Genomic DNA, 49,168 nt, shown 5'->3' on the forward strand with positions numbered 1-49,168 from the left:
CTGTTACCGCCGTGAAAGGGCGGTGTCCTAGGCCTCTAGACGAACGGGACAGTGGTGGAGCTAACCGGGATCGAACCGGTGACCTCTTGCCTGCCAGGCAAGCGCTCTCCCAGCTGAGCTATAGCCCCACTGTGTGCTCGTTTTACTAAACCATATCAATCTGTGTGGACACTCATAACGATAATCATCGTATAAGGAGGTGATCCAGCGCCAGGTTCCCCTAGCGCTACCTTGTTACGACTTCACCCCAGTCATGAACCACAAAGTGGTGAGCGTCCTCCCCGAAAGGTTAAACTACCCACTTCTTTTGCAGCCCACTCCCATGGTGTGACGGGCGGTGTGTACAAGGCCCGGGAACGTATTCACCGTGGCATTCTGATCCACGATTACTAGCGATTCCGACTTCATGGAGTCGAGTTGCAGACTCCAATCCGGACTACGACGCACTTTTTGGGATTCGCTTACTCTCGCAAGTTCGCCGCCCTCTGTATGCGCCATTGTAGCACGTGTGTAGCCCTACTCGTAAGGGCCATGATGACTTGACGTCGTCCCCACCTTCCTCCGGTTTATCACCGGCAGTCTCCCTGGAGTTCCCACCCGAAGTGCTGGCAAACAAGGATAAGGGTTGCGCTCGTTGCGGGACTTAACCCAACATTTCACAACACGAGCTGACGACAGCCATGCAGCACCTGTCTCAGAGTTCCCGAAGGCACCAATCCATCTCTGGAAAGTTCTCTGGATGTCAAGAGTAGGTAAGGTTCTTCGCGTTGCATCGAATTAAACCACATGCTCCACCGCTTGTGCGGGCCCCCGTCAATTCATTTGAGTTTTAATCTTGCGACCGTACTCCCCAGGCGGTCTACTTAACGCGTTAGCTCCGAAAGCCACGGCTCAAGGCCACAACCTCCAAGTAGACATCGTTTACGGCGTGGACTACCAGGGTATCTAATCCTGTTTGCTCCCCACGCTTTCGCATCTGAGTGTCAGTATCTGTCCAGGGGGCCGCCTTCGCCACTGGTATTCCTTCAGATCTCTACGCATTTCACCGCTACACCTGAAATTCTACCCCCCTCTACAGTACTCTAGTCTGCCAGTTTCAAATGCAATTCCGAGGTTGAGCCCCGGGCTTTCACATCTGACTTAACAAACCACCTGCATGCGCTTTACGCCCAGTAATTCCGATTAACGCTCGCACCCTCCGTATTACCGCGGCTGCTGGCACGGAGTTAGCCGGTGCTTCTTCTGCAGCTAACGTCAAACAAGCACGCTATTAACGTACCTGCCTTCCTCACTGCTGAAAGTACTTTACAACCCGAAGGCCTTCTTCATACACGCGGCATGGCTGCATCAGGCTTGCGCCCATTGTGCAATATTCCCCACTGCTGCCTCCCGTAGGAGTCTGGACCGTGTCTCAGTTCCAGTGTGGCTGATCATCCTCTCAGACCAGCTAGGGATCGTCGCCTTGGTGAGCCCTTACCTCACCAACTAGCTAATCCCACCTGGGCATATCCTGACGCGAGAGGCCCGAAGGTCCCCCTCTTTGGCTCGAAAGCATTATGCGGTATTAGCCATCGTTTCCAATGGTTATCCCCCACATCAGGGCAATTTCCCAGGCATTACTCACCCGTCCGCCGCTCGACGCCCTTAACGTTCCCCGAAGGTTCAGTTAAGTCGTTTCCGCTCGACTTGCATGTGTTAGGCCTGCCGCCAGCGTTCAATCTGAGCCATGATCAAACTCTTCAATTTAAGGTTTTGTTCGGCTCAATGAATACTGATAAGTTCCTAGTGACTAGAAGCTAGTTCCTAGAAAACTTGAATTGACTGTGCTCTTATTGGCTTTCACTTTTGAAAAAGTAAAACAAAACAGCTCAAGGCTGCTTCCCAATTCGAATGGTCACTCAGTTCATTGATAGCCAATGATTCCGAAGAATCAGTTTTTGATTTTACTTTTTATAAAAAAGTGAAAACCAAAAGTGGATTATCATCAACGAGTGCCCACACAGATTGATAGGTTTATATTGTTAAAGAGCTAGGTGTTTCTCACTTGCCGTAAGGCTCACTCGAAACGGACGGCCATTTTAGCGATTTAACTTTTAGTGTCAAACACTTTTCGCTTAATTTCAGAAACTAATTTTCATCGCGTTTCTTCGACCTATTGGCTCGATTGCATCGTATGCTTTTCCGTGCCAACGGAGGCGCATTATAGGCAGGAATCGCATCGAGGCAAGAGGCATTTAGCAAAAAGTCGTAATATTTGCGTCGTTCGCTCAAGCTTTGACCGATGCGATTTAAATAGCAGCAAAAAGGGCCGTTTCGGCCCTTCTGTTAGAGGAAAGTTATTGGTGAGCAATAATTTGATCGTGACTCACCACCAGCTTCACGGGTTTATCTGGTATCACCTCACCCGCGAGGATAGATTTCGCTAGCGGGTTTTCAACGCTCTGTTGTATCGCCCGTTTTAATGGTCTTGCACCATAGACAGGGTCAAACCCAACTTGAGCAATGAGATCGAGCGCTTTGTCAGACACCTCAAGCATAAAGCCTTTTTCTTCCATGCGAGCAGACAGTCTCGCTAACTGAATTGAAGCAATTGACTTGATATGATCTGCACCTAATGGGTGGAACACCACACTTTCGTCCACACGGTTTAAAAACTCTGGGCGGAAATGTTTGCTGACCACCTCCATCACTTGCTGCTTCATGCCTTCATAATCGACCTGACCAAAACTTTCTTGGATGCGAGCAGAGCCAAGGTTAGATGTCATGATGACAACGGTGTTACGAAAATCGACCGTGCGACCTTGTCCATCCGTCAATCGTCCATCGTCTAATACTTGAAGCAGGATGTTAAACACATCAGGGTGAGCCTTCTCCACTTCATCCAATAAGATGACCGAATAAGGTTTACGACGCACCGCTTCTGTTAGGTAGCCGCCTTCTTCATAGCCCACATAACCAGGAGGCGCACCAACAAGACGAGCCACAGAGTGTTTCTCCATGAACTCGGACATATCGATACGAACCATGGCGTCTTCACTATCGAACATAAAGTTCGCTAGGGTTTTGCACAGCTCGGTTTTACCAACACCGGTTGGTCCTAAGAATAGAAACGAACCAATCGGTTTGTTCGGATCGGATAAGCCCGCGCGACTGCGGCGAATCGCATTCGATACCACTTCAACAGCTTCAGTCTGGCCAATCACACGCTTATGCAAGACGTCTTCCATTCGCAGCAGTTTTTCTTTCTCTGCTTCAAGCATCTTCGACACAGGAATGCCCGTCTGTTTTGACAGCACTTCGGCAATTTCATTGTCGGTGACCTTATTGCGTAGCAGAGTCATCTCCTGCATTTCGGCTTGGGTTGCCAAATCAAGCTGCTTCTCTAACTCTGGGATTCGGCCATATTGCAACTCAGACATGCGGTTTAAATCACCCGCACGACGTGCAAATTCCATATCCATTCTCGCTTGCTCGAGTTCCCCTTTAATGTGTTGAGTACCCGATAAGGCCGCTTTTTCTGCGTTCCACACCTCTTCCAGCTCAGCAAACTCCCGCTCTTTTTCATTCAACTCTTCATTAAGGATCTGCAATCGCTTCTCACTGGCTTCATCATGTTCGTTGGTCAGCGCTTGTTGCTCAATTTTAAGTTGAATGATTTTACGCTCCAACTTATCGAGCGACTCGGGTTTGGAGTCAATCTGCATGCGAATACTGGATGCGGCTTCATCAATTAAGTCGATCGCTTTGTCAGGCAATTGGCGATCCGATACGTATCGATGCGAGAGACTCGCCGCCGCCACAATAGCAGGGTCAGTAATTTCCACATGGTGATGCAACTCATAGCGCTCTTTGAGACCGCGTAAGATAGCCACGGTATCTTCCACTGACGGCTCATCCACCAGCACTTTTTGAAAGCGTCGTTCAAGCGCAGGATCTTTTTCGATGTATTGGCGGTACTCATCTAAGGTGGTTGCCCCGACACAGTGCAACTCGCCCCGAGCCAACGCGGGTTTAAGCATGTTACCGGCATCCATTGAACCTTCGCCTTTACCTGCGCCCACCATGGTATGAATCTCATCAATAAAGAGGATGATGTTTCCCTCCTCTTTAGACAATTCATTGAGGACGGATTTCAAACGCTCTTCGAACTCACCACGGTATTTGGCCCCTGCAACCAGTGCGCCCATATCCAAGGAGAGTACTCGGCGCCCGCGCAATCCCTCTGGCACTTCGTTATTGATGATACGTTGTGCCAACCCTTCGACGATGGCGGTTTTACCCACTCCAGGTTCACCAATGATCACCGGGTTGTTTTTTGTGCGGCGCTGCAAGACTTGAATGGTGCGACGTATCTCATCATCACGGCCGATGACCGGGTCAAGCTTGCCTTGCTCGGCACGCTCGGTGAGATCAATCGTGAATTTCTCTAACGCTTGGCGCAACTCTTCAGCATTGGGGTCATTGACGGTTTGTCCACCGCGAATCTTATCTATCGCTGCAGCGATTTTATCTTGAGTAAGGCCTTGCTCTTTAAGCAAACTGCCAAGTGGGCCGCGGTCTTCGATCGCCGCCAGCAAGAAAATTTCTGATGAGATGTACGCATCTTTGCGCTTTTGCGCCACTTTGTCACACAAGTTAAACAGCGTGCCCATTGCGCTCGACAATTGCACATCACCGCCAATGCCACTGACTTTGGGCAAGCGGTCAAGAATTTCACTCAATTTTGAGCGTAGATGCATCACGTCCACGTTGAGCATGGTGAGCAAAGGACGAATCGGGCTACCGTCCTGATCCATCAGCGCTACCATTAGGTGAACGGGTTCTATGTATTGATGGTCGCGGCCGAGCGCCAACGATTGGGCGTCAGATATCGCGATTTGGAATTTGCTCGTAAATCTGTCAAGACGCATACCTACCTTCCTAACTCAAATGAGGTGAACGAATTTCATCATAAAGAAAGATGGATACGCGCAAGGGCAATTTCAAGGTAGCAGGGAGGAGTTTCCCTAATAAACAGATGGGATTATGATTCAAGCCAAATAAAACTGGCTTGTCGACCTGTCACGCCATCGCGTCGGTAGGAGTAAAAACGGTCAGCATCACGATAGGTACACAGCCCGCTTTGATAGATGGCCGTCACGCCGACCGATTGAAGGCGCTGTTCAACAAGGCGATTCATATCCGCCATGTACTTGCCAGGTTGTCGACCAGGTAAAAACGCCGTTTGGGCTTGTGAATCATGAGCGACAAATTGATCACGGACCTCTTGACCTACTTCAAACGCCTCAACGCTGATCGCAGGACCAATCCAGGCCATCAATTCGCCACTCATCAAGCGCACCGCATTCTCGACAATCCCATCAAGTAAACCTCGCCACCCGGCATGCACCGCAGCAACCTCTGCACCCTCACGATTGGTCAGCAGCACCGGCAAACAATCGGCGGTCATCGCACTGCATACGATGCCGATTTGTCGAGTCAACGCCCCATCGGCATCCAAAACCGTATCGGTCGCCGAGTCGAGCGTCACAACATGGGTAGAGTGGGTCTGGTTGAGCCAAACCGGCGCCGAGGGCATGCCTGAATGCGCCATCAACCATTGGCGGTTTTGCGCCACCAACTCAGGATCGTCTCCGACATGCATCCCCACATTCAACCCTTGATAAGGAGGCATAGAGACGCCCCCCTCTCGAGTTGAGGCAAACGCTTTTACGTTCGCTGGCGCGGGCCAGTTGGGGATGATCATGGACATTTAGATCTCTTCTTCCAGACCGTGAGTTTGAGCATCCAGGCGAAGCGCTAGGGTCATCTCAACCATGTCATCAGGCACAGGCGCATGAAACTCGAGCTCCTCGCCAGTGATCGGATGCGCAAAACGCAACATGACCGCATGCAAAGCTTGACGATCAAAACCGCGGATTTTCTCCGCCAGCTCTTGGGTTGCGCCAGAAGGAATGCGAGCGCGGCCACCATAAGCGGTGTCACCCAATAGCGGGTGCTGCAAGTACGACATATGCACACGAATTTGGTGTGTACGTCCGGTCTCCAAACGCAAGCGAATACGCGTGTGTTCGCGGAAATGCTCGGCCACGCGGTAATGCGTCACCGCAGGTTTACCCATTGGGCTCACCGCCATCAGTGTGCGTTTGGTTGAGTGTCGACCAATCGGCTGCTCAACCTTACCGCCCGCGGTCATACGACCAATAGCGATCGCTTCATACTCACGAGTAATGTTGCGCTTTTGCAGAGCACGAACCAGGCGCGTTTGCGCTGGGACCGTTTTCGCCACCACCATAAGGCCCGTGGTGTCTTTGTCCAAGCGGTGAACGATCCCGGCACGAGGCACTTCCGCAATCGCTGGGTAATGATGCAGTAACGCGTTGAGCACAGTGCCATCTGGCGTACCGGCACCTGGGTGAACCACAAAGTCACGCGGTTTGTTGATCACGATAATGTCGTCATCTTCATAAACGATATCCAGAGGAATATCTTGCGCTTCCCAACGTTCTTCGTCTTCGAGTTCCGCTTGTAAGGTGATCTCTTCACCGCCCATCACTTTGGTGCGCGGCTTGGTGACCACTTGGCCGTCCACACTCACTTTGCCTTCGAGTAACCACTCTTTTAGACGTGAGCGCGAAAAATCGGTAAACAATTCGGCAATCGCCTGATCGAGGCGTTGACCTAGCTGGCTATCTTTTACTGTATTGGTTAATTCAATCTGCTGAGCCATATCGAACTTTTTTAAAAACTGTGAGACTAATAGTCTCTACTATGAAAAAATAAGCGCCATTGTATCCGTTACCGCTTAGAAAGTAACGGCGGCGTACTAAATATTTAATTCAAGGAATCGAATCCTGACATGAAACAGCATACATTATCTGGCTTATTGGCATTATCCATATTGGTTGGCTGCTCGAGCAGCGAGGAGATCGTTCCTGATGTGCCACCATCAGAACTGTATTCTGAAGCGCAACTTTCTTTGCAAAGCGGGAACTGGCTCACCGCTATTGAGCAACTTGAAGCTCTAGATTCACGTTATCCATTCGGCGCTTACTCAGAGCAGGTTCAGCTAGACCTTATTTACGCTTACTACAAAAACGATGACTTGGCGCTCGGTTTGGCGACCATAGAGCGCTTTACGCGTTTGAACCCAACCCATGAGAAATTGGACTGGGTCCTCTACATGCGCGGACTCTCTCACATGGCGCAAGATCGCAACTTTATGCATGATCTGCTCAATATCGATCGTAGTGACCGAGATCCTGAGCCGGTGAAAAAAGCATTCGCAGACTTTAAGCGTCTTCTTGAGCGTTACCCAAACAGCCCATACGCAGCAGACTCTCAAAAACGCATGTACGCGCTCAAAAATCGCCTCGCCAACTACGATTTAGCGACCGCGGATTTCTACCTTCGCCGCGAGGCATGGATTGCCGCCATCAACCGTACCCAAGAGTTGCAGCGTACTTATCCTGATACTGAAGCCGCTCGCAAATCATTGCAGATTCAGCTTGAAGCCTATCAACAACTCGGATTAGAGGATGCCGTGAAGCGAACTGAGGCGCTAATCGAGCTCAATCCGGATTCTTAAGCCATCCGTTCTCTTCTCTACTCGCCGCGCAACTTGCGCGGCGTTTTTGTTTCTTCAAACCACAGTTTTTCCTTCAGATTACATAGTGAGAGCAAGCAAAGTGAATGAGAAGAATACGATGATGGGTACGCTGGCTGTCGTCAGAGGTGTATCAGGAAAATCGAGAGAAGAAGAGAAAGGGAGCGCGATGTCACACTATTGATGCGATTAAAATGCAACCAATGATTTATTTTGACCGTAAACCGTCCCTAAAAAGCGGATGATTTTTAGCGTGTTTCCTCTTCCAATCTAATGAGTTTTTATGGTTAAACAAGCTTTTTTGAGCGGTGATGAATCGACTCTTTGAGTTAGATCACGTTTGAATTTAATCCAAAAAATAGCCTACACAATAGTGATTTAGATCACTTTATTTATACCTGCGGTGAGTAATCTGGAGTTAACCCATGAGGGATGACACAGAGGAAAGCATCTATGAAAGTAAACATCACTGGTAAAAACATCGACATCACCTCTGCAATCCGCAATCACATTGAGAGCAAGTTCCAGAAGCTAGAAAAATGGCAAGTAGACATTATCGGTTGCCAAGCCACCTTTAGTGAAGAACCGAATAAACAGAAAAAATTCGAGGCTATCATCACGGTTCCTAAAGGCCAACTTATCGCTTCTGCTACCCATGAAGATTTGTACGCTGCCGTTAACGAGGTAGAACAGAAATTAGAACGACAGCTTAATAAACTCCGCCACAAACCTGAGGCACGTCGTACGGACAAGCCACAACTGGAAGAAGTCGAAGAGTAATCAGCAGACTGAGAAGATTTGAGAATAGCGCCCGGCGGGCGCTATTTTTTTGCTTGACGCTCCATACTCCGTTGCTTATTGTGGTTGAACATTCATTTGGAATCGACTTTTATGCACCGTTCACCACTGTTCTTTTTTGACTTGTTTTTTCTCCACTAGACTGGAGGCTCGCTCGTTTTTAAAAACAAGTCAAAAACGAACAGAAAGCCTCCCATCGGGAGGCTTTTTTTATAAGGAATACTAGGATGACTGAACAAAAATACTCACTTGATGACATTCGTTTACGCTTAAACGAACTCGACGACCAACTGCTTAAACTCCTTTCTGAACGCCGTGAGATGAGCATTGAGGTTGCGAAGAGTAAAGTTCAAACATCCAAACCAGTGCGTGACGCCGTACGCGAGCAGCAGTTGCTGGTTAAGCTCATCAATAATGGCAAAGAGAAGTATCAGCTCGATGCGCAATACATCACCAAACTGTTTCACACCATCATTGAAGACTCTGTACTCCTCCAGCAATCGTATCTACAAAACCTCGCTAACCCAGAACTGAGCCGCAAACCGTTGGCTCGGGTTGCTTTTCTTGGTGCCAAGGGCTCCTACTCCCACCTCGCGAGCCGAGAATACTTCAGCCGTAAAAACACTGAGTTAATTGAATTAAACTGCGATCACTTTAAAGAAGTGGCAAACACTGTGGAGTCCGGTCATGCAGACTATGGCGTACTTCCGATTGAAAACACCAGTTCAGGCTCTATCAATGAGGTGTATGACTTACTACAACACACCACTCTCTATATTGTCGGTGAGCTGACATTACCGATTGAGCACTGCTTGGTGGCCACGCAGGACATCCGCTTAGAAGAGATCAAAACCTTGTACTCTCACCCACAGCCCCACCAGCAATGCAGCGAGTTTTTGAGCCGTCTGAAAGGCGTTAAGCTAGAGTCTTGCGCGAGCACGGCCGATGCGATGCAAAAAGTTCAAGAAATGAACCGACGCGACGTCGCTGCCATCGGGAATGCTTCGAGCGGTAAGTTGTATGGCCTTCAAGCAATTCAAGGCAACATTGCCAATCAAACCGAGAACCACACTCGCTTTATCGTTGTTGCGCGTAAGCCTGTCGAAGTGTCGGCGCAAATTCCGGCAAAAACCACTTTGATCATGTCCACGTCTCAGCAAGCGGGCTCCCTGGTGGAAACCCTACTAGTGCTGCAACGCTACGGCATCAACATGAACAAATTGGAATCAAGGCCTATCATGGGCAACCCTTGGGAGGAGATGTTCTACGTCGATCTCGAGGCGCATCTGGACTCTCAAGAAATGCAGCAAGCCCTGAACGAACTCACTCGGATTACCAAACATCTTAAAGTGTTGGGCTGCTATCCGAGTGAAAATGTCAAACCTACACAAGTGAAATTGCTGTAACTTTGTCACAGCCTAATCAATAAATTGACGATTAAAGCTGACACCTAGTGCAAATGCTCATACTATGAGTACATTAAGTTGCATAGCAAGGTGTCAGCACGCGCTGACTTTCATTCATCAACTCAATAAAGTCAGTTATGAGGCTCGCTCTTTATTCATTCATTGCTCCGCTCTTTTGTAGCGCCATTACGTACGCCAATCCACTCAATCTCTACATGTGGGAGGACACCTTGTCCCCGAACGTGATTGACCAATGGCAACAACAAAGCTCTACCCCGCTGCGCCTTGACCATTTTGACAATGACGACAAACGCAGTTTATTAATGCTCCGCACAGACCAGTTGCCGTTTGATGTTGTCGTACTTGATAACGTCTCTGCGCAAATCTATGGTCGCCTCAACATGTTTGAGGACCTAGCTGACCTCCCCAACCGTCAACATAATGCGGCGAAATGGAATCAAGTCTGCGGCCCCCATGCCGTTCCTTACTTTTGGGGGACGGTGGGCATTGCATTTCGGCACTCGGCGGTGGACCATCCTCCCGCAACATGGCATGACTTCGTCTACCCGCCCCAAGAGCACGAAGGTAAGATCGGCATGATCAACGACAGCATCGAAAGCTTTCTTCCGCTGTTTTATGCGCTTGGTCTCTCTCCGATCGAAGACAACCCGGACACATTACAAAAGGCATACCCACAGTTAATTGAATTTAGTGACCGAGTGCTGACCTTTGAGTACATCCTCAGCTATATCCGTAGCCAAGCGGATGCTAACGCACTGGACATGGCGCTAGCCTACAGCGGAGATCAATATTCTCTCAATCGATTCTACGGTGAAGGGAAATGGGGCTTTGTGATCCCTGAAGGACAGCTGTTCATTTGGGTCGACTGTCTGGCGATTCCGAAAAGCAGCACCAACAAAGACGCCGCCAAAGCCTTTGTGAATTTCCTGATGGATCCCAATATTGCTGCAATAAATGCAACAGATATTAAAGCTGCAACGCCCAACTTAAGTGCATTGAAACTGTTGCCAGAATGGTACATAAATGATGCATCATTATTTCCAGAATCAAGCAGGGTCGACGGGGCGCTGATCGACAGCGAGCTCACCGCGGCCAACATAAGCCTAAGGGCAAAAATTATTAATAGTATTCTCAAACGTCATGAAGCTCAGCACTAGAGTCCTACTGCTGGTTGCCCCCGTGGTGCTGATGAGCGCGGCGCTATCTAGCTATAGCATCTACATCAACCAAAAAGATGCGTTAATTAAACGTGAGAACAGTTATCTGCAACTCACGATGGAAAAGCTCGCCGGTCACTTTCGTCAATCCGTTGCATTACTCAACAGCTACTCACTTTCATTGACCAAAAGCGACATCATCCGTTACTACCTGACCCAGCCCGAAAACCCCTATCGAGAAATGAATCTGATCAGCAATTTGCAGCTATCCGTCAAGCAGCTGCAAACCAGCGACGATGATTCGATTGCCGTCGCGATTCTCGATAGCGAACAAAACGTGGAGTTCTATTCGGACAACCAATCCGACCCGTTCACAACGCTCGATGACAACGTGCGCGACTATGTTAAGCAGACCTACCACAATACCGGCCAAACGCGCCATCTAGGATTTGCAAAAAACTTCCAAGGCCAAAGCATTCTGATTCGTTATGATGTGCTCGACCAAAGCACCCTCAATGTGCCGCTGAGTTATAACAAGGAGCGGGTGTTTTTTGTCGTGGTGGCTTTGACACTCGACAAATATGATCAGCTCAAACACATCATCGAATTTGATAACGACAGCAGCATTTTCTATGCCCCCGAGCCCATTTTTAAGTCTGGTTTAACCCAGTCGGTCGAGCTTAAACATGGCTTGTTCGCCGTGCTTGACCCAGCGCACTATCTACTGACCGAAAAATTGGCCAAAATCGAACATAAGCTACTGCTCTCGTTTGGTGCGTCCTCTTTGGTTACCGTGCTGATCTTACTGTTTTTACTTTATCGACATGTCATTCGTCCTATCACCCGCCTAGATCACCAATTGCAAGAGGTGGAGCAACACAAGCGACACAACATCGACAGGTTGGGCAGTGACAACGAAATTGGTCGCTTGTCGATGCGTTTTTACGACATGTATCGTGAGCTTGATTCGAGCTATCAAAAAACCAAGGCGATGGCAGAGAACGATCATTTAACTCAGTTGGCCAACCGCTACCAATTTCAGATGTGCGTTGAACGCAGCCTTTCCAATACTCTGGCCGTCACTCACGCATGGATTCTTTACATAGACCTCGATAACTTCAAGTACGTCAATGACAAGTACGGCCATCACATCGGCGATACGCTACTGGTCAATTTCGCCCAGCACCTGAAAACGCTGTGCGACCAACTGGAAAGCAATTTTGGCGTCAAGTCCCTCGCCTCTCGCCTTTCTGGTGATGAATTTGCCATATTTATTGCCGCTGGCAGACGAGGCGATTACGCGACCTACATCGCCAACGCGATTTTGCAACCGATTCAAAGCCATACTCACTCCCCTTTGGGCTCTTTCCCAATCACGGCCAGTATTGGTATCGCCTCCTACCCCGATGATGGTAAAGACTTGGCCAAGTTACTCTCCAATGCCGACACGGCCATGTATCAAGCCAAACGAGCCGGCAAAAACCAAGTGGCACCTTACTCGAAAGCGCTCGATGACGTGGTACGACGCAAAGAGAAAATTGAGCGCGCGCTGCGCAGTGGTGAGTACGACAAAGAGTTCACTTTGCTCTATCAGCCCTATTACAATCGCGATGGCAGTGAAATTCGCGGGGTCGAAGCGCTGCTGCGCTGGGAATCGCCTAAGTTGGGGCGGGTCGAACCCAGTGAGTTTATTCCAATCTCTGAGCAAACCGGCCTATTTGGCAGTATTGATCGTTGGGTGATTGAAGAAGCTTTCAAAGACTTTGCCGATATTCAGAGTAGCTTTGACGGCCCGGTTCAAGTCTCTATAAACCTGTCGTCAGCAGAACTCGACTCGTTACAACTCGCCCAGTTTATTCAGACAATGAGCGATAAGTATCACGTGATTCCTAGCTTGATCGATTTTGAAATTACCGAGACCTTTGCCTCAGACTCCCAGAGCTATCTACTGCTTCATGAGTTGTCAATTATGGGCTTTAAGCTCGCCATTGATGACTTTGGCTCTGGCTATACCTCCATCGTTCAACTGGTCGAGTACCCAGTGCAAAAGATCAAGCTTGATAAAGAGTTCTTAGCCACGCTAGTCAAAACCGATAACCGTAAAGTGATCAAACCCTTGGTTGATCTTTGCCACTCACAATCTATGATAGTCACCGCTGAGGGCATTGAGACGCAAGAGGATCACGAGTGGCTAGCCAGTTATGAATGTGACTATATGCAAGGCTATTACTTGTCTCCGCCTTTGACCTTAGCGCAGCTCAGCCTAATCCACTTAGCACCAGAAGAGGTTATTGATGACCGTGAAGAAGGTTATTGTCGCTTCGCTTAACCCGGCGAAGATCAACGCGGTAAAAAGTGCGTTTCTTGCCTCGTTTCCAAACCAATCGTTTGAATTCTCTGGCGTTAGCGTGCCAAGCGGCGTCGCTGACCAACCGATGAGCAATCAAGAGACGTACCAAGGTGCTCGCCAACGTGTGACCAACGCCAAGCAGGCAGTAGCAGATGCGGATTTCTATGTTGGGCTAGAAGCCGGTATTGAAGGACAAGTGACCTTTGCATGGATGGTGATTGAGTCTCAACAACAACGCGGCGAATCGCGTTCAGCGAGCTTGATGTTGCCACCGGTGGTCCTTGACAAGCTCAAAGACGCCAATGAACTTGGCGATGTGATGGATGAGGTCTTTGGCACTGAAAACATTAAGCAAAAAGGCGGCGCTATCAGCCTACTGACCCACGATTTGTTGACGCGCAGCTCCGTGTACCATCAAGCGCTTGTTTTGGCGCTCATCCCATTTATGAATCCAGACCTCTTCCCAGTGAGTGGTAGGGAGTCTTAATCGGTCTCACCGCGCTCGAGCAGAGCCGCTAACGCGGCTTTATCTTGCGCGGATTTGGATTTGAGTTCATTCGAGCCGCGCGTGATGGTAGCTACCCCTACCCCCAGCATCTGACTGATTTGACGCTGTGACAATTCCCCCTTCAGTAACTCACGGAAAATATTGACCCGCGCGACCAACGCTTCCCTTTCATCGGGCGTCAGCAGCATCGTCAGTAGCATCTCATGCTGATGAGACTCACTGCTTTTGGCGACAAGGTCTAGGATCTGTTGCCACTCTTTGTACTCTGGTTCCATTGCGTTTACTTCAGTACGACCATTGATAGCGTCAATATTCCCAAGCTTTACCTTTGGATTCAAGCGTCACGGTCTCAGTACTTCGCTTGCAGCTCTTTTTGGCTCAAAAAGTGTCCGTCCTCACCCAACACTTCACGATAGTAAGTTTCAAACATCAAAATATTTTGCACATAGCCGCGCGTTTCCTTAAAGGGGATCGCTTCAATAAAAGCGAACACGTCCAGCTTACCGTCACTGCGCTCACGCCATGTTTTGACTCGATTCGGCCCCGCATTATACGCCGCAAACGCCAGAATGCGGTTATGGTCGTAATCGTCAAGCAGCCCTTTTAGGTAATGGCTGCCGATTTCGATGTTTTTGCCCACTTCGTACAGATCCGCACTGCCTTGATAAGTTAACTGATATTTTCTCGCCGTGTATTTGGCCGTGGACGGCATGATCTGCATAATGCCGCGTGCACCGACCGGCGAACGGGCCTCAACATCCATCGCACTCTCTTGGCGGGCCAGTGACATTAGGGTGATAGGATCAATGTTGTGCTTATCGCCATAGAAGTTAAACCACCAGCGATGCGCAATCGGGAAACGAATTTCTAGGTTATCCCACATTTTGGCCTGAATACTGGCAGTAACGGTCAAATGGTGCCAACCTTTGAACGATGCATAAGCGGCCAGCATCTCTCGCTGCGATTTATTGACCCGCCCAAGCAGCCATCGCCACTCACTTTTGGCCGCGGTAATTTTATCGCGATCAATCAACTCCTCGATCCGCACGAGAGTCGTCTCAAACGGCTCAACCAGCTCGGGCGCCAATGTAATGGTGGAGGTGGGATAGACAATCGAACGCTGAAGCGCTTGCGCGGCTGCCACGCTGTAGAAGTTTCGCTGACCAACAATAGCCTCTAAACGCTGATTCGCTTGGCTCATTTGACCGGCGGCCATTTCCGCTCTCGCGCGCCAATATTGCCAGCGGAGGGTCTCTTGATAACTCACAGGTAGTGCATCAAGCCAACGACTGACCGCTGGCCAGTCATCTTCACCTATCGCCAAACGGATGCGCCGCTCGAGCAAAGAGAGGTTAGCACTGTGCGCTATCACATCATCACGCCACGCGATCAGCTCCGGCTCGTCACGATTCATCAAACGAAAAGCAATAAAATCGGCCAAATTCTGCTGAGATTCGGTGGGTAGCGACACTGCCGCTATCACGTCACTGTACTCTTGCTGCGCTTTGACAACGTCACGACGCGCGAGCTTTTTCATGCCGCTACTAACTAACTGATGATAAAACGGTTCATCAGGAAACTGCGCTGCCGCCTTTGCCAAGGTTGCGGGATCGCGAAACAGCGATTGCGCTCGTTGTCCTGCTATTTTGGCTTGCTCACTCTCAAGTTGCTTGACCAAGTAGTTGAGTAAGCTGCCATTTCCAGAGTCAAACACGAGTAATACCCGATCGAGCACATCACGATCACTGCGTTGGCCATGCGTATCCCAAGCGGCAAAAAGCGGGTCACACGCATCCGCAATACTTGAACCGGATCGCCATAGCGTTTTCGCGCCTTGCCATGCTAACGCTTTGTTGCCTGTTTGGTAATGAGCCCAGTAATAGTGACACTGATAACTCTCGCCTCTCGGCAGCGCTGTCTGAAATTCAAGAAAGCGCTGCCATTGGTTATCTTTGGCTAATGCGTCCAAATACGGTGCGCTAATACGCCCAGAAAAAGGCAGCGTTTTATAGCGCTCAATAAACTGACTCACCTCTGTGGAGGAGCGATTTCCAATGTTGACTAAGAAAGCGCGATAATCGACGTAGGGCGTTAAGGGATAGTCGGCGATGTCGGGCCTTAGAGCCTGATAATCATCAACCTTTTTCTCATCGAGCAAATCTTGTGCTTGATCGTACAACGCTCGCTGAGTAGCGAGGTCGGCTACCGCTGAAGTAGCATAAGTGGCGCTGCCCACAACCGCACAAAACCAGACCGCGGTTCGAGAAAAGTAGGACAACAAACGGGAATCTCTCAGCGTCATAAAGCCTCATCCTTGAAGGGAAAACCTCTCTCTAATTAACTCGATCCTCCCCCCTGCTGTAAAGAGCTCAGATGTAAATAATAATAAATTCACACAATAGTGACATTGAGTGGCAAGGCTTGACTGACGTTGAACCGATTTCCTCCCTCTCGGGAGTAACAAAACGCGTTCGCTTGGTATAAAATGACGAGTTACGTAGATTGAATAGTTAGGAACGATCGGCAATGGCTGAATACGTATATACCATGTCGCGCGTGAGCAAAGTGGTGCCACCAAAGCGACAAATTCTTAAAGACATCTCTCTGAGCTTTTTCCCAGGCGCAAAAATCGGTGTTTTGGGCCTCAATGGTGCAGGTAAGTCGACCCTACTGCGCATCATGGCGGGTATTGATACCGACATCGATGGTGAAGCGCGTCCACAACCGGGCCTGAATGTCGGCTACCTGCCGCAGGAACCTGTGCTCGATGAATCGAAAACGGTACGTGAAATCGTCGAAGAGGCGGTATCTGATGTCGCTGGCGCAATGAAGCGTCTGGACGAAGTCTACGCGGCTTACGCAGAACCCGATGCGGATTTCGATGCCCTTGCAAAAGAGCAAGGTGAGCTAGAAGCGCTGATTCAAGCCAAAGAAGGCCACAACCTCGAAAACGCGCTAGAGCGCGCCGCGGATGCTCTGCGCCTGCCTGAGTGGGATCAAAAAATTGCCCACCTATCGGGTGGTGAGCGCCGCCGTGTGGCGATTTGTCGCCTACTTCTTTCTAAGCCAGATATGCTGCTGCTCGACGAACCGACCAACCACTTGGATGCCGAATCCGTCGCGTGGCTAGAACGTTTCCTTGTTGATTACACTGGCACCGTTGTGGCTATTACCCACGACCGTTACTTCCTCGACAACGCCGCAGGTTGGATCCTTGAATTGGACCGTGGTGAAGGCATTCCATGGCAAGGTAACTACACCTCATGGCTAGAGCAAAAAGATGCGCGTCTGCAACAAGAAGCGTCACAAGAGAAAGCACGTCAAAAGACCATTGAAAAAGAGCTGGAGTGGGTTCGTCAAAACCCGAAAGGTCGTCAATCGAAGTCTAAGGCGCGTATGGCTCGCTTTGAAGAGCTGCAAAGCGGCGATCGTCAAAAGCGTAACGAAACCAACGAGCTGTTTATTCCACCAGGTGAGCGTCTTGGCGACAAGGTGATTGAAGTCTCTAACCTGAGCAAGTCGTTCGACGGCCGCGTATTGATTGATGACCTGTCGTTCAGCATGCCAAAAGGGGCGATTGTCGGCATCATCGGTGCCAACGGTGCGGGTAAATCAACGCTATTCAAGATGCTGAGTGGTGCAGAACAACCGGATTCAGGCACTATCGAAATGGGTGAAACCGTCAAGTTGGCATCCGTCGATCAGTTCCGTGACTCGATGGACGATTCAAAAACCGTCTACCAAGAGATTTCGGAAGGCGCGGACATCATCAAGATCAACAACTTCGAAATCCCTGCTCGCGCGTACTGCTCTCGCTTTAACTTTAAAGGCAGCGATCAGCAGAAAGTGATTGGCGAGTTGTCGGGTGGTGAGCGTAACCGTGTCCACTTAGCGAAACTGCTTAAAGCGGGCGGCAACGTGTTGCTTCTCGATGAGCCAACCAACGACCTCGACGTGGAAACCCTACGAGCATTGGAAGAAGCGCTGCTTGAATTCCCTGGCTGTGCCATGGTGATCTCGCACGACCGTTGGTTCCTTGACCGTATCGCTACGCACATCATTGATTACCGTGATGAAGGCCAAGTGAACTTCTACGAAGGCAACTACACGGAATACATGGAATGGCTGAAAAAGACCTTGGGGCCTGAAGCAGCCGAACCACACCGTATCAAGTACAAGCGTATCGCCAAGTAATCGATTACCGCTTGATCTTTACCCAAAGGCCGCTAAGATTAGCGGCCTTTCATATTGAGGACGATAGCGACTCACTGATGGTTCGCGCCATCTCAGAGCATTGGGCCTGATGGGCAAAATATTCTGTTGAGTAGGTCAACAATGAGAAGGGTCGAGGGTTTGTCTTTATCGCTTGTCTGCTAGACTCAACACATAGTCATGGGAGAAGCAACAGATGAAAGAACGTCGCCGATTTTCACGGGTGGTTTATCAAGCCCCTGCCGTGTTAGTTCAAGGATCGCATCGTATTGACGCATCAATTCGTGATCTTTCTTTGCACGGTGTATTACTCGCATGTGATGCTGCCTCGACGCTGAGCCGCGAAGAGGACGTCAATGTACAATTTTCACTTCCAGGGAGTGATGTCGAGATTCAACTTGTCGCCAAGGTGGTTGGACTCAATAACAATATCATCCGTCTTGCGATCGATCATATTGATATTGAGAGTATCGGACACCTAAAACGCCTGGTCGAACTCAATGTTGGGGATGACGATCTTCTCCATAGGGATATTGAACATTTATCCGATTTAGGTGAAGAAGCCTAATAGAACCCATATGTCGAACAAAATTACTATTTCGATACCAGCGCCGGCTGGTATTTCGCGTTTTTACCTATCTCGTCGTGCTGTCGCGACCACATTGGCCCTAGCGGTTGTAGGTGTCATGGCCGCAGGCACTGGTGTATACACCTACTGGCAAACAAGCCAAAGCGAGCAAGCGGCGCTCACGCAAGCACTGGCAGCAGTGAGTGAAGAAAAGCGTCAACTCGAGCAGCTTTACAGCCAGCAGCAAGACGAAACCCATCAGTTGGTGCAAGAGCTTGAAGCGAAGAAGACTCAGATTAGCGTATTGGGTCGACGCGTGTACGATGTGGAAGCGGTGCTCGGTTTGGTTGATGACAATCAAGAAACACCACTGGAAGAAGTCCCACTGGAAAGCCGTATTGATGCTGCAGCAATAGACTCTGCGGTGCGTGCGACGATGTTTCGTCTGATCCCCAATGACTCACCGATGGAGTACCTGCGTGTCTCCTCATCTTACGGGAGGCGCACAAACCCCATTACAGGGCAGCGCCATACACACACCGGGATAGATCTCACCTGCAAACCTGGTCAGCCTATCTATTCACCGGCCGATGGTGTGGTAGAAACCGTGCGACCGAGCAACAAAGGGTTTGGTAACTTCCTCACCTTACGTCACTCGTTTGGCTTTATGAGCTCCTACGCGCACCTTGCCAAGTTTAAAGTACGCAGCGGTCAGTTTGTCAGCAAAGGCGAGCAGATCGCCACTTGTGGCAATTCTGGCAACTCAACGGGTCCTCATTTGCACTACGAGATCCGCTTTTTAGGGCGAGCGCTCAACCCGCAATACACCATGGATTGGACCCCGGACAACTTCCACTACTTGTTTGAAAAAGAGAACAAAGTGAAGTGGGCTCCGCTGGTACAGTTGATTGATAACACCGTCAGACTGCAAGTGAGCTTGACGCAAAGCCCGTACGTTGATGACTCGGTCAATACCGTAAAAGCGGACGACTCGGAACCTGAGCACACCAGCGTGCAATAAGTACATGGGTGGTCGATGTGCAGATAAATGCAACGCGATCAAAAAAAGCTGCCTAGGCAGCTTTTTTTATAACAAGAATGTAGCTCAGCCACGATGAATCGCATCGTTCGCTTGCTTAAGTAGATTTTGGCTCTCATTCATAAACTGCTGAGAATGGTCTCCAAACCACTCGCTCACTTTGTTAAAACTGTCGACAAACGCTTGTTTGTCCTTACCTTCCAAAATTTCTAATGCCTCACCGAAACTGCGATGGAAGCGCTTAATCATCTCAATATTCTCTTGCGAAGAGAGGATGATGTCGCCATAGAGGTTGGGATCTTGCGCAAACAATCGCCCAACCATGGCCAACTCCAAACGGTAAATCGGCGAGCTCAGCGTCAGTAGCTTGTCCAAATTCGGATTTTCTCGGCTAAGGTGTAGGCCATAGGCAAACGAAGTAAAGTGGCGCAAAGCTTGGATCAGGGTCATGCCTTGATCGTGCTCTTTGGCATCAATTTGGCACAAACTCGCGCCCCAAATTGAAAATTGCTTGAGCAGCCACTGATACTGCTCTTCACCACGACCATCACAATAGACAATGACCTGCTTGGCTAAACTCGGCACATCAGGACCAAACATCGGATGCAAACCGACGACAGGGCCAGAGTGAATCGCCATCATTGCTTGCAGCGGCTTAGACTTAATCGAGGTGAGATCGCACAAAATACAGTCATGGGGCAGATTACCCAGTTTATCAATCACCCCTTGAGTGAGATGAATCGGCACTGTCACGACCACCATGCCCGCGTTGTGGAGGATCTCGTCCGCATTCGGCCAATCTTGACTGCCAAGCACTTTGACTTGATAGCCCGACAAGGTAAACATGCGGCCAAACAGACGACCAAGCTGACCGTTACCACCAACGATCACCACCGAACGCAGCTCTGGGTTCAAACACTTAAAGCCGGAGTCTTTTTCACTGGCGTAGGACTCACGCATGGTGCGGCGCAAGATGTCCTCAATCAACTGAGGGGGAACCCCGATCTTTTCCGCTTCGGCTCGGCGGGAAGCCAACATCGCCGCTTCGCGGTCAGGCGCATAAATGGGCAAACCGTGCTGGCTTTTTACCTCTCCCACTTTCTCTACTAATGCGAGGCGCTGCGCCAGTAAAGCTAATATCTGTTTATCGACTGCGTCAATCTCATCACGCAACCCGCTAAGTTCTACAGCCATCAATATCCCTTCGTATCCCTTTTTAACTTGCGAAGTATGACTTCGCTAAGCGGTCTTGTAGAAATGGAACCAGCTCTTTGTGAGCGTGACGTAATAGTGCCTCAGTTGCGTCCCAATTGATACACGCATCCGTGATAGAGACGCCGTATTTCATCTCACTTAGCGGGATGTCAGATGACTGGTTACCTTCATTTAGGTGACTTTCAATCATCAAACCAATAATTGACTTGTTGCCTTCACGAATTTGGTGAATCACATCTTCCGCCACCAGTGGTTGACGGCGGAAATCTTTGCGTGAGTTGGCGTGACTACAATCCACCATCAACGAGGCGTCAAGACCCACTTTTGCCATGTCTTGCTCACATTCCGTTACGGAGACAGAATCGTAATTGGTCTGTTTGCCGCCTCGTAAGATCACGTGACCATTCGGGTTACCTTGTGTGGTAAGCAGCGCCACTTGGCCTTCGCTGTTGATGCCCATAAAACGGTGGCTTGAAGAGGCCGCTTGCATCGCGTTAATGGCAGTAGACAGGCTGCCATCGGTACCGTTTTTAAAGCCAATCGGCATCGAAAGGCCACTGGCCATTTCACGGTGAGTTTGAGATTCCGTCGTGCGGGCACCGATCGCCGCCCAGCTGAAGGTATCAGCGAGGTACTGTGGGCTGATAGGGTCGAGCGCTTCAGTGGCCAGTGGAATCTCCATCTCTGCCAGTTCCACCAGCAGTTGACGACCTACATGTAGGCCATGTTCAATATCAAAAGAGCCGTCAAGATGCGGGTCATTGATCAAACCTTTCCAGCCGACGGTCGTGCGCGGCTTCTCAAAGTACACACGCATCACAATGTAGAGTTGATCGCTGAGTTGCTCATTGAGCTTTTTCAGTCGCTGCGCGTACTCTTTTGCGGCATCGACGTCGTGAATAGAACAAGGACCACACACCACCAATAGACGGTGATCTTTTTTATGGATAATGTTGGCAACGGTTTGACGAGACTCTTGAATAAAACGGCGCGCTTTGTCACTCAGCGGCAGCTTCTCTTTCAACTGCTCAGGGGTAATTAGGACCTGCTCGTCCGTAATATTGATATTACTTAACTCACTCTTTTTCATCTCGCTCACCGTACACTTAAGTTTACATTCATTCTTATTTGGGTGCTTATACAAAGCAATAACGACAAAATAACAGAGTAAAAAAAGAATGCAACCGTAAACAATAAAAAACACAAAGTGTAAATAATTATATACACTCATTACTTTCTGAACGGAGCGGTCATTCTAAATCAAGAATGCCTTTCCGCCTCGGCGATACCTTTCCGCTGGCTTACGATATACACTATACAAAAACAGACGTACGGTGTGTTATGGACCTGATCCTCTCTTTGCTGCAACAAATGTGTGTCTATCTTGTGTTGGCTTATATGCTCAGCAAGACACCCATTTTTCTTCCTTTACTTAGCATCTCAAGTCGGCTGAGCCACAAGGTCAGTGTCTACATTCTCTTCTCATTATTTTGCATTATGGGCACCTACTTTGGTCTACAAATCAATGATGCCATTGCGAACACGCGCGCCATTGGTGCGGTTATGGGGGGTCTGTTTGGCGGCCCTGTTGTTGGCTTTTTTGTCGGTCTCACAGGGGGGCTACACCGATATACGTTAGGTGGCTTTACCGATTTAGCTTGCGCGATCTCCACCACGGCGGAGGGGCTTATTGGTGGTCTTCTCCACACCTATTTGCTGCGTAAAGGTCGCGGAGAGCAGCTTTTTAACGCCAGTGTGGTGTTTGCCATTACTTTGGTCGCCGAGGTAGTGCAGATGGTGATCATCTTGATTGTGGCGAAACCCTTTGATCAAGCTTACACACTCGTCTCGGCCATCGCTGCGCCTATGATCATCGCCAACTCGGTGGGGGCAGCCCTGTTTATGAGCATCCTTCACGACCGCAAAACCATCTTTGAGGAGTACTCGGCGACGTTTTCACGCCGAGCATTAAACATTGCCGAGCGCTCTGTCGGTATCCTCGCCTCCGGTTTTACCAGTCAGAACGCAGAAAAAATCGCCCGCATTGTCTATGAAGAGACCAACGTCGGCGCGGTGTCGATCACCGATAATGAAAAAATCCTCGCGTTTGTCGGTATTGGCGATGATCACCACAAACCGCAAACGCCGATCTCTTCACAAAGCACCTATGACGCCATCAACCAAAACAGCATCATCTACCTCGATGGCAGCGAGCGACCTTATCAATGCTCGCTCTCAACCACATGCAAGCTGGGCAGCGCCTTGATCATCCCGTTGCGCTCTGGTGATAAGGTGATCGGCACGATTAAGCTCTATGAACCCAAACGCAAACTCTTCTCCACCATCAATATGACGATGGCAAAAGGGATCGCGCAGTTACTCTCCAGTCAGATCCTCTACGGTGATTACCAACAGAAACAGACTCTACTCTCGCAGGCGGAAATCAAACTGCTGCACGCGCAGGTCAATCCGCACTTTCTGTTTAATGCATTAAACACCATCAGTGCCGTTATCCGTCGCGATCCAGCCAAGGCGCGTGAACTGATTCAGCATTTGTCGCAGTTCTTTCGCAGTAACCTCAAGCAAAACATCGCCAGTGTGACACTCAAAGAGGAGCTCGCGCACGTCAACGCCTACCTAACGATCGAGAAAGCGCGCTTTGATGATAGGTTGGAAGTGGAAATCGACATTGACGACGCGTTACTCAATCTGCAAGTCCCCACCTTTACTTTGCAGCCTTTGGTGGAAAATGCGATCAAGCATGGTATCTCAAACTTGCTCGAGGGCGGGCATGTGCGGATATACAACGAAACAACGCCACAGGGCGAAAGGATTGTGGTGGAAGACAACGCCGGCAGTTATCAAGAACCCGAGCCAGGCCACCTAGGATTAGGGATGCAAATTGTCGATAAACGGCTCACCAGTAAATTTGGCCGTGGTTCAGCGCTCAATATTGAGGTAAAACCCAACCAATTAACACAAATGAGCTTTATCATACCTCGCCCTTTGAAGGTAGCGTAGAACCGATGCGGATTGATAAGTAATGCGGATTGATGAGTAAGGACGATACATGCTGACAGCACTAGTCATTGATGACGAGCGATTTGCCCGCGAAGAGCTGACCCAATTGCTTGAAGAAACGGAATGTGTGACCGTCATAGGTGAAGCAAGCAATGCCATTGAGGGGCTAAAGAAGATCAACCAATTGAGGCCAGATGTGGTCTTTCTCGACATTCAAATGCCGCAAATCACAGGGATTGAGCTTTTGAGCATGCTCGACCCCGACACCATGCCCAAGGTGGTATTTGTCACCGCGTATGATGAGTTTGCCATTCAAGCGTTTGAGGACAATGCGTTTGACTACTTACTCAAGCCGGTTGAGCCCTGTCGTTTGGGAAAAACCATCAAACGACTTAAACACACAGAGCCCCGCCCGCTCCCATCCGCTTTGGCGCCTGAGGCGCTGAGTCAAATTCCCTGTATCGGTTTGAACCGCATCGTGATCATCCCAACGCAAGAGGTCGAATTTGCTTACAGCGATATTTCGGGCGTCCATGTACAAACTCGGCATCAAAAAGCGACCTCTCAATTGACGTTAAAGGTGCTGGAAGAAAAAACCCCGCTGGTACGCTGCCATCGCCAGTTTCTCGTCAACTTGAAAACCATCAAGGAGATCAAGTTGCTCGAAAACGGCCTTGCGGAGATCTACACCGTTAGCGGTTACCCGATTCCAGTCAGCCGCCGCTATTTAAAAACACTCAAAGAGCGGCTCGGTTTTCACTGATCCAGCATGCGCTTCATGGCTTCGGAGGCTTGCTTCCACTCATCACTCCGGGTCAGTTCACTGAGCGTAAATCGCTGGGTTTTGAGTAGCGTGTGCGCCTTAGGCACTGCCTGAATGGTCAAGCCATCCAATACTTGCACTTGTGCATCGCGCTGATTGCACACCAAAACCATATCGCAACCCGCTTGAAGCGATTGCTGCGCGCGCTGTGCAGGCCCCCCCATAACCGCTGCGCCTTCCATGGTCAAATCATCAGAAAAGACAATGCCATCAAAGCCCAGTTGCTGACGCAATACCTGCTGCAACCAATAACGTGAACCGCTGGCGGGCTGATCGTCATAGTGAGGGTAGATCACGTGCGCCGGCATCATGGCATCCAATACTCCAGCGTCGATGTGCGCCTTAAAGACTTGCATATCGAGTTCAAAAATCGAACTGCGCTCATCAATCGGTGTTTCAAGATGAGAGTCAGCAATCACACCACCATGGCCTGGGAAGTGTTTGCCTGTCGTGGCCATACCTAGCGTCTTCATCCCCTGCATAAACGCTCGGCTATGACGAATGATGCTCTCCACATCGTCACCGAATGCCCGGTTACCAATCGCACGGCATTCATGCCCTTTATCCAGAACTGGCGCGAAACTTAAATCGATATCGTGCGCGATCAATTCAGCGGCCATCAGCCAGCCGCCCCAACGGGCCAGTTGCTCCCCATTCTTATGCTCGGCGTACGCTTGAGCGGGGGGAATGGAAGAGAACCCATCGCGAAAACGCTGTACGCGGCCCCCTTCTTGGTCCACGCCGATCAAGATAGGTCGTTTCGCCGCCTGTCGGATAGACGCGGTCAGCGCTTGTAACTGCTCGCTATCGTGATAATTGCGTGTGAACAGAATCACGCCCCCGACGGTAGGATGGCGCAAAATTTCTCGGTCTTCAGCGGTCAGTTCGTACCCCGCCACATCTAGCCATAATGGTCCCATGTCAATTGACTCCAGCCCATGGTATTTTTCTCTATGCTGCCGAGAGTATTAGGATTATTCTCGGTTTACAATGGAAAGCATGTCGGCGAAGCGAAAATTTGACCATGAGCGAAAAAGCGTTATATATCGGGATCATGTCCGGCACGAGCCTGGACGGTGTGGACTGTGCCCTTGTCGAGATTGATGACCAAAGTGTCACGCTGCGCGATGCACTCGACTACCCCTACCCTGACCATCTACGCCAAAAAGTGCTGGCGATGTGCCTTGGTCAGCCGACCCGATTAGACGAGATTGGCGCGCTCGACCATCAGTTAGGCCACCTTTATGCCGATGCAGCGCTGGCGCTCTTAGCGAAATCTGGCACTAAAGCCCGTGACATCGCTGCGATTGGCAATCACGGTCAAACCGTGTTTCATCAACCCAGCAGCCCGACTCCCTTTACCACCCAGCTCGGAGACGCCCATATCATTGCAGCCAAAACGGGTATCGACACAATCGCCGATTTTCGTCGAAAAGACATGGCGCTCGGTGGGCAAGGCGCGCCCTTGGTGCCGGCTTTTCACCAAGCCCTGTTTCCTGTGACAGATTCTAGCGTAGCGGTTCTCAACATCGGCGGCATCGCCAATATTTCGCTGCTTCGGCCAGGCAAACCCGTCATCGGTTACGATACCGGGCCGGGAAACATGTTGATGGATGCGTGGTGTGACAAACATCGCGGCGCCCCATTTGATAAAGACGCGCAATGGGCACAGCAAGGTCAGGTACATCCCCCTTTACTTGACGCTTTACTAACCGATCCCTACCTCACCCAACCTGCCCCGAAAAGTACCGGGCGAGAACATTACAACCTGCCTTGGCTGATGGCACAACTCACTCCTTTTTCACTGCCCACCGAAGACGTGCAGCGTACGTTGTGTGAGTTCACCGCCGTTAGCATTGCCAATGAAGTCACACGATACGCCGAAGGCCCCCATCCTGAGTTGCTGGTGTGCGGCGGCGGTGTTCGCAATCCGCTGTTGATGCGCAGACTGGCCGCCTTATTGCCACAATGGCAAGTGTGCTCCACAAGCGATAAAGGGGTCGACAGTGATAATATGGAAGCGATGGCGTTTGCTTGGCTAGCCTATCGCCGCCTATATGGATTACCGAGTAATTTACCCGATGTCACCGGTGCTCAGCGCTCAGCCTCGCTTGGCGTGATGTACTGGGCAGAAAAATAGGAACACTATGACTAACGATGCTTTGATTGCCGCCTTGTCTCATCTTGTGTCTGAAGGGCGCAACCCTGACACCATGGACATTGACCTGCAACCGTCGATTGAAATCGTCAAACGCTTAAACCAACAAGATAAGAGCGTACCGCTTGCCGTGGAGAAAGTGCTGCCCGAGGTGGCTCAAGCGGTCGACAAAATCGTCGAGGCGTTTCAAGTCGGCGGTCGACTGATTTATTTGGGCGCGGGTACCAGTGGCCGCCTTGGTGTGCTTGATGCCTCCGAATGCCCACCCACCTTTGGCGTATCGGATCAGATGGTGATCGGCTTAATTGCGGGCGGCCAAGACGCGATGTTTAAAGCCAAAGAAGGTGCGGAAGATGACCCGCAGCTTGGCGAGAGTGACTTGCAATCCCTCAACTTAACTCCAGATGATGTGGTGGTGGGCATTGCTGCCAGTGGTCGCACACCTTACGTCATTGGTGCACTGACCTACGCCAATGAGTTAGGCGCAACGACCGTTGCACTCTCTTGCAATCCTGACTCCCCCATCGCCGAGAGCGCAGAGATTGCGATAAGCCCAGTCGTGGGGCCAGAAGCGCTGACGGGTTCAACGCGGCTGAAATCCGGCACGGCGCAAAAGTTGGTGCTCAATATGCTGACCACCGCCAGTATGATCCGACTTGGAAAAAGCTATCAGAATTTGATGGTAGACGTAAAAGCCACCAACAAGAAGTTGCTAGCGCGAGCGACACGCATCGTCATGCAAGCGACAGATTGTGATAAAGCACAGGCCACAAGTACGCTCGAAGAGACCGAATTTGATGTCAAACTGGCCATTTTAATGATTCTAACTGGGCTGGGTATTGAAGAGGCTCGTGAGCAGTTGCATCACCAACAAGGCTTTCTGCGCGCGGCCGTCGAGAAACACCAGTAGCGCGCAGGGTTATTCAGTAAAGGATTATTGAATGTAAGAGTAAACTCGGTGCACTCGATCGTGGATGAGCCTTGCTTATCCATCATCAATTATTGTATTCGTCCCAGCCTCGCTTCCACTCCATGCGAAACTGCTGGGCAAACTCGGTGCCTTCACAGGCACCTTGGTAATATTGGCCTGATAATCCAATCTGGTAAGCAAAATTGGGGTTACAGTACTCTTGTACACCCTCGCCATAGCCTTGATCGTAATCGTGCTGTTTAACGACGCCCAAGCTAGACAGCTCTTTGAGCGTGCGTTGGCTATTCCCTCGCACACCATCTTGATAGCCGATTTCATACCAATCGCCCTGCTGGGCAAGCTGTTCCACAGACGCACTGCAACCAATGAGTAGCGCGATAGCACTGAATGAAGTGACACTGAAAAGCGTCGTCAGTCCGATTCTCACTCGATATCCTTTTTGATGATTGATTATTAGTAGCTAGACACACCTACTACACCACTAAAGCCGATAAATAGCCACTCCCGCCGCGAAAAAACCACTCATTACCCATACAGACCACTTAACTCACCAAACAACCACTGACCTAACCAGCACACGAAACTCGCCAAACAGCGGAGTAACATACAGGGTGTATCAATAAAACTAACACTAAGGAACGAGCTATGTTGTGGTTTTTAACCTGTGTCGCCGCACTCATCGGCGGGTACTTTATCTACGGCGCTTTCGTCGAAAAAGTATTCGGAATCAATGAAAAGCGTCAGACGCCTGCCCATACCAAAGCGGACGGTGTCGACTATGTGGCCATGTCCACACCTAAAGTTTATCTAGTCCAACTTCTTAATATCGCTGGTGTCGGCCCGATTTTTGGTCCGATCATGGGTGCGCTGTACGGCCCTGCTGCGATGCTGTGGATTGTCATCGGTTGTATCTTCGCCGGCGCTGTCCATGACTACTTCTCAGGTATGCTGTCGATTCGTAATGGCGGCGCTTCCGTACCGACGATTACCGGTCGCTACCTAGGTAATGGCGCCAAACATTTCATGAACATTTTTGCCATTGTCTTATTGCTGCTTGTAGGTGTGGTCTTCGTTTCTGCGCCAGCCGGTATGATCACCAATTTGATCAACGACCAAACAAGCCTCAGTGTCAGCATGACGACCATGGTGATTGCGATTTTCGCCTACTACATCATCGCGACTATCGTTCCAGTAGATAAGATCATTGGTCGTTTCTACCCGCTGTTCGGCGCGCTGCTTATCTTTATGTCTGTCGGCCTCATGACAGCAATCGCCTTCTCTAGCGAGCATACCGTCATGGGTGATTTCCAAGTCTCTGACATGCTTAGCAACCTCAACCCGAATGACATGCCGCTCTGGCCAGCACTGTTTATCACCATCGCATGTGGCGCTATTTCAGGTTTCCACGCCACTCAGTCACCACTGATGGCACGTTGTATGGAAAACGAGAAAAACGGTCGCTTTGTTTTCTACGGAGCCATGATCGGTGAAGGTGTGATTGCCCTCATCTGGTGTGCGATTGCGCTTTCATTCTTCGGTTCGCTAGAGTCACTGTCAGAAGCAGTGAAAAACGGTGGCCCAGGTAACGTTGTCTACAGCGCCTCTTTTGGTCTGCTTGGCGTCTTTGGTGGCATCATCGCCTTCCTAGGTGTGGTGATTCTGCCTATCACTTCCGGTGACACTGCGTTTCGTTCGAGCCGTCTGATCTTGGCTGAGTACTTCAACATGGAACAGAAAACACTGCGCAACCGCCTACTGATGGCCTTGCCTCTGTTCGTGATTGGTGGCGTGTTGACTCAAGTAGACTTCGGTATCATCTGGCGCTACTTCGGTTTTGCAAACCAAACCACTGCGGTGATGATGCTTTGGACAGCGTCGGCGTATCTGCTTCGTCACAACAAACTGCACTGGATTACCACAGTACCAGCGGTCTTCATGACCACGGTATGTGTCACCTTTATCTTAAACAACAGTACGCTAGGCTTTGGTCTGCCGATTCAAGTGTCTACCATTGCGGGTATCCTATTCGCACTGGCCGTGACCGTGTACGTGATTAAAACCTCAAAAGGAAAAGGGGAATCTGAGCTTGCGGATGAAGAAACGCCGCAAACCGTCACCAAGACTGCCTAATTCAATCCACCTTCGCTTCGCACTGCTGGCCTGAATGGCCAGCCAAAGAAAAGGCTCCCATTGGGAGCCTTAATTATTTTGCAGGTGATTTGATTAGCGCGAGAGCCGTCCGTTGCCTCAATCAACTTGTTTGATCTGCAACTCTTTCGGCACTTCAAAGAACATGTTCTCTTCACGGCCTTGGATCTCTTCGATCTCTTTTGCTCCGCCAAGGGCCTTAATCCGATCAAGGATTTGGTTCACTAACTCTTCAGGGGCTGATGCCCCAGCCGTGACACCGACTTTCGCTTTACCTTCTAACCATTGCGGCTGCACATCTTCAGGGCAATCGGTCAAGTAACCAGGGGTACCCAGCTTTTCCGCCAACTCTTTGAGGCGCGTGGAGTTCGAGGAGTTTTTCGAGCCGACAACAATCACCACATCCACATCTTGCGCCATTTCACGCACCGCATCTTGGCGGTTCTGGGTTGCGTAGCAGATGTCGTCTTTGCGCGGCCCTTGAATATCGGGAAACACGCGACGCAGCTCATCAATCACATCGGCGGTTTCATCCACCGATAAGGTGGTTTGGCTGACATAGTGAAGATGCGAAGGGTCTTTGACTTTCGCCTTCAACGCCATCACATCACTTGGGGTCTCAACTAGGTACATGCCCCCTGTTTGACTGGCATACTGGCCCATGGTGCCTTCCACTTCAGGGTGACCGGCGTGGCCGATGAGCACCACCTCCATGTTCTTGCGGCTCGCTCTCGCCACTTCCATATGGACTTTTGTCACCAAAGGACAGGTGGCATCAAACACAGTCAGAGCACGTTCTTTGGCCTCTTTGCGTACCGCTTGCGACACGCCGTGAGCGGAGAAGATGACGATGTTGTCGTCAGGCACTTCACTCAGTTCTTCAACGAAGACGGCCCCACGTTGCTTTAAGCCTTCAACCACAAATCGGTTGTGTACCACTTCATGGCGAACATAGATTGGCGGTTGATACATCTCCAATGCACGCTCAACTATGCTGATTGCGCGATCAACACCAGCACAAAAGCCACGGGGGTTCGCTAACAGAATTTTCATTTCATTGCTCATCGAGTCATCGTCTTCAATTGGGCGGTTATTCTACTGATAAAATTTCAACTTCAAAAGTCACATCTTGCCCAGCTAATGGGTGGTTGAAATCCACCGTGACGGAGTCGCCCGCGATTTCAGTGATAATGCCGGGGATTTCCATGCCATCAGGGCCTGAAAATGCCATGATTGTGCCCACTTCAACTTCGGCATCGCCGACGAATTTGGTTCGGTCCATGTGATGAATGTTATCTGGATTGGGTACGCCAAACGCATCGCTGGCGGCGAGCTCTATCGATTTACTGTCACCTTGCTTGAGGCCAAGCAAACATTGCTCAAAATTATCACTCAAACTGCCATCACCAATCACTAACTTGGCGGGCTTACCCATGTTGTGGGTACTGTCGGCAACAGATCCATCTTTCATCTTGATAGTAAAGTGCAGCGTTACTGCGCTGTCTTGGGCGATTGTCATCACGTTATGGCTTCCTTGTTATTGTCATTCTTCGGTCTCACTCTGCGACCACTTTTTCTCGTTTTGCGTCCAGTTTCTAGCTCTGCGTCCAGTTATAGTAAAAAGCGCCGTCCGAATCAACGGACGACGCCTAAGGTTATTGCTGTCACAGACCTTTACGACTCATGCTTGGCTCTTTTTGCTACGAAAACCGTCCAAAATGATCATCGCGGCGCCAATGCAAATGGCACTGTCTGCCAGGTTGAACGCAGGCCAATGGTAATTACCCCAGAAGAAATCGAGATAATCGACCACAAAGCCGTGGACTACACGATCAAAAACGTTCCCCACCGCGCCGCCAATAATCAGCGCGTAGGCGATGTTGTTCCACTTTTCGGTGCTCGGCAGTTTGCTCATCCAGTAGCTAAGTAGCCCCGTCACTATCACAGCGATCGCAGTAAAGAACCAGCGCTGCCAGCCAGCCTGATCACTCAAGAAACTGAATGCCGCGCCATAATTGTGAACGTAAAGAAGATTGAAGAAGGGTAAGACTTCGATACGATTTGCCCAGCCATACCCCATGTTATCCATCACCAACAACTTAATCGCAATGTCTGCGACAAAAATCACCAATGCCAACCACAGCCAACGTAGGCCAGATTGTTTTAATGTCAATACGTGCTCACTCATGCTCTTACCTAAAAACAGCCCCAGTGTATACTGGGGCTGTTTATTTGACTTAAAGTTCAATGAATTACGCGAATTTACGCGTTTCACCATCGCCTTCTACGTTGGAGACACAGCGACCACAAATGGCTTCGTGACCCGCAATCGTGCCCACGTCTGGCGTGTGGTGCCAACAGCGATCGCACTTCTTCGCATCAGTGGCATGCACTTCAACGAACAAACCGTCCAGCTCTGTTGCTTGCGCCGCATCGCTTTTCTCGCTCAGTGGTTTCACCACAGCAGCAGAGGTCAGGAGTACGAATCGAAGTTCATCTTCCAGCTTATTGATTTTCTCGGCTAACGCGTCGTCTGCGAACAAGGTGACTTCCGCTTGTAATGAGCCACCGATGGTTTTCTCTTTACGTGCATCTTCAAGCAGCTTGTTCACGCTACCACGAACGGCTTGAATGTCCGCCCAAAACGCGTTGTTGAGTTCTTCACCTTGTGCAAGACCAAACAGGCCATCAAACCATTCGCCGGTAAAGACGAACTTGTCGCGTGACTCACCGCTTGGCAAAGCACTTGGCATTTCATTCCAAATTTCATCGGCAGTGAATGACATGATCGGTGCCATCCAACGAACCAAGGCTTCGACGATGTAGTACAGCGCCGTCTGACAGCTGCGTTGAGCGTGACCACCACGTTTCGCCGTGTATTGACGGTCTTTAATCACGTCTAGGTAGAATGAACCCATCTCGATAGAACAGAACTGCATCAGACGCTGTGTCACCGCGTGCGTGTTGTACTCGCCGTACGCTTTGACAATCTCTTCTTGCGCCGCCAATGCGCGACCCACAGCCCAACGGTCCAGTGCCACCATCTCTTCTGCTGGCACAATGTCTGTCGCTGGGTTAAAGCCACTGAGGTTCGCTAAAAAGAAACGCGCGGTGTTACGAATACGACGGTAAGCATCCGCCGAGCGTTTTAGAATTTCGTCTGAAACCGCCACTTCACCTGTGTAATCTGTCGATGCGACCCACAGACGCAGAATATCTGCACCCAGTTTGTTGGTCACATCTTTCGGTGCCACAACGTTACCGATGGATTTCGACATTTTACGGCCTTGACCGTCAACCACGAAACCGTGCGTCAATACTTGTTTGTATGGCGCTTCGCCTTTCATCGCAATCGATGAAATCAGTGAAGACTGGAACCAACCACGGTGCTGGTCTGAACCTTCAAGGTAAAGGTCTGCACTGTTGCCGTTGTACTCTTCACGAGCATCAACCACTGAGTAGTGGGTGACACCAGAGTCGAACCATACGTCTAGCGTATCCAGTACTTTTTCGTAGTGATCGGCTTCTTCGCCAAGCAGTTCTGAAATCTCCAGATCCCACCAAGCCTGAATGCCTTTCTGTTCAACAAGCTGAGCGACTTTCTCAACCAGTTCAATCGTATTTGGATGAAGCTCTGCGGTCTCTTTATGTACAAACAGAGCAATAGGCACACCCCAAGTACGTTGACGAGAGATACACCACTCCGGACGACCTTCAATCATGCCTTCAATACGGCTTTGACCCCATTCTGGCATCCACTCAACACCCTTGATGGATTCCAGCGCCTTAGCACGCAGACCTGCTTGATCCATCGACACAAACCACTGTGGAGTCGCGCGGAAGATGATGGGCGTTTTATGACGCCAGCAGTGTGGGTAACTGTGCTCGTAAGCATGGTGATGAAGAAGTGCGCCTTTCTCTTTCAGCGTTTCCACCACGGCATCGTTCGCTTTGAAGACGTGTTGACCGGCAAAAAGCTCGGTATCCGGTAGGTAAACACCGTTTGACCCCACTGGGTTTGCCACTTCTAGGTTGTACTTGTTACCCACAGCGAAGTCTTCTTGACCGTGGCCAGGCGCAGTGTGTACCACACCCGTACCCGACTCAGTGGTCACGTGATCGCCAAGGATAGCTGGCACAGTGAAATCGTAGAACGGATGTTGGAATTGAGTCAGTTCAAGATCCGCACCTTTCGCAAAGCCTAGGTTGTGGAAATGCTCGATACCCGCACGGTCCATCACGTCTTTCGCCAATTCAGCAGCGACGATGATGCGCTCTTTTGTCTCACCTTCAACTTGAATAAGGACATACTCTAGATCATCACGTAGACACACCGCGCGGTTCGCCGGCAACGTCCACGGCGTGGTCGTCCAAATAACAATCGAAATCTCACCTTCGCCTTCGTGGCCTTCATTGAGGTTAAACTTCGACAGCAGTGCAGCTTCATCCGCCGCTTTAAAGCGCACGTCAATAGAAGGAGAGACTTTGTCTTTGTATTCCACTTCTGCTTCCGCGAGCGCACTGCCACAGTCTGTACACCAGTGAACCGGTTTAAAGCCTTTTAGCAGGTGGCCGTTGTCGGCAATCTTACCCAACGCGCGAATGATGTTTGCTTCTGTCGCAAAGTCCATGGTGCGGTATGGTTTGTCCCACTCACCCATGATGCCTAAGCGCTTAAAGCTCTCTTTTTGACCTTCTACTTGGCCCTGTGCGTATTGACGACACTTGTCACGGAACTCTGCCGCCGATACCTTTTGCCCAGGCTTACCCACTTTCTTTTCTACCATCAATTCAATAGGTAGACCGTGGCAGTCCCAGCCAGGGATATAAGGCGCATCGAAGCCGGAAAGCGTCTTCGATTTAATAATAATGTCTTTAAGAATCTTGTTTAGTGCGTGACCAATATGAATGTCACCGTTGGCGTATGGAGGGCCATCGTGTAGAACGAAAGATTTTTTGCCTTTCTTCGCTTTACGGATTTCACCGTAAAGGTCTTCTTTATACCAACGCTCGAGCATTTCTGGCTCACGGTTCGCCAGGTTGCCGCGCATTGGAAACCCTGTTTCAGGAAGGTTCAGGGTATCTTTATACTCACTCATCGATTCTTAATTCCGTTGTGTTGGGCGAAAGTTAGACATTAGGCCAAACGGTGGACTAAACCGTTTAGCGGTTATGCTGACGCAGCCACACCCTTGCTGCCTCAGCATCCAATTCAATTTGTTGTTTTAAAGCGTCGAATGACTCAAATTTATGCTCATTACGCAGCTTATGTAAAAGTACGATTTCTAGCTGTTTGCCATACAAGTTGGCTTGAAAGTCGAATAAATGCACTTCGAGTTGTTGCCGAACTCCGTTGACGGTCGGGCGATTGCCTATGTTGGCCACGCCGCCAATCGGCTGTGGGCCTAGACCTAGTGCCTCAACGACGTACACGCCAGAGACCGGCGATACGCAACGTTTCAAAGGGATATTTGCAGTAGGAAAACCTATCGTTCTTCCCAATTTTCGGCCGTGGGATACACGCCCACTAATACTGTAGTCACGTCCGAGCATCGTCGCGGCCAGCGCTAAGTCATCTTTTGCAAGCGCGTCACGAATCAAGGTGCTGCTGACACGGTCGGTTTGCAGACAAAAGCTTTGCGTACTCACCACTTCAAAACCGTGGATTTTACCCGCTTGTTTCAGCATCTCAAAGTTACCAAGACGGCCGCGACCGAAGCAAAAATCATCGCCCACGACCAGAAACTTAACACCCAAACGCTTGACCAACAAGTCGCTAATAAACTCGTCAGCCGTCAGGTTGGCAAACTCTTGATTAAAGTTCACGCATAGCAGTCGCTCAAGGCCCAATTTGCTTAACTGGACAAATTTGTCACGCAGACGCGTTAAACGCGCTGGCGCATTGTGCTTGGCAAACAACTCCAATGGTTGCGGATCAAAAGTCATCACGGTTGACGGCAAGCCTAGCATGCTCGCTTGTTGCGACACTTGACGCAGCACAGACTGGTGGCCTAAATGTACGCCGTCGAAGTTTCCTATCGTCAACACACACCCATAATGCTGGGCTTTGATGTTATGAATCCCTCGAATTAATTCCATTGGACGTTGATAAAACCTGTGTATTTGTGATTACTAAAGCGTGAAACTGACGGATTATATACTAATCCGCGTTACTCTGTCGCTGCTTTTAAATCTTTTGCTCGCACGCCCATCACCAGTAGTGACAATAGGTAAACCCCTGCGCCAAGACCGATTAACAACGCCAGTGACACCACTCTCTCACTAAGGCTCCACGCCAGCCACACCGACATGCTTTCCAGTTGTGAGCTTATCGCCGCGACCATCAAACCGCCGGCAACGATAAGCTTGCCAACAAACCACCACGTTCTACTGGTCAATTGATAGACCCCCGCGCGATGCAAGCCTCGGTAGAGCAGCGCCATATTGACAAACGCAGAGAGCGCGGTCGCCATAGCAAGACCCACATAACCATAAAACCAAGCAAAAATGGCGTTAAACACCATGTTGGAAACCATGGCGATGATGCCGTATTTGACCGGCGTTTTGGTATCTTGACGCGAGTAGTAACCAGGAGCTAACACCTTGATAAGCATAAAGTTCAGCAACCCTGAGGCATACGCCACCAGCGACAGCGAGGCAAACTGGACGTCTTGCGCTGAAAACTCACCGCGCATGAATAGCACCATCAGCATCGGTTTGGCCAGCACCATCAACCCTAGCATTGCCGGGATCCCAAGTAGCGTGACCATTCTTACCCCCCAATCCATGGTGTGGGCAAATCCTTCACGCTGCTCATCAACGTGCTTGCGAGATAGCGCCGGCAAAATAACGGTCGCAATGGCAATACCAAACAGGCCGAGAGGAAATTCCAGCAATCGATCCGAATAGTAAAGCCAACTGATCGAGCCTGTTTGAAGAAAACTGGCAATAAAGGTATCAAACAACAAGTTGATTTGACTGACCGATACCCCAAAGAGCGCAGGGATCATCAGGGTGCGAATTTTCACGACCCCGGGATCACGCCATCCCCACTTGGGCTTGACCATCACACCGGCTTTAATAAGAAACGGCAGTTGAAAAAGAAACTGGACTAGACCGCCCAAGAACACCCCAATCGCCAGGCCAATTTCAGGCTGCGCCAATTGAGGGGCGATCCACCACGCCGAAGCGATGATCATCACATTGAGAAACACCGGGGTAAAAGAGGAGACCGCAAACTTACCGAGCGTATTGAGGATCGCGCCAGACAGCGCAACAAAGGTGATGAACCATAAATAGGGAAAGGTAATTTTGAGCATCAGACTGGCCAGCTCAAATTTTTCCGCCGATGGTCCGCCACTCAGCCAATCGAGAAACCAGCCAAAACCAAACAGAGCCGTGACGACACCCGAGCCCAACACACCAAGCAGTGTCACAATAGAAACAATGACGCCGAGCGTTCCGGCCGCGCGGGCAATCAGTTGGCGGGTTTTCTCCTCATCACCAGTGGCGTGATATTCGGTCAATACCGGCACAAAGGCTTGAGAAAACGCGCCTTCTGCAAACAGGCGGCGTAAAAAGTTGGGAATTTTATTGGCGAAAAAGAAGACATCAGCACTCGCCCCTGCGCCCATCAAGTTTGCGACCACTACGTCGCGCACAAGGCCCAACACTCGAGAAATCAATGTCATAGCACTGACAATCATGCCTGATTTTAAGAGACGTTTACTCACGACTACCTCAAGAACTCGCTCATACTAACAATTCAGTGCTTGGGTTATTAGGGAATAACTCATTGAGAGCAGATTAGTATTAGCATTGAAAAAAAAATACTGATAGAATCCCCGCCATCTTAACCGTGAAGACCTTTCTAATCCAAAATTTGTTTGGCTGCGATGGGTTTTTGCACAAATCATTTGACATTTAGGCGCAAATGAGGGATATTCCTCGCCCTTAAATTGTCACCGAACTAAAGTTTTTGGGAGTTAGACCCTTGGCAAATAGTAAATCTGCTAAGAAGCGCGCTATCCAAGCTGAGAAACGTCGCCAGCACAACGCTAGCCGTCGTTCTATGATGCGCACTTACATGAAGAAAACTGTTGCTGCTATCGAAGCAGGCGACAAAGCTGCTGCAACTGAAGCATTTGCTGCAGTTACACCAATCCTAGACCGCATGGCAACTAAAGGCCTTATTCACAAGAATAAAGCTGCTCGTCATAAGTCTCGTTTCGCTGCTGCAATCAAAGCTCTATAATAGAACTCTGATTTCCCAGTGAAGAAAAAACCGGCTATTGCCGGTTTTTTTATATCTGAAATTTGTCGAACCTTACACCAGTTCTTGTGGTAATCCATGCATCAAGAACAGTAAAGATGGTGCAACAGCTCGATCATCTTCTTCACTTCTTCGCTGTGAAGAGTGTAATACACCGTCTGCGCTTCTTTGCGCGTCACCACGAGTTCATCACGACGTAGCCACGCTAAGTGCTGAGATAGCGCAGACTGACTTAGCTGCAACTGCGCGGATAGCTCCCCAACCGACAGCTCTTGGTTATGCAAAAGACACAAAATCTGCAAACGTCTTTCGTTCGCCATCGCTTTGAGTAAGACAACTGCTTGAGCAGAGTTCTTTTCCATCTCTTCCAGATTCATCACTACCTACCCCTAAACCCGATGAGCAAAGAAGCCCTCACTTCCCGCACCTGATACTCTTTTATCGCTGTTTCGGCCCATTTGCCGCAGGCTGCTGATAGTAATCTAAATAAGAACAGTAATCTATTCTCATTTAGGCAAGGTTATAAATTAAACAAAGAATTGAAATCTGCGTCACACACATTTTTCACCGCCGGATGTTGAATCATTCGCTCAGCAAATATCACGTAGTACTCTTCTTTTAGCTCCTCAATATCACCGATGTGTTGCAGCGGCAGATCGCTATCCACTTCCGAGACATATAAAGAAGGCGCCAAAAAGATCACGTCTTGATGATAACGAGCAAACGCCTTCATGAGCGCAGCGTCATCAAACTCGCCCAAAATATTCGGTTGTAAACCCTGACGATCAAACCATTGCAGCACTTTGCGCCCCATTGCCGTGCGACTACCGGGGATCAGCAGTTTTCGATGCTCTAACACACTGGGAAAACTCGCCCCAGCCACTTGGCCACTGCAGAAAAAGCTCATCTTGCACTCACCCAGTTTTTTACTGTACAGACCTGGACTTTGGCTTGAGTCCACCGGGCAATCAGACAAAATCATATCCAACTTGTGCTGCGACAATTGCTCAAGCAACATTTCATGCGTCGATTCAAAGCAGCGTAAATGAATACTGTTGTCTTGCGGCACCGTGGTCATCAGGATCTTGCTAACCAAACGCTTTGAGAGCGCATCCGCCACCCCCACATCAAACAGCAGGTTGGAACGTTGGCTGTAATTGACGATATCCAACATCTCATAGCTTAGACCAAACATCCTGTCCGCATATTTATAGACCAATTGACCCAGTTCAGTGGGCTCGATGCTGCGTCCGTTGCGCTTAGTCAACTTTCCATCCATGCGCTCTTCTAACGCTTTGATCTGGCCAGTGACCGTTTGCGGCGTTAAAAACAAGGCATCTGCAGCTTTCGTCACTGAGCCTTGTTTGCACACCATCCAAAAATAGTAGAGGTGGTTATAGTTCAAATGAGACATAGGGGGAACAACTTCAATAAGCGCACAATAGATATGGGTTATATCAAAACTCGTTGATGACAACAATAACTCGTCAAAACCGAATGATCATTGACTTTTCACTACTAATACCGAAATTTTACAATAACTTTATGACACTATTCTGTCATAAAGCTGACGAGAGAAAGCCGTTCAGTTGAATTTTTTGTCAAAAAATGCGCTCGTGCACAGTTTTATCAATACAGAAATAATTAATAATTTTCAATAAGTTAACTCAATCGTAACGTAAGAATTACACCGATAAGCCTCGCTATCCCTCAAAAAAGACCGCATTACATAGAAATGTAATATTACTGAAATATTTCCTCTCTAACATCAGCCTCAATTTCAACAACCGACCAATAAGTATTAAACGGTCCACGGAGAAAATTATGAACCAAGCTACTACTACAGCAGCACCAATCTCGAGTACGACTCGCTGGTTACGCTGGGCTAACTTGGCATTCATGTTATACCTACTACTACTTGCTGTTTCTATGGTAGGTAGCGGCTTTAAATGGGCAACCGGCGATCAAGCTAAAGTCCTATTTGAATTTGCGTCACACCCTATTGCTGGATTAATGATTGGCTTGACGGCCACCGCCTTGATCCAATCCTCAAGTACCGTCACCTCTATTATTGTCGGTTTGGTGGCAGGTGGTTTACCTGTTGAGACCGCCATTCCAATGATCATGGGTGCCAACATTGGTACAACAGTCACCAACACCTTGGTCTCTCTTGGTCACATTCGCAATAAAGAAGAGTTCAAACGTGCGTTCGCCAGTGCCACGATTCATGACTTCTTCAACCTGCTTGCTGTTGCTATCTTCCTTCCGTTGGAAATGATGTTTGGCATTCTTGCGAAGATCTCCCACTGGCTGGTCTCTCCGTTCCTTGCAACGGGCGACATGAGCATGAAAGGCTTGAACTTCATCAAACCTATCACTAAGCCTGTTGTGAATGCCGTTAAGGAGCCGTTGGCAACCTTTGGCGACACCATGGGTGGGGTGCTATTGATTGTTCTAGGTATTGCGACCATCTTCGTGGCCATTACTGTTATGGGTAAATTAATGAAGAGCTTGATGGTTGGCCGTGCTCGTGAGATTTTGAAAAGCGCTATCGGTCGTGGTCCTATCCACGGCATCGTGTCTGGCTCTGTAGTGACCGTACTGGTTCAATCTTCATCTACTACGACCAGCTTGATGGTACCGCTTGTAGGCTCTGGCGTGCTGAAAGTCCGTGACGTCTACCCATTCACTCTGGGTGCGAACATCGGTACTTGTATCACAGCCTTGCTTGCTGCAACGGCAGCCTCGGGTGAGTTCGCGGTTTTTGCACTGCAGATTGCCTTAGTGCACCTCGCATTTAACGTATTGGCCACCGTGTTCATCTTCGGTATTCCGTTCTTACGTGAGCTACCGGTCAAAGCCGCCGACATGATTTCAGACATGGCGGTGAAGAACAAAGCGGTCGTCGCCGCCTATTTGGTGACAGTATTTTTAGTCCTACCAGGCGCTATCCTTGCACTGACAACCTAAACACACTTGCCATCGCATACTAAGCCCTCGACCTCGGTTGAGGGCTTTTTTTATACAAAAAAACCAGCGAGTACGCTGGTTTCTTGTTAATCATTACAGTGCGAATGGCTATTACACTGAGAACGGATAGTGGATTGGGTCATGGTGCTCATACCCTTCCACCCAAAAGTCATCCAAGGTGACCCACGTTTCCAAATCTTCCAAGGTTTTGATCTCTGGGTTGATGTGGAACGTGGGCGCGGCCAAAGGTTCACGCTTCAACTGAACATCTCGCATTAGGGCTAACTGGTCTTCGTAGATGTGTGCATTGACAATCTTGTGGTAGGCTTGTCCGGCTTTCTTGCCCGTAATTTGCGCCATGATCGCCAAGAAGACATACACTTGAACCATATTAAAATTCAGACCCAACGGTACATCACACGAACGCTGTGTGCTGTTGAGGTACAAGGTATCCCCAAGCAGAGAGAAATGGTGGCTATACATGCACGGACGTAAACAGCCCATATGAAACTCACCCGGGTTATAGAAATTGAGGATTTCACCGCGATCATCCACGCCTCGAGTCAGGTCATCGACAATTTTTCGCAGCTGATCAATATGACCGCCATCGGGTTTGGCCCAAGCTCTACCTTGAACGCCGTAGACGCGTCCCATGTCATCGTCACCTTTGCGGTAAGGGTTCTCAAGCCAAGCGGTATTTAAGTTGGCATTGGCATCCCAAGTTTTTGTGCCTAACTGACGAAAATCAGCGGCATTGTCATACCCTCGGATGTATCCAAGCAGCTCCGCCACAGCGGCTTTCCAAAAGCTCTTACGAGTGGTCACGAGTGGGAATTGATTTTGCGCCACATCATAAGTGAGATCGGCATTGATCACCGTTAGGCAACGCTTGCCCGTGCGCTCATTTTCTACCCATTCTCCTTGGTCAACGATGCGCTGACAAAGATCTAAATACTGTTTCACAGCCAATCCTTACTTCGTTTGTTGTGGTAATTCGTCTTTATAAAGCCCACGTCGATATGCCCAAGCGACCATCAAGGCACCAATGATCACCATTGGTAGAGACAAGATTTGCCCCATAGAGATAAACCCGCCAAAGAGGCCCAAATGCGCATCAGGCTCACGTACGTACTCGACCAAGAAACGGAAGGTACCATAACCGGCAAGGAAGAGCCCTGATACAGCGCCAAGCGGACGCGGCTTTTTAATAAACCAGTTGAGAATAAAGAACAGCACTATGCCTTCGAGCAGCATTTCGTATAACTGAGACGGGTGACGCGGCAGTGGACCACCATTTGGGAAGACAAACGCCCAAGGCACATCCGTCACACGCCCCCACAGCTCGCTGTTCATAAAATTACCTAAACGGCCCATACCGAGACCAAACGGCACCAGCGGGGCGATGAAGTCGGCCACACCGAAGAAGGTTCGACCGTTCTTTTTCGCGTACCAGAACATCGCGCTAATGACTCCCAGCAGGCCACCGTGGAATGACATACCGCCGGTCCATACTTTAAACAGATAGAGCGGGTCTTGAAGGAAGAGGTCAAAGTTGTAAAACAGCACATAGCCAACTCGGCCACCAATGACCACACCGAGAAAACCAGCAAACAGCAAATCGGACACCTGCTCTCGTGTCCAGCCACTGCCGGGCTTATCTGCGCGGCGGTTCGCTAGCCAAAGAGCAAAAGCAAATCCCACCAAGTACATTAAACCGTACCAACGGATAGAGAGTGGGCCAATGGAGAGTAATACCGGATCAATATTTGGAAAGTCTAGATATCCCTGGGACATAGGAGAGATTCTCTTGTGGTGTTCAATGAGTTCAAGATAGAAGTTGAGAGTGCGTCACAGTAGCATAGTTCCCGCAACGAACATTAAAAACAGTGCAAATATTTTTTTCAGCCTCGTGGTTGGCATACTGGTCGCTAATGTCGCACCAAAACGAGTGGTCAACATTGAGGTGGAGGCGATCGCCACTAAGGCAGGTAGATAGACATAGCCGAGGCTGCCCACGGGCAGCGCTTGTGCCTGCATGCCGTTAAGAATAAACCCCAACATGCCCGAGATGGCTAACACACAACCACAGACCGATGACGACCCGACCGCTTTTCTCATTTCAATCCCATGACGATTGAGAAACGGTACCGACAACGACCCACCACCAATCCCGGCCAGACTCGACACCACACCAATTCCCATCCCCGTCGAGAGCGTTGCCGCGTGCCCCGGCATTTCTCTCGTTTGAGTCGCTTTGAGAGAAAACAGCATTTGCAAAGAGAGCATCAGAACAATGCCTCCAAACACTTTGGGTAAGTAAGCGGCCGGTATCCACTCTGCGACGTGCGCGCCAAGAAAGCCGCCAATCACCACACCGGGCATCAACCATTTGATGACGAACATATCGACATTACCCAATTTAAAGTGGTTGAGGGCCGATGAGCCGGAAGTGATGATAATCGACGCAAGCGAGGTCGCGAGGGCCATGTGCATGGCGATATCAGGATCAATCCCCGCCAACGGGAGTAAGAAAAGCAACGAGGGGACGACAATCAAACCGCCGCCAATGCCAAGTAAGCCCGCCATCATGCCGACAAAGGCACCGAGTACCAGCAATAAGCCAAGAAATACTACAAACACTGCCTATCCTATCGTTTACCTGCGCGAATAAAGCCGGCAAAACCTTTCTGCTCAAAAAAGGCCTGCATCATAGCATAGATGTCTTTTCCATAAGCTTGTGACAGCGCATTTTGCGCCAAATGTTGCAGCTCATCGACTTGAGTATGTCTGAGGAGATATTTGATCTTAGCGACATTCGAGGTATTCATACTCAGGCTTCGATACCCCAACCCCACCATCAACATCGCCCCGATCGGATCGCCCGCCAACTCACCACAGATGCACACCGGAATGCCTAACTCATCGCAGGTACGGCGAATGTGATCCAGAGCCATCACCACCGATGGATGCATAGATTCGTAGACATCGGCCACGCGTGAGTTATTGCGATCCACCGCCAACAGGTATTGAGTTAAGTCGTTCGTCCCGATAGAGACAAAATCGACTTTCTCAGCAATCATCGGAAGCAGATAAATCATCGAAGGCACTTCAATCATGACGCCAATTTGCGGCATGCTCAGTCGCTCATCGAGCAGTTTGACTTCTTGATAAGCCCGCTCAATCAGCGTGATGGCATCATCCAACTCCTGCGCCCCTGATACCATTGGCAGCAAAATACTTAAGTTATGATGCGTCGTGCTCGCGCGTAGCATCGCGCGTATCTGCATCAAGAAAATATCGGGATGATCTAAGGTAAAACGGATGCCGCGCCAACCAAGAAATGGATTGTCCTCTTCAATCGGCAGATAGGGTAAGGCTTTATCCCCGCCGATATCAAGCGTGCGCATCACCACTCGTTTATCTGGATAACTATTGAGTACCGCTTGATACTGCTGGGTTTGCTCTTCTTCCGAGGGAAACCGGTGCTGAAGCAAAAAAGAAATTTCGGTTCGATAGAGGCCAACCCCATCAACGCCCTGATTGATGGCAATGTTGGTGTCTGCGCTCAGACCAGCATTGAGCATCACTTCCACTCGTTCACCATCCTGAGTGCAAGCCGGAGCTTGAATGGTCTGATTGACCAAGTTAGACAGCTCCGCCTCTTCGTTGACCAGCGCGCGATACTCTCTCAGTAACTGTTTACTCGGTGAAATCAGAATCTTACCGCTGTAACCGTCGACAATCCCCTGCTTACCATTGATCGCTTTGAGATTGAGGTTTACGCCCATCACGGCCGGAATACCGAGCGCACGCGACAAAATCGCAGCGTGCGAGTTCGCCGCGCCCTCTAAGGCAATCACCGCCAGTAACTTGTCTTTAGGGATAGAGGCGAGCAAAGAAGCGGTCAGTTCACGCACCACGAGGATGATTGGGCGCTCAATCAATTGCTGCTCTTTGTCGGTATTGTGCAAGAAAAACAGTAAACGTTGACCCAGCTCGCGAATGTCTTGCGCCCTTTCTCGTAGATAGAGATCCGACATGCGGGCAAAACGGTTCGAGTAGGATTCGACCACTTGTCTCAACGCCCAGTCAGCTCTATCGCCTTTTTGGATTTGCGACTTGAGATCTTTGCGCAACATGGGGTCGTTAAGCAAGTGGGTAAAGAGGTCAAAAATGGCTAAAGCGTCTTTGTTGATTTCACTATCGAGCTTTTTACGCATACGACGAAAATCGCCGAGCGCTTCTTCAATCGCCAGTAAGAGCCACTCTTGCTCTCGTTCGATATCCAGTGTAGAAGCTGGATACACCTCAGATAACTCTGGCTGAGTATCGTCCCACCAGAACTCACCAATGGCCACACCACTTGAGGCAGGCAGCCCTCGAATCGCTTGCTGCTTTTTCTCTAATCGCCAATGACCTTGGGTTTGAGCATGGGCAATAATCACCGCAAGCTGCGCCGCTAGGGTAACAAGGAAGGACTCCTCCATTTCGTCAAACTGACGCGGCGTCTTTTGCTGCACCACCAAAACACCCAACACTTGCTTACGGTGGATAATCGGTGTGCCAAGAAAGCTGTGATAAATCTCTTCACCCAGCTCGGAGAAGTATTTGAAATCCGGATGTTTGGAGGCTTCAGCGAGGTTGAGCGGCTCAGCACTGCGCTTGACCAAACCTACCAAGCCCTCTTCAAAGCGGATATGGATTTTATCCCCTTTAAAGCGCAGACCTTGAGTCGCCATCAGCTCAAGGCGCTGCATTTCTTCATTTGCAAGATAGACAGTACAACACTCCGTACTCATCGCGTTGCACGTTTGCTTAACCAATACATCTAAGGCCTGATGCACATCATCGACCTTAGAAACTTGTTCAACTATTTCCCTTAGTTGAGACAGCATGTCTATCCTCTTTTGTGTTTACGTTTGCCTTTCGTCCTGCGTTCTTTGAACGGCATTGCCATCGAGGCGAACTCTTTCATTGCGCGGCGATACACATCACGCTTGAAAGAAACCACTTGTCGCACCGGATACCAATAACTTACCCAACGCCAACCATCAAATTCAGGGGAACTCCCGTGCTGCATATTGATCTTTGCTTCATCACAATCTAGCCGCAGGAGGAACCATTTCTGTTTTTGCCCGATACAAACAGGTTTTGAGTCCCATCGAACCAGCCGTTTAGGTAGTTTATACCTTAACCAATGACGACTCGTTGCCACTATGGTGACATCACTCTTTGTTAAACCCACTTCTTCATACAGTTCCCGATACATTGCTTGCTCGGGAGTCTCACCGTCGTCAATTCCCCCTTGAGGAAACTGCCAAGAATGTTGTCCGTATCGTTTAGCCCAGAATACCTGACCATGGTTGTTACAGATTACAATTCCCACATTTAAGCGGTAACCATCGCCATCTATCACTGGCCACCCTCTAGTAAAATCTTTTATTACAGTGATTTTTCCACATATCCCCAATCGGAGCAAACTTCCTATTGTGACTCACACTCAATTTATGGCGTCACGCACCTACTCTGCATATTTTTCGGTCAACCCTACAGTTATTCACACAGTTGTGAGACATGGCCCACATTTATTCACCTTTTCTGTGTATAACTATGTGAAGAATCTCGGTTCAACTGATCATTTTCCCGCCAAGTCTCACCTAGCAAAATAAAACAGAAAGAACGCTACGCCACAAAATCATTTAAAAACAATATAATAGAAGAAGACAACTTATTACCAATCCCTTTTTATCTGACATATTTCACGCACAACACAGATCGGTTAAAGATCCACCACAGGACACTTTATCCACACAGGCAAGGTGTAAAATAACAACAACCGCAGAAATCAAGCCTAAAATAGCCCTAAAATCCCTGTTAATTGATCCAGATATTAAAAATATTGCTTAGTGGCGATGAAATTCTGTGGATAAGTCTATTTAGTAGGATCTTTCACCACTTGGGATCCCAAGCAAGATTTCATCGCTCGAATGGATTCGATACAATGGCTCACCGACCTTAAGGAATCGTATTGATGAAACCAGCCCCACACTCCGAGCAAGAACTGTTTGAACGAGCTAGCCAAATCGCAGGGCTCACCTTTGCAGAACTCGCCCAGGAAGCCCAGATGACGGTGCCGGCAAATCTACAGCGTGACAAAGGCTGGGTCGGTCAATTACTGGAATGGCATTTAGGCGCTACCGCAGGCAGCAAACCACAGCAAGACTTTGAGCATCTCGGGATTGAACTTAAGACCATTCCCATCAGTTATAGCGGTAAGCCACTGGAAACCACCTTTGTTTGTGTCGCCCCTTTAACGGGAGTGCATGGTTTAACATGGGAAAACAGCCACGTCAGAAACAAGTTATCACGGGTACTGTGGGTGCCGGTTGAGGGGGAACGAGAAATTCCACTGCCAGAGCGGCGTGTTGGCTCCCCGCTTTTGTGGTCGCCAAGTGTCGAAGAAGAACGTCAATTGCGAGCGGACTGGGAAGAGCTGATGGAGATGATCGTACTTGGCCAAGTCAGCCACATTACCGCTAAGCACGGTGAAGTCCTGCAAATCAGACCGAAAGCCGCCAACAGTCGAGTCTCAACCGACGCCTACGGCGCAACAGGAAAACGCATCAAGACGCTACCTCGCGGCTTTTACTTGCGTACGCAATTTACCGCCAACATACTCGCTCGTCATTTTATTTAGCGCCAGCTCAATGCGTCGTGAGCGACAACGCCACATCGTGAAAACGAGGTCCACTGCCCGAGCCACACTCATCATAGGTGTTGTGCAATCTTAAGTAGGCGCGCTCAACACCGAGTTTCAACAGCGCCTCTCTTACCTGCTCTATCGAATCAAAATGAAGGGGTTCTTCTCCTTCTCTGATGGGTTCGAGCTTATGCTTGTATTCCACCGCTAACAAGTATTGCGATACATCGGAACATCCGATAACGAATACCTTGGGCGGCTGATAACTCTCTTTGTGATCGCCGTGAATCCATTTATCTAACTGAACTTTTTGCATCGCGCACCTTCATCCCTTAAAAACCTGGATCTCTTAAAGATAGTCAAGACGCAGAATTTTGCGAAATTGTTAATAAACCCTATATCCACCAGCCACACCTTGCCCTATATTGGAGTTATCTCCACTGGAAACTAGGAAGGTTCATGCAATACAACAAGTTACCGCACTCATCTCTCGAAGTCAGTCAGATTGCTCTTGGAACCATGACCTTTGGTGAACAGAACACAGAGCAAGACGCATTCAGTCAGCTAGATTATGCCTTAGAGCGTGGCGTCAACTTTATTGATACCGCCGAAATGTACCCGGTACCGCCCAAAGCGCAAAGCCAGGGGTTAACCGAAACCTATATTGGCAACTGGCTCAAAAAATCAGGTAAGCGTGAGAAAGTCATTTTAGCGACCAAAGTCGCCGGTCCACGTAGCGTGCCTTATATCCGTGACAACATGAGGCTCGACTGGCGTAACATTCACCAAGCCATTGATGATAGCTTGCAGCGTTTGCAAACCGACTATGTCGACCTGTATCAAATCCACTGGCCTCAGCGTCAGACGAACTGTTTCGGTCAGCTTAATTATCCTTATCCGGATCAGCAGCAGGAAGTCACCCTGATCGAAACCCTAGAAGCCTTGGCGGAATTGGTCCGTGCAGGAAAAGTACGCTATATCGGCGTCTCTAACGAAACTCCTTGGGGAGTGATGTCGCTGCTCAAACTCGCAGAGAAGCATGAGTTGCCACGGATCGTTTCGATTCAAAACCCCTACAATTTACTTAATCGCAGCTTTGAAGTCGGGCTTTCTGAAATCAGCCATTTCGAAGGCGTGCAACTTCTGGCCTATTCCCCGCTCGCCTTTGGCTGTTTGAGTGGTAAATACCTTGATGGTGCCAAACCCACAGGCGCCCGTTGCAGCTTGTACGAACGCTTTGTGCGCTACTTTACGCCACAAGGGAT

At 49.6% G+C, this 49,168-nt stretch carries 40 protein-coding genes, 1 tRNA gene, 1 rRNA gene, 1 pseudogene and 1 other annotated feature; of the genes and pseudogenes, 18 read left to right on the top strand and 25 right to left on the bottom strand.

The genetic code is table 11. From position 1 onward, the window contains the following. Window positions 1-52: 52 nt before the first annotated feature. The 5 genes from AC6R1A_RS07760 to rluD all read right to left on the bottom strand — a co-directional run bounded on the left by AC6R1A_RS07760 (window position 53) and on the right by rluD (window position 6,730). Window positions 53-128: transfer RNA gene (locus AC6R1A_RS07760), tRNA-Ala, on the bottom strand. Between the two features lie 64 nt (window positions 129-192). Beyond that, window positions 193-1,746: ribosomal RNA gene (locus tag AC6R1A_RS07765) — 16S ribosomal RNA — on the bottom strand. 590 nt (window positions 1,747-2,336) lie between these two features. After that, on the bottom strand, window positions 2,337-4,910 hold the full coding sequence (clpB, locus tag AC6R1A_RS07770) for an ATP-dependent chaperone ClpB (RefSeq protein ID WP_500632421.1): 2,574 nt from the start codon (window positions 4,908-4,910) through the stop codon (window positions 2,337-2,339). Window positions 4,911-5,023: 113 nt separating this feature from the next. Next, window positions 5,024-5,746 carry a peptidoglycan editing factor PgeF gene (pgeF, locus tag AC6R1A_RS07775; RefSeq protein ID WP_500632424.1) on the bottom strand — a complete coding sequence of 241 codons (723 nt, stop codon included), beginning with the start codon at window positions 5,744-5,746 and terminating at the stop codon, window positions 5,024-5,026. A gap of 6 nt (window positions 5,747-5,752) precedes the next feature. Then, a complete protein-coding gene (gene rluD, locus AC6R1A_RS07780; protein WP_500632422.1) occupies window positions 5,753-6,730 on the bottom strand; it encodes a 23S rRNA pseudouridine(1911/1915/1917) synthase RluD in 978 nt (325 codons plus the stop codon). 129 nt (window positions 6,731-6,859) lie between these two features. Between rluD and AC6R1A_RS07785 the strand changes: the two genes are divergently transcribed. The 6 genes from AC6R1A_RS07785 to yjjX all read left to right on the top strand — a co-directional run bounded on the left by AC6R1A_RS07785 (window position 6,860) and on the right by yjjX (window position 13,825). After that, window positions 6,860-7,588, top strand: coding sequence for an outer membrane protein assembly factor BamD (locus tag AC6R1A_RS07785; protein WP_334554096.1), 729 nt, complete (start codon window positions 6,860-6,862; stop codon window positions 7,586-7,588). A 471-nt stretch (window positions 7,589-8,059) separates the two neighbouring features. Then, window positions 8,060-8,386 (top strand): ribosome hibernation-promoting factor, HPF/YfiA family, encoded by a 327-nt coding sequence (hpf, locus tag AC6R1A_RS07790; RefSeq protein ID WP_487901925.1) that lies wholly within the window; start codon window positions 8,060-8,062, stop codon window positions 8,384-8,386. A gap of 114 nt (window positions 8,387-8,500) precedes the next feature. Further along, window positions 8,501-8,618: a sequence feature (Phe leader region), on the top strand. 13 nt (window positions 8,619-8,631) lie between these two features. After that, window positions 8,632-9,810, top strand: a complete 1,179-nt coding sequence (pheA, locus tag AC6R1A_RS07795) for a prephenate dehydratase (protein ID WP_334554092.1) — start codon at window positions 8,632-8,634, stop codon at window positions 9,808-9,810. A 137-nt stretch (window positions 9,811-9,947) separates the two neighbouring features. Further along, the gene (locus AC6R1A_RS07800; protein ID WP_500632703.1) at window positions 9,948-10,988 is read left to right on the top strand and encodes a polyamine ABC transporter substrate-binding protein; all 1,041 of its coding nucleotides are present in this window, start codon (window positions 9,948-9,950) and stop codon (window positions 10,986-10,988) included. After that, a complete protein-coding gene (locus tag AC6R1A_RS07805; protein ID WP_500632704.1) occupies window positions 10,972-13,317 on the top strand; it encodes a putative bifunctional diguanylate cyclase/phosphodiesterase in 2,346 nt (781 codons plus the stop codon). Before AC6R1A_RS07800 ends, AC6R1A_RS07805 begins: the two co-directional genes overlap by 17 nt. After that, complete coding sequence (gene yjjX / locus AC6R1A_RS07810; RefSeq protein ID WP_500632754.1) at window positions 13,289-13,825, top strand: inosine/xanthosine triphosphatase; 537 nt, start codon at window positions 13,289-13,291, stop codon at window positions 13,823-13,825. The genes AC6R1A_RS07805 and yjjX overlap by 29 nt, the downstream gene beginning before the upstream one ends. On the opposite strand, the gene trpR is transcribed toward yjjX, so the two are convergent. Together trpR and sltY are read right to left on the bottom strand one after the other, a co-directional pair. Next, window positions 13,822-14,121 carry a trp operon repressor gene (gene trpR / locus AC6R1A_RS07815; RefSeq protein WP_334554086.1) on the bottom strand — a complete coding sequence of 100 codons (300 nt, stop codon included), beginning with the start codon at window positions 14,119-14,121 and terminating at the stop codon, window positions 13,822-13,824. The genes yjjX and trpR overlap by 4 nt on opposite strands. 74 nt (window positions 14,122-14,195) lie before the next feature. After that, entirely contained in the window at window positions 14,196-16,148 is a 1,953-nt protein-coding gene (gene sltY / locus AC6R1A_RS07820) for a murein transglycosylase (protein WP_500632705.1), read from the bottom strand. A gap of 224 nt (window positions 16,149-16,372) precedes the next feature. Between sltY and ettA the strand changes: the two genes are divergently transcribed. The 3 genes from ettA (at window position 16,373) to AC6R1A_RS07835 (ending at window position 19,647) form a co-directional block, all read left to right on the top strand. Continuing rightward, window positions 16,373-18,040: an energy-dependent translational throttle protein EttA gene (ettA, locus tag AC6R1A_RS07825; RefSeq protein ID WP_334554083.1), complete on the top strand. Its 1,668-nt coding sequence runs from the start codon at window positions 16,373-16,375 to the stop codon at window positions 18,038-18,040. Between the two features lie 214 nt (window positions 18,041-18,254). Beyond that, the gene (locus AC6R1A_RS07830) at window positions 18,255-18,626 is read left to right on the top strand and encodes a PilZ domain-containing protein (RefSeq protein WP_487901870.1); all 372 of its coding nucleotides are present in this window, start codon (window positions 18,255-18,257) and stop codon (window positions 18,624-18,626) included. Window positions 18,627-18,636: 10 nt separating this feature from the next. After that, window positions 18,637-19,647, top strand: a complete 1,011-nt coding sequence (locus AC6R1A_RS07835; protein WP_487901869.1) for a M23 family metallopeptidase — start codon at window positions 18,637-18,639, stop codon at window positions 19,645-19,647. Window positions 19,648-19,731: 84 nt separating this feature from the next. Here the strand turns inward: AC6R1A_RS07835 and tyrA are convergent, their stop codons facing one another. Together tyrA and AC6R1A_RS07845 are read right to left on the bottom strand one after the other, a co-directional pair. After that, window positions 19,732-20,859 carry a bifunctional chorismate mutase/prephenate dehydrogenase gene (gene tyrA, locus AC6R1A_RS07840; protein WP_487901868.1) on the bottom strand — a complete coding sequence of 376 codons (1,128 nt, stop codon included), beginning with the start codon at window positions 20,857-20,859 and terminating at the stop codon, window positions 19,732-19,734. Between the two features lie 22 nt (window positions 20,860-20,881). Continuing rightward, window positions 20,882-21,970: a 3-deoxy-7-phosphoheptulonate synthase gene (locus AC6R1A_RS07845; RefSeq protein WP_500632706.1), complete on the bottom strand. Its 1,089-nt coding sequence runs from the start codon at window positions 21,968-21,970 to the stop codon at window positions 20,882-20,884. A gap of 251 nt (window positions 21,971-22,221) precedes the next feature. On the opposite strand from AC6R1A_RS07845, the gene AC6R1A_RS07850 reads away from it, so the two are divergent. Together AC6R1A_RS07850 and btsR are read left to right on the top strand one after the other, a co-directional pair. After that, window positions 22,222-23,901: a LytS/YhcK type 5TM receptor domain-containing protein gene (locus AC6R1A_RS07850; RefSeq protein ID WP_500630089.1), complete on the top strand. Its 1,680-nt coding sequence runs from the start codon at window positions 22,222-22,224 to the stop codon at window positions 23,899-23,901. 49 nt (window positions 23,902-23,950) lie between these two features. Beyond that, window positions 23,951-24,664: a two-component system response regulator BtsR gene (btsR, locus tag AC6R1A_RS07855; protein ID WP_487901865.1), complete on the top strand. Its 714-nt coding sequence runs from the start codon at window positions 23,951-23,953 to the stop codon at window positions 24,662-24,664. Here the strand turns inward: btsR and nagZ are convergent. Continuing rightward, a pseudogene (gene nagZ, locus AC6R1A_RS07860) lies at window positions 24,658-25,662 on the bottom strand (beta-N-acetylhexosaminidase); the annotation flags it as partial. The gene btsR and the pseudogene nagZ overlap by 7 nt on opposite strands. A gap of 86 nt (window positions 25,663-25,748) precedes the next feature. Between nagZ and AC6R1A_RS07865 the strand changes: the two are divergent. Beyond that, a complete protein-coding gene (locus AC6R1A_RS07865) occupies window positions 25,749-26,864 on the top strand; it encodes an anhydro-N-acetylmuramic acid kinase (RefSeq protein WP_500632707.1) in 1,116 nt (371 codons plus the stop codon). A 7-nt stretch (window positions 26,865-26,871) separates the two neighbouring features. Then, on the top strand, window positions 26,872-27,792 hold the full coding sequence (gene murQ / locus AC6R1A_RS07870; RefSeq protein WP_500632708.1) for an N-acetylmuramic acid 6-phosphate etherase: 921 nt from the start codon (window positions 26,872-26,874) through the stop codon (window positions 27,790-27,792). Between the two features lie 85 nt (window positions 27,793-27,877). On the opposite strand, the gene AC6R1A_RS07875 is transcribed toward murQ, so the two are convergent. Further along, a complete protein-coding gene (locus AC6R1A_RS07875; protein ID WP_487901928.1) occupies window positions 27,878-28,234 on the bottom strand; it encodes a DUF2799 domain-containing protein in 357 nt (118 codons plus the stop codon). Between the two features lie 224 nt (window positions 28,235-28,458). Between AC6R1A_RS07875 and AC6R1A_RS07880 the strand changes: the two genes are divergently transcribed. Then, a complete protein-coding gene (locus tag AC6R1A_RS07880; protein WP_500627988.1) occupies window positions 28,459-29,943 on the top strand; it encodes a carbon starvation CstA family protein in 1,485 nt (494 codons plus the stop codon). 117 nt (window positions 29,944-30,060) lie between these two features. On the opposite strand, the gene ispH is transcribed toward AC6R1A_RS07880, so the two are convergent. From ispH to murJ, 6 genes are all read right to left on the bottom strand, one after another. Next, window positions 30,061-31,026 carry a 4-hydroxy-3-methylbut-2-enyl diphosphate reductase gene (ispH, locus tag AC6R1A_RS07885; RefSeq protein ID WP_500632709.1) on the bottom strand — a complete coding sequence of 322 codons (966 nt, stop codon included), beginning with the start codon at window positions 31,024-31,026 and terminating at the stop codon, window positions 30,061-30,063. A gap of 25 nt (window positions 31,027-31,051) precedes the next feature. Further along, window positions 31,052-31,483: an FKBP-type peptidyl-prolyl cis-trans isomerase gene (gene fkpB / locus AC6R1A_RS07890; RefSeq protein WP_500632710.1), complete on the bottom strand. Its 432-nt coding sequence runs from the start codon at window positions 31,481-31,483 to the stop codon at window positions 31,052-31,054. Window positions 31,484-31,642: 159 nt separating this feature from the next. Next, entirely contained in the window at window positions 31,643-32,149 is a 507-nt protein-coding gene (gene lspA, locus AC6R1A_RS07895) for a signal peptidase II (RefSeq protein ID WP_500632711.1), read from the bottom strand. 64 nt (window positions 32,150-32,213) lie between these two features. Further along, a complete protein-coding gene (ileS, locus tag AC6R1A_RS07900) occupies window positions 32,214-35,060 on the bottom strand; it encodes an isoleucine--tRNA ligase (protein ID WP_500632712.1) in 2,847 nt (948 codons plus the stop codon). Between the two features lie 64 nt (window positions 35,061-35,124). Further along, the gene (gene ribF, locus AC6R1A_RS07905) at window positions 35,125-36,060 is read right to left on the bottom strand and encodes a bifunctional riboflavin kinase/FAD synthetase (RefSeq protein ID WP_500632713.1); all 936 of its coding nucleotides are present in this window, start codon (window positions 36,058-36,060) and stop codon (window positions 35,125-35,127) included. Between the two features lie 71 nt (window positions 36,061-36,131). Beyond that, a complete protein-coding gene (gene murJ / locus AC6R1A_RS07910; RefSeq protein WP_500632714.1) occupies window positions 36,132-37,694 on the bottom strand; it encodes a murein biosynthesis integral membrane protein MurJ in 1,563 nt (520 codons plus the stop codon). Window positions 37,695-37,954: 260 nt separating this feature from the next. Here murJ and rpsT point away from each other — a divergent pair, with 260 nt between their 5' ends. Continuing rightward, window positions 37,955-38,215, top strand: coding sequence for a 30S ribosomal protein S20 (gene rpsT / locus AC6R1A_RS07915; RefSeq protein ID WP_004744855.1), 261 nt, complete (start codon window positions 37,955-37,957; stop codon window positions 38,213-38,215). A 101-nt stretch (window positions 38,216-38,316) separates the two neighbouring features. Here rpsT and AC6R1A_RS07920 read toward each other — a convergent pair whose 3' ends face one another. Together AC6R1A_RS07920 and nhaR are read right to left on the bottom strand one after the other, a co-directional pair. Beyond that, window positions 38,317-38,610, bottom strand: a complete 294-nt coding sequence (locus tag AC6R1A_RS07920) for an ArsR/SmtB family transcription factor (RefSeq protein WP_334554121.1) — start codon at window positions 38,608-38,610, stop codon at window positions 38,317-38,319. A gap of 143 nt (window positions 38,611-38,753) precedes the next feature. After that, entirely contained in the window at window positions 38,754-39,647 is an 894-nt protein-coding gene (gene nhaR, locus AC6R1A_RS07925) for a transcriptional activator NhaR (RefSeq protein WP_500630098.1), read from the bottom strand. A 410-nt stretch (window positions 39,648-40,057) separates the two neighbouring features. Between nhaR and AC6R1A_RS07930 the strand changes: the two genes are divergently transcribed. Beyond that, window positions 40,058-41,203 carry a Na/Pi symporter gene (locus AC6R1A_RS07930; protein ID WP_487901857.1) on the top strand — a complete coding sequence of 382 codons (1,146 nt, stop codon included), beginning with the start codon at window positions 40,058-40,060 and terminating at the stop codon, window positions 41,201-41,203. Between the two features lie 111 nt (window positions 41,204-41,314). Here the strand turns inward: AC6R1A_RS07930 and AC6R1A_RS07935 are convergent, their stop codons facing one another. From AC6R1A_RS07935 to rppH, 5 genes are read right to left on the bottom strand one after another with little or no spacing between them, the layout of a single operon-like run. Continuing rightward, window positions 41,315-42,166: a thymidylate synthase gene (locus AC6R1A_RS07935; RefSeq protein WP_500632715.1), complete on the bottom strand. Its 852-nt coding sequence runs from the start codon at window positions 42,164-42,166 to the stop codon at window positions 41,315-41,317. A 9-nt stretch (window positions 42,167-42,175) separates the two neighbouring features. After that, window positions 42,176-42,997 (bottom strand): prolipoprotein diacylglyceryl transferase, encoded by an 822-nt coding sequence (lgt, locus tag AC6R1A_RS07940; protein WP_334554044.1) that lies wholly within the window; start codon window positions 42,995-42,997, stop codon window positions 42,176-42,178. 54 nt (window positions 42,998-43,051) lie between these two features. Beyond that, entirely contained in the window at window positions 43,052-43,843 is a 792-nt protein-coding gene (locus AC6R1A_RS07945; protein ID WP_500632716.1) for a sulfite exporter TauE/SafE family protein, read from the bottom strand. Window positions 43,844-43,851: 8 nt separating this feature from the next. Then, window positions 43,852-46,098: a phosphoenolpyruvate--protein phosphotransferase gene (gene ptsP, locus AC6R1A_RS07950; protein ID WP_487901853.1), complete on the bottom strand. Its 2,247-nt coding sequence runs from the start codon at window positions 46,096-46,098 to the stop codon at window positions 43,852-43,854. Between the two features lie 2 nt (window positions 46,099-46,100). Next, window positions 46,101-46,619 (bottom strand): RNA pyrophosphohydrolase, encoded by a 519-nt coding sequence (gene rppH, locus AC6R1A_RS07955; protein WP_334554039.1) that lies wholly within the window; start codon window positions 46,617-46,619, stop codon window positions 46,101-46,103. A 615-nt stretch (window positions 46,620-47,234) separates the two neighbouring features. Here rppH and mutH point away from each other — a divergent pair. Then, on the top strand, window positions 47,235-47,900 hold the full coding sequence (gene mutH / locus AC6R1A_RS07960) for a DNA mismatch repair endonuclease MutH (RefSeq protein WP_500632717.1): 666 nt from the start codon (window positions 47,235-47,237) through the stop codon (window positions 47,898-47,900). Window positions 47,901-47,907: 7 nt separating this feature from the next. Here the strand turns inward: mutH and AC6R1A_RS07965 are convergent, their stop codons facing one another. Beyond that, window positions 47,908-48,219, bottom strand: coding sequence for a DUF6482 family protein (locus AC6R1A_RS07965; RefSeq protein WP_487901851.1), 312 nt, complete (start codon window positions 48,217-48,219; stop codon window positions 47,908-47,910). A 143-nt stretch (window positions 48,220-48,362) separates the two neighbouring features. On the opposite strand from AC6R1A_RS07965, the gene AC6R1A_RS07970 reads away from it, so the two are divergent. Then, window positions 48,363-49,168, top strand: an 806-nt coding sequence (locus tag AC6R1A_RS07970) for an NADP(H)-dependent aldo-keto reductase (protein ID WP_500646171.1), incomplete at its 3' end; no start/stop codon positions are given.

Source organism: Vibrio sp. R10-SG3-ISO3 (assembly GCF_059834225.1).

Coding starts and splice junctions, on each gene's coding strand:
- AC6R1A_RS07850 (WP_500630089.1), top strand. CDS start 22,222: ATGGACCTGATCCTCTCTTTGCTGCAACAAATGTGTGTCTATCTTGTG.
- AC6R1A_RS07880 (WP_500627988.1), top strand. CDS start 28,459: ATGTTGTGGTTTTTAACCTGTGTCGCCGCACTCATCGGCGGGTACTTT.
- ileS (WP_500632712.1), bottom strand. CDS start 35,060: ATGAGTGAGTATAAAGATACCCTGAACCTTCCTGAAACAGGGTTTCCA.
- AC6R1A_RS07785 (WP_334554096.1), top strand. CDS start 6,860: ATGAAACAGCATACATTATCTGGCTTATTGGCATTATCCATATTGGTT.
- AC6R1A_RS07805 (WP_500632704.1), top strand. CDS start 10,972: ATGAAGCTCAGCACTAGAGTCCTACTGCTGGTTGCCCCCGTGGTGCTG.
- lgt (WP_334554044.1), bottom strand. CDS start 42,997: ATGTCCCAGGGATATCTAGACTTTCCAAATATTGATCCGGTATTACTC.
- nhaR (WP_500630098.1), bottom strand. CDS start 39,647: ATGTCTCATTTGAACTATAACCACCTCTACTATTTTTGGATGGTGTGC.
- AC6R1A_RS07930 (WP_487901857.1), top strand. CDS start 40,058: ATGAACCAAGCTACTACTACAGCAGCACCAATCTCGAGTACGACTCGC.
- AC6R1A_RS07845 (WP_500632706.1), bottom strand. CDS start 21,970: ATGAAAAAGAGTGAGTTAAGTAATATCAATATTACGGACGAGCAGGTC.
- sltY (WP_500632705.1), bottom strand. CDS start 16,148: ATGACGCTGAGAGATTCCCGTTTGTTGTCCTACTTTTCTCGAACCGCG.
- AC6R1A_RS07830 (WP_487901870.1), top strand. CDS start 18,255: ATGAAAGAACGTCGCCGATTTTCACGGGTGGTTTATCAAGCCCCTGCC.
- AC6R1A_RS07800 (WP_500632703.1), top strand. CDS start 9,948: ATGAGGCTCGCTCTTTATTCATTCATTGCTCCGCTCTTTTGTAGCGCC.
- clpB (WP_500632421.1), bottom strand. CDS start 4,910: ATGCGTCTTGACAGATTTACGAGCAAATTCCAAATCGCGATATCTGAC.
- ptsP (WP_487901853.1), bottom strand. CDS start 46,098: ATGCTGTCTCAACTAAGGGAAATAGTTGAACAAGTTTCTAAGGTCGAT.
- trpR (WP_334554086.1), bottom strand. CDS start 14,121: ATGGAACCAGAGTACAAAGAGTGGCAACAGATCCTAGACCTTGTCGCC.
- rluD (WP_500632422.1), bottom strand. CDS start 6,730: ATGGCTCAGCAGATTGAATTAACCAATACAGTAAAAGATAGCCAGCTA.
- AC6R1A_RS07865 (WP_500632707.1), top strand. CDS start 25,749: ATGAGCGAAAAAGCGTTATATATCGGGATCATGTCCGGCACGAGCCTG.
- mutH (WP_500632717.1), top strand. CDS start 47,235: ATGAAACCAGCCCCACACTCCGAGCAAGAACTGTTTGAACGAGCTAGC.
- murQ (WP_500632708.1), top strand. CDS start 26,872: ATGACTAACGATGCTTTGATTGCCGCCTTGTCTCATCTTGTGTCTGAA.
- btsR (WP_487901865.1), top strand. CDS start 23,951: ATGCTGACAGCACTAGTCATTGATGACGAGCGATTTGCCCGCGAAGAG.
- hpf (WP_487901925.1), top strand. CDS start 8,060: ATGAAAGTAAACATCACTGGTAAAAACATCGACATCACCTCTGCAATC.
- ribF (WP_500632713.1), bottom strand. CDS start 36,060: ATGGAATTAATTCGAGGGATTCATAACATCAAAGCCCAGCATTATGGG.
- ispH (WP_500632709.1), bottom strand. CDS start 31,026: ATGAGCAATGAAATGAAAATTCTGTTAGCGAACCCCCGTGGCTTTTGT.
- pheA (WP_334554092.1), top strand. CDS start 8,632: ATGACTGAACAAAAATACTCACTTGATGACATTCGTTTACGCTTAAAC.
- tyrA (WP_487901868.1), bottom strand. CDS start 20,859: ATGGCTGTAGAACTTAGCGGGTTGCGTGATGAGATTGACGCAGTCGAT.
- AC6R1A_RS07920 (WP_334554121.1), bottom strand. CDS start 38,610: ATGAATCTGGAAGAGATGGAAAAGAACTCTGCTCAAGCAGTTGTCTTA.
- AC6R1A_RS07965 (WP_487901851.1), bottom strand. CDS start 48,219: ATGCAAAAAGTTCAGTTAGATAAATGGATTCACGGCGATCACAAAGAG.
- ettA (WP_334554083.1), top strand. CDS start 16,373: ATGGCTGAATACGTATATACCATGTCGCGCGTGAGCAAAGTGGTGCCA.
- AC6R1A_RS07835 (WP_487901869.1), top strand. CDS start 18,637: ATGTCGAACAAAATTACTATTTCGATACCAGCGCCGGCTGGTATTTCG.
- lspA (WP_500632711.1), bottom strand. CDS start 32,149: ATGAGTGAGCACGTATTGACATTAAAACAATCTGGCCTACGTTGGCTG.
- pgeF (WP_500632424.1), bottom strand. CDS start 5,746: ATGATCATCCCCAACTGGCCCGCGCCAGCGAACGTAAAAGCGTTTGCC.